Consider the following 57,671-nt stretch of genomic DNA (forward strand, 5'->3'; position numbering starts at 1 on the left):
TTTAAAGGCAGCCTACGAGCGCGGCCAGGCAGTCGACTCTGCAAAGACTGTGACCGCGCCGCAGGCCACTATTTTCAGTGTAGCTCTAAACGACAATTGGGAAGTTATGCAAACTGCCCTGCGGGTCATGAAAGGAGAGGAAGGGAAAAAAACTAATAAGGCAGGAAGGAAAGAATACACTTCGCTCGGGGGACCATATGAGGCATATGGATGGCGATTATGAGCTTATAGGGGTGTATACACAGCGCATCTCGAGAGAAGTGTATTCTTTCCTTCTGACCCAAGAGTAATTTGGAGAGAACGGCAGCCCGAACGGGCTGCCGCAATAGTATAATCAGGCCAGAGCGCCGATCACACCACGCAGTTTATCCACAACAGCATCGATCTCGTGCTTCTCGATAATCAGCGGTGGGGACATACACAGGGCATCGCCAATACCGCGGGCCATCACTCCAGCTTCCCAGGCCATACCAGAGACTTTAGCTCCGTATTTCCCTTTCAGATCCTGCGGCGCGCGCAACTCAATAGCGCCCACTAAACCGTAATTGCGCACATCGATCACATTGTCCAGGTCAGCCAGGCTGTGCAGGGCATTTTCCCAGTGCTGACCAATTTCACCGGCAGCGCGGGTCAACAGGCCTTCGCGCTCGTAAATATCCAAAGTCGCCATACCCGCAGCACAGGCAACCGGATGTGCTGAGTAGGTATAACCGTGGAAGAATTCCACCGCACCATCGGGAGCCGCATTCATCACGGTTTTATAAATTTCATCGCTGACAAATACCGCACTCAGGGGCACTGTGGCATTGGTAATCCCCTTTGCGGAGGTGATCATATCCGGGGTCACACCGAACTCCGTGGAGGCAAATGCAGAGCCGGTACGGCCCCAGCCAGAGATGACTTCATCAAAAATCAGCAGCAGGTCGTGCTTATCACAAATTTCCCGCAGGCGTTGCAGGTAGCCTTTGGGAGGCAGTACCACACCGCCTGCACCGGCAAACGGCTCAACAATCACAGCGGCAATCTGGTCGGCACCGTGGAAAGCTACCAGTCTCTCCAGGTCTTCAGCCAACTCAATACCGTGCTCCGGCAGGCCACGACTAAATGCATTGCGCTCAATGTCCAGGGTATGACGCATATGGTTGGCTTTCACCGGCTGGCCGAAACCCTGGTAGTTGGGAGGAATACCGCCCACAGAAATACCGCCGAAGTTTACGCCGTGATAACCCTTCTCACGGCCGATAAACATAGTGCGAGTGCCCTTGCCGCGTACACGCTGGTATTGCAGGGCAATTTTCAGGGCGCTCTCAACTGCCTCGGAACCGGAATTACCGAAGAACACATGGTCCAGGCCATCGGGAGTGTGCTTTACCAGACGCTCGGAATATTCGAAACCCAATTCGTGGCCGAAATTAAAAATAGAGCTGTAGTCGAGTGTTTTTGCCTGCTGGTAAATTGCCTCTGCAATTTCAGAACGGCAGTGACCCGCATTACTGCACCACAAACCCGCAGTCGCATCAATAACCTGGCGACCGCCTTTCTCCGTGAGATAAATCCCCTCGGCGTGCTCTACAATTCTCGGTGCAGACTTAAAGGTGCGGTTGGGGGTAAACGGCATCCAGAAAGCATCGGTTTGCATCTCAGACATAGTATTAATCTCCGCAAGTTCCCTGAAGTTTCAAACTCTTAAGTAGGGGAGCCACAGGCTCCCGAAAATCGGTTCGGGCGCTTGTCACCTAGGACAAGCGCAGGCCAGTTGTGTTCAGACCGGGACTCAGGCCCCGAAACAGCAATATTTGGTCTCGTAAAATTCGGCCATACCCTCGACACCGCCCTCGCGGCCAATACCGGACTCTTTAACACCACCGAAGGGTGCCACAGTGGTGGAGAAAACCCCGGTGTTACAGGCAATCATGCCGTAATCGAGCGCCTCTACCACACGATTGGCTCGGCGAATGTTTTCACTCATCACGTAAGCCGCCAAGCCGTAGGGCGTTTCATTCGCACGGCGAACCACATCTTCCTCATCGGAAAACTTCTGTACCGCCGCCAGAGGGCCAAAAATTTCCTCCTGGGCGATACGCATGGTATCGGTAACTCCAGTGAGGATGGTTGGCGCAAAAAAGTTATCGCCATTGGCCAGCTGCTCACCGCCAATTTCAATTTTTGCTCCGGCCTCAACCGCATCCTGTACCAGCCCTTGAACCCGGTCCACAGCCCTGCGGAAGATCATCGGGCCCATATTGACCCCTTCCTCGGTAGCGTGGCCGATCTTCAGGGCGGCAACCTGCTCGCGCAGCTTTTCCACAAACTCATCGTGCACGGATTCGTGCACGTAAATACGATTGGTGGCCACGCACACCTGGCCAGCATTGCGGAATTTGGTCGCCATACAGGCGCTGACTGCGGTATCCATATCCGCATCGTCAAATACGATAAACGGCGCGTTGCCGCCGAGCTCCATGGACATTTTTTTCACGGTGCTGGCACACTGGGACATCAACAGCTTGCCCACAGCAGTGGAGCCGGTGAAGGTGAATTTGGCCACACGGGGATCTTGGGTCAGAACCTTGCCAATTCCCGGAGAATCACTGCCGGTAACTACATTGATAGTCCCCTTGGGCAGGCCCGCTTCTTCCGCCAATTGACACAGCGCCAGAGCAGATAGTGGCGTCTCCAGGGCCGGTTTGATCACCACAGTACAGCCCGCCGCCAGTGCCGGACCCGCCTTGCGGGTGATCATGGCGTTGGGGAAGTTCCAGGGAGTAATACAGGACACCACGCCCACCGGCTGGCGGATGGTATTCAGGCGCATGGCCGGGTTGTGGGTCGGGATTGTCTGGCCGTAGGCCCGGCGGCACTCTTCCGCGAACCACTCAATAAAGGAAGCCCCGTAGATAATCTCACCTTTCGCTTCCGCTACCGGCTTGCCCTGCTCCAGGCTAAGGATCATTGCCAGGTCATCGCTGTTATCCACGATCAGCTGGTACCAGCGCTTGAGCACCGCAGCTCTCTCACCAGCTGTACGGCGGCTCCATGCCGGGAAGGCTTCACTGGCAGCCGCCACTGCCGCCTCGGCATCCTCTGTGGTACCGTCGGCCACACGGCCCAGCAGCTCGCCATTTGCCGGGTCACATACATCTACAGTGGCGGCAGCGTCACGCCATTCGCCCGCTATATAGTTCTGAAATTTCAACAGGTCCGAATTTGCAAGTTTCACAGGAAAATTCCTAGTAAATAGATGTTATTAGTAGTATGCGGCGATTCTGGCCGCAGCTGACTGAGGAGAATAGTAGTATTTTTCCAACTAAAGTTTATATTTATCAAACTTTAATTATATCTACAGCCAGAAACCATCTCAGCGCCCCAGGAAGTGCAGCTATGAGCAAAACCAAAAACGCCCTGGGAGGCCGCCTCAGCGATATGGATTTGCGCCTGTTGCGCGTCTTCCGCGAGGTTGTGCACGCCGGAGGCATCACCCCTGCCGAAGTCACCCTGAATATCAGCCGCTCCACGATCAGTGTGCATATCTCCGACCTGGAGACACGGCTGGGTATGCAGTTGTGCTTGCGCTCTCGAGGCAGGGCCGACTTCAAACTGACCCCGGAGGGGGAGGCCTTGTATCGGGCTATTTTGGAGCTCGATGGGCACCTGGATACCTTCAAAAGCCAGGTCAATGCAATCCAATCCCAACTCACCGGTACCCTGCGCCTGGTAATGCCCGACGATGTATTGGAAATACCGCAACTGAACTTGCCCGGAACTATCACCCAACTGCGTGAGAAGGCCCCGCAACTCCACCTGGAAGTACAACTGGCCGCCCCTCAGGAACTCGAGCTGGAAATCCTCGCAGGCCGCGCCGATATCGGTATCAACCCCCTGCACTCACGCCGACCGGGGCTGGAGTACCAACCCCTGTTTTATCACCAATCGATTCTCTATTGCAGTAACAGCCACCCCTGTGCCCAGGTGTCAGCTATTGATGAGGAGCTACTCACCCTGCAGGAGTTAGCTGCGCCCAGTCATACTGTTCTCTCTGGTGCGGCGCACCTGTATCGATTGTTTCCCAAGCGATCCACAGCCAACCATATGGCGGCCAGGTTGGCGATGATACTTTCTGGATGCTTTGTGGGTTTCCTACCGGAATACCTGGCCCGCAGATATGTCGGGGAAGGAACCCTGCTCCCCCTGCTACCGGAGAAGTTTCACTACCAAATACAAAATGCTGTCACCTTCAAAAAAAGTGCAACAACTCATCCCGCTGTGCAGCTTTTTTTGGAAGCCTTGCAAATCAATAGACAGATATAGCCACTGCTGTTTATCCCTGGTGATACTGAAATAATCGAGTCAAGAATCCAGTAAATAGAGAGATAAGCATTTTAAAAATTACCAACTACTTATGATCGGTCCTTTATTGTGGAAATTGTCATAATAATTAAATAAATTTAAACATAAAAACACAACCAAAAAGTAAATCATCTGTAACTTAATGCGCCACAGTGGTAATCTCCTCCTCCAATAGAATTACAGGGATAACCCGTGATAGATTTTAAAAACTCACCAGTATTTAAACTCAAGCCTATAGATATCTCTGAATCCAGGGATGACTTTAATAAGTTCCTGATCGAGGGGGAATTTATTTTTGCAGGTTTTAAAACTATTCGCGATCAGGTAGTTTTCACCAACAAACGCATTATTGCCGCCAATGTTCAGGGTATCACGGGCTCAAAAGTAGACTACACCTCTTTGCCTTTCAGCAAGATACAAGCATTTTCTGTTGAGACCGCTGGCACTTTTGATCTGGACTGTGAAATAGAAGTTTATTTAAGCGAGATCGGTAAGGTAAGGTTCGAAATAAGAGGTTCTTTCGATCTTATTCAGTTCAACAAATATATCAGCCAATACATATTGGACTGATATCAACCCTTAGTAAATATACAAAATAACTGGGGCTCAGCAGCCCCCACAACTTTATCAATCAACCCGATAGCAGAGAGGGATGTCCATGTCGCAAATCTGGTTAGAAAGCCTAATTACTGAAAATGCACAACAAGGCTTTGAACTTGCAATGAAACTATCCAGGATGGGAGTAAAATACACCCAGCCTTCAGATGAAGTACGGGGTAAGCTAAGGTCCGCCTATGAGGAAAATGCAGACAGCCTGATCGCCTCCTCTCAGGTTGTTGCCATTAACTTCCAAACCGTTGCAGCAGCCAATAATTACTGGCGCGGCTAAATGATTAAGAATGCGTTATCTTTATGGAACGGGTAACGCATTCTAGATCTGTAAAGCTTCGAACAATCCCCCTTCATCTTATCCTCAAGAATTTATGGCTTTTAGTACTACAAGCACTCTGATTTTGTACTAAAAATTAGCCATCACGATAGATAGCTGCAAGATCGTCATATTCACTGTTGACGCTCTCGACCTTATTGATATTTATAAACATTGCGATACTGCCTTTGGCACAAGATAGATTAACTCAACGATTAGTAATATTGCGCCTCAAATGGGAAGGTGAATGAGATGGAATACAATGACGATGAAAAGTACTTAATTCAACTTTGGGAATCCCATACCGAGGCCGAATTTGATCTAAAAGATGCCGACGCCGCAATTGCTACCATGATAGAAAATCCCGTATTAATTCATGTACCGGTTAATACCGGCGCAACGGGAAAAGAACCCCTGCGAAAATTTTATAGGGAAATATTTATTCCTCAAATGCCAGCAGATATAAATTTACAGCTTCTTTCCCGCACCGTGGGCAAAGACAGCTTAGTCGATGAGTTTATTCTTCATTTTACCCATTCTATTCGTATGGATTGGTTCGCACCTGGTATCGAAGCAACAGGGAAGAAGCTATCAGTCCCCCATGTGGGAATTATTAGCTTCTCCAATAGAAAAATCAGCTCTGAGCATATTTACTGGGACCAAGCGACTGTCTTGGATCAATTGGATATATTGCAGTCAGGTCTACCGGTAACAGGAAGTAGTCAATGTCATCGTTTGCTAAATAGTAATGCTCCGGCAAATGAGCTGATACCGTAAATTTTATACCCAACGGGTAAAACCCAAGCCGGCAACCAATCTGACTAATCAGTCACGCAAGGGTCGACAAAAATACCCATAACTGAATCCAAAGCGTGGGCATTTGCGTCTAACTACTGTAATTTAAAGAAATGATATAGCGATTAGGATTTGCGGTAACATTTATAGATTACCGTTTTCACTAATATATTTTACCGAATTGGTAGGGGTAGTTATGCGAACACTTGGAAATTTCCTCTGGTTTATCCTTGGCGGTGTCTTTATGGGACTCTGCTGGTGGTTTTGCTCGCTGATTGCCTTTATCAGTATTATTGGTATTCCCTGGGGAAGAGCCTGCTTTGTAATCGGCAAATTTTCCTTTTTCCCTTTCGGCAAGGAGGCAATTTCCCGAGAAGAACTCACCCTGCGCGGTGATATTGGGACAAGCGGCTTTGGTTTAGTCGGAAATATTATCTGGTTCCTATTGGCTGGTATCTGGCTTGCTATTGGCCACCTTCTGCATGCTATTGCCTGTTTTATTACCATTATTGGTATACCTTTTGGTTTGCAGCACCTTAAGCTTGCGGCAATTTCACTCTCTCCGATAGGAAAGACTATTGTCAGCAAGGAAGTAGCCCATTCCGCTAAAATGCGTAATGCAGATGTTGAAGTGACCAGATTAAGAAGTGGTACTTAAGTAAACATACATTAACAATGATATCGTACCAACTTGGGGCTATTACTAAAATAGCCCTGAGTTCTCAAGCCTCATCGTATTAACTCGATCATAAAAACTTTCAGATCAGAAAAATCACTCTATTAATTTTGTTATAAGTAGATACGATTAATTTATGGTATTCAATTTTGAATCCATCCATTAATATCAAATTCAGAGCTATTCATTTCGTACGGCAATTAGGCAACCTATAGAAACTAAATAATAAAATAAGGATATTTAATGAAAAACATAGCAAGACAAATCTCTGGCTCAATTATACTTTCTTTGGGGCTTATTGGCCTGGATGCCTATGCGGATCCAGTAAAAAATACAGAGCCCGCACAGGTTATGCTTTTTGGTAGTTTTCATTTTAGCAACCCCGGTAAGGATATGGTGAAAACACAAGTTATTAATGTTTATACCGAAGAAAATCAAAACTATTTGGAAGACTTATCCTCACGGATTGCCACTGACTCACCAACACATGTTCTTCTGGAATGTCACACCAATGACGAAAGCAAAATGAACCTTCGCTTTGCCAAATATATTAAAGGTGAGCATAAGTTAAATATAGGAGAAAGCGAACAACTGGGATTTAGGGTAGCCAAGAAGGCGGGCCTATCAAAAGTAAATTGCTATGATTCGGATCAGGATCTTCCTTACGGCGAGCTTTTATCCTATCTGGAGAAGAGTTCTCCCGAGAGGAAAAAGTTGATAGATGATTACCTTGAAGCCTGGGGAAAACGCTTCAATGACTTGTATGCCTCATCAACCTTGGAGCAAGCTCTTGATAAACACAATGACCCCGCCGAAGACAAAGTAAACCTAGGCTCCTATATAATGCTCAATGACGTTGGCCAAGGTGATAACTTTATAGGGGCCGATCTATCCTCCAAATGGTGGTCCAGAAACTTCCGTATGTATGCCAATATCCAAGCCGTCGCCCAACCGGGTACCAAAGTTTTCGTTCTAGGTGGACAGGGGCATAGCTCTATAATGAGACCGATGCTCGAATTGGATGATAAACGTGAAACCTGGGATGTCCGCAGTTATTTCTAAAGAAGGCTCAACACCAAAGTCAGCCCCTTAGGGGAGGAGCCCTGCCACTGGTTTTATAGATAGAGTAGAACTTTATCTACACCCCAAAGGCAGGGCGCTATGGATATCTATAAGACCTTATTATTCGGTATTCTTTTCAGTCTAATACCACCGTGTACAGCTGAAGAACCCCCTAAAGAAGTACAGGTATCGGCAGGAAAGCTTGAAACACTTCCCTCCCTGACACTGGAAGGACTTGCTGAGCGCCCAATTCATGTATGGCTGCCTGATCAATATCCTACACAGAAACCCTATGCCGTCCTTTATATGCACGATGGACAGATGCTGTTCGACAGTAAAACCACCTGGAATGGTCAGGAGTGGGGCATGGATGAAGTCGCCTCTCGGTTAATAGCAGAAAAGAAGGTACGTCCCTTCATAGTTGTCGCTATCGATAACATTGAGACACTTCGCCACGGTGACTACTTCCCCCAGAAAGCTCGGAGTTTTTTACCTAAAGAACCTTCACAGGTCCAACATCCATTTAACCAAGCCAAATTGCGCGGGGATCTTTACTTACAATTTTTGGTGGCCAAGGTTAAACCCTATATTGATAGTCATTACGCTGTGAGTAGTGATCCCAGCGACACCTTTATTGCCGGCGCGAGTATGGGGGGATTGATATCACTCTATGCGGTCACAGAGTACCCCGAAGTGTTCTCTACGGCTGCAGCTATATCCACCCATTGGCCAGGGATTAACCCTAACGACAAACTACCGATAGCTGAGGCTATTCGCGACTATCTAGAGGCAAATTTACCTAAGCCTGGAAGTCACCGGTTTTATTTTGACCATGGTACAGAAACCCTGGATGCTTATTACCCGCCTCTGCAACGGGCTGTGGATAAAATCATGCGCCAGAAAGGGTATTCCTATTCAAATTGGCAAACCCAAGTATTTGAGGGTCATGCCCATGATGAGAAATCATGGAATTCTAGACTCGATGAAATATTAATATTTCTATTTGGAAACCCTCAAACAGACGCTTGAATTACTTTTTTATTTCAGATGCCGGCGTCTATATAAATAAAAGACATGGTTGCCGGCATTCCAACTTATCCCTTAAGACTACTTTGCTACTTTGTGGCATCCAACAATAGTTCTGCAACTACACTTCTCTATCAAGCTCCCAATAGTTTTTGGCAGACAAATAACTATTGCGATTGAAGCTTTTCCTAACGCATCACTTCTTCTGCGACAAGAATGAAACGTAAAAGCCGAACTGTTCTTTTAATACCTGGAATTTTTGATCGAGGAACCTCCTTACTTAGAATGCAGCACGAATTAGCTGCCGAAAATTATGACGTACACTATATCCACCTACGCTATAACTCCGGCTGGCATGGTATGGAACACCTTTCGTCCCAGCTTCTCGCAAAATTGGAGCACATCGTAGATAAAGAAACTACCTGTACCCTGGTGGGATTCAGCATGGGAGGGATAATCGCTCGGTATTATTTACAAGCCCTTAATGGTTTGGAGCGGGTGCATAAATTTATATCAATTTCCTCTCCCCACCATGGTAGTTACTGGGCAAACTTTCTTCCTTACAAAGGTGGGAAACAATTGCGGATCGGCAGTGATTTTTTACGCGCGTTGAACTTAGGCATTCAAAAATTGGAGGTTACCGAGCCGGCTTCAATTTGGACACCCTATGACATAACCATTATGCCCCATAGTAGTGCTATCCTGGGCTTGGGAACATCCTACGAAGTTCCAGTGATACTACATCGAATGATGCCGCTAAGTAGCAAGGTAATTTCATTACTAAAACAGGAAATTAAATCAGGACTGGATTAAGAAGCTCACTGACAGAAACTAGCTTTAATTTTATGAGTTTAACGAGAAGTAAGGCATGGACAGCCCAGAAGAAAAAACTTCGATTACAGATAAGGCAATTCACAACTACTATCGAAAATTTGAAAGCCTGATTGCCTTAATTTTGACTTTTATTATTGTTGTAATCGTAATAGTCGCGATCAGTCGATTGGGATATTCTGTATACAATATGTTACTGGTGGGCATGCAGGACCCTCTGGACCACAAAGTATTTCAAACAATATTTGGCGAGATTATTACTTTACTGATTGCACTGGAATTTAGCCATACACTTCAATATGTAGTTACACGTCAACAGAGTATTATTCAAACCAAAGTTGTCGTACTTATTGCTATTTTGGCTTTATCCAGAAAATTTATTATTTTAGATCTGGATAAGGTCAATGCTGGCGAACTTTTGGGATTATCTACTGCCACTCTCGCGCTGGGCCTTACTTACTTAATATTGAAGCTTAAAAATAGTAACTAAGGGTACTATTGCAAACCAGACAGTAATCCGGGGTGGAGGAACACCTCCACCCTCTCACTATATTAACTATCTTCACGTAGAGCGTGATGTAACCTTACCGGTGGGGTCTTACGGGCTTTCTTACTGCGCATACGTAAATTGAGGAACTCCACAGCCATTGAAAACGCCATGGCAAAGTAGATATATCCCTTAGGTACATGGACATCAAACCCTTCAACCACCAGAGTTAAGCCCACCATAATTAAGAAGGATAGTGCCAGCATTTTAACGGTAGGATGACGATCAACAAAATCCCCGATTGGTTTAGCCGCTACCAACATAACGATTACCGCCAGAATAATCGCTATTGCCATAATTGAAATCTCGTCGACCAATCCGACAGCGGTAATTACAGAATCCAAGGAAAAGACAATATCCAATAGTGCAATTTGTAGTAGCACCATCCAAAATCCTGCACTGCCGAGCGAGGATGCACTCTCCTCCTCGCCCTCGAGACTATTGTGAATTTCATGGGTAGCTTTAGCGATTAGGAACAGCCCTCCGCCAACCAAAATAATATCGCGGCCTGAAATTTCCATGCCATAGATGCTAAATAGTGGCTCGACCAAGCCCATAATCCATACAATAGAGAAAAGCAGAGCCAACCGGGTCACCATTGCCAGGGTAAGACCAATAAAGCGCGCGGGCTCTCTCTGTTTTGGAGGCAACCGTCCAACCAAAATGGAGATAAAGATAATATTATCGATGCCCAGCACTATCTCCAGGGCCGCCAATGTGGCCAATGCTATCCAGGCCTCAGGACTGGCTATCCACTCAAACATACGGTCTAATCCTTATATCATTTATTATTTAATGAGCCTTTAATGGACAAATATTTTATTTTTCTACTCTGGCTTTATCACCTCAAAATCTAGGTATCTTCCTCCAGCCAAGCTTTCGCCTCAGTTTCTGATTCAAATGTTCGATATTCACCACCAATAAACCAGCTACCTACTTTTCCGGCGACTTTTAGCCAGCGCTTATCTGAAAGTACGGCAACCCGGTTAAACTCCCGGCCGTATTCAATACCCAACTTAAAATCATCCCAAGCCGCCCGAGGCTCCCACCCCTCCAATTCTCTAGCATCCATAAATACGTTTATTTTTGGGTGCTCAACTTTTTCTATTGCTGCGGTCAACATTGGCACCATGGTTTCGTAATCATCATGGGTCAACTTACCACGGGCCTTCACAGTAAGGAAAATATACTCGGATTTCTGTTCCAAACCGATAGACACACCATGAGGCGTAACAGTCATAAGACACCTGTAAATTTTTTACCAATTATCACTACATAATCCATACTTTAATCATCGAAAAAGCCATGAATTGATGAGTTAAGATAACAAGAACATATTAATTGAAAGGCGATAGATTTAAGTATTTGAATGGCTACTCTCTTACAAGCTAATAGTATCAGAACCACTGCCATCAAACTGTACCAGACAGAACTCATTTCCAAAGGGATCAGTTAATGAAGCCTTAACTCCCCATTCTTTTTGCTGGATTTCACCCTGTATCTGTCCACCAGCATCGACCACCTGCTCTATTACCAGAAGCAAATCCTCTACAACAATATCCATATTTACCGGCGTCCAGTGCCGATCATAGCTACCTATATTTTTTTTACTGTTTATCGGCCAGATCCCCGAATCCCTTTGCTGTAGAAATATAGGCACAGTGCCACCGAGCATCTCAATCATATCCGTTCCCAGGCGGCGACCTTCGTAGAGGCCAAATGCATCTCGATAAAAATTGATCGCCCGGTTTAAGTCATCGACATCAATGTTGAGAAGTACTTGCATTGTGATATGCGACCCACAAAACTCCGCTTTAGTCAGCTCCTGCTGGCTTGGGTTCTCCACATTGCCAGCAGTAATCAAAAGCTGCACCGTTATCTTCCCCACATGCCTGGCAGAACCAGCTATTCGAATCCACCTCAGCCTCAGCCAGGACCTGTCGGGCTCGCTCCAAATCGCGGTCACGCTCTAACCATAATTCTGGCCAAACCTGGTTGGGGGCTAATTCACCAGTAGCCCCCTGGGCATATTCATTTTTTAATCGTGTTTTTATTCCCGCAACTTCAAGTCGACTCTTTGCCAACTCAACCAACAAGCGGTTTTCATGGGTATAAATAAGTTTCATAATTGGGCCGCACAAATATCAGGAATCCCCAGATTACACAGCTATTAATCTGTAAACAAACCCGGTTTCTGCCAAGCCGGCAATCCCTGAAAATTCTCAGCGCACACCGATCAAACCACAATTTTCATATTCACAGTATTTCTCTTCTCCAACCGTAATGATCTCCAGAATAGACTCTACGGAGTCAACTGCTGAACGGCTGTTCAATAGAATTCTGCCTGAGCGATTGGCAATATATTCAAGGACAACTTTTCCTTTTCTATTGCGATGCTCAGCAATTTTCTGCCCTTTTCTGACTTGATCACCACGATTGACAAATAGCCTGATCCACTCTCTTTGCCTCTGCTTGAGATTGTTATTGTGAGACATACTCGTATAAATTTTTTCTGCGCTAACAAGCCCTGCTATTTCGCCAAAAATTGGCGCTTTTTCAGCATGGGCATAGGTCGCACCAATGGCACTTAAAGCCACGAATAGAACGGTAGTTTTGTTCAAATCAGCACCCCTGCACGCTATAAAACTCGTGAACTGGAATACTCATATCCTGAAAATGTCGCCCCAAACTTTTCTCAGGGCAATAAGTTAGGTATAGCTGACTAGATAATTCACGCCAGAAAATCCACTGCGCGGCGATCCGGCAGCTGGTATGAAGGTAGAGGGAGATAAATACTGACTACACCGGAGCCCTGTATGTCTAGTGGAAATTCCGGGGTGAGTGGGAAAAATGCATGAGGACCGGGAATCCGGCCCTCAAAGCTGAGAAGCTAACTCAAATCAATCCAGGTGGACTTGAGTTCACAGTACTTATCCAGCGCGTGTAGCGACTTATCGCGGCCATTTCCAGACTGCTTAAAACCGCCAAATGGTACGGTGATATCACCGCCAAAATAGTTATTTACCCAAACAGAGCCGGCGTATATATCCCGGGCCATACGGTGGGCACGCCCCAGGTTATTGGTCCAGATACCCGCCGCCAGGCCGTAGATTGAGTCGTTGGCAATGGCGAGTGCTTCTTCCTCTGTCTCGAACTCGATAACAGACAGTACCGGGCCAAAGATTTCTTCACGGGCGATCGTCATGTCACCGGTGACACCGCGAAATACCGTTGGCTCATAGTAGTAACCGCCTGCTACTTCATCTACCGGTTTGCCGCCGCAAACCAATTGGGCACCCTGCTCCAGGCCCTTGGCCACGTAAAATTCAACCGTATCAAACTGGCTGCGATCGATCAGGGCACCCATACGGGTACTTGGGTTTTGCGGATGCCCGGGCTTAAAGCACTCTGCCGCTTTAGCCACCTTTTGAATAAATTCATCGGCAATAGATTTTTCAACCAGCAGACGCGACCCGGCGGTACAGGTCTCCCCCTGGTTGTAGAAAATGGCCAGGGCCGCTGCTTCGGCCGCCTTATCCAGATCTGCATCGGCAAATACAATATTCGGGCTTTTACCGCCGAGCTCAAGGAAAGTACGCTTGAGGTTGGACTGACCTGAGTATTCGGTCAGGGTTTTGCCTACTTCGGTGGAACCCGTAAAGGTCAGGCAATCGATATCCATATGCAGGCCCAAGGCCTTGCCCAAGCTACTTCCCGGCCCCGGTAGCACATTTAACACACCATCTGGCAGGCCCGCTTCCTTAGCCAGGCCCGCCAGCTTAATCGCGGTCAGCGGTGTGTTAGACGCGGGCTTCAGGATAACGCTGTTGCCGGTGGCCAGGGCCGGCCCCAGTTTCCAAGCGGTAGTGGATAAAGGGAAGTTCCAGGGCACAATGGCGGCCACCACCCCCAGGGGCATACGGGTAACCAAGCCCAGCTCACCGGGGCCGGTCGGGGCCACCTCATCGTAAATCTTGTCGATTGCTTCACCGCTCCAGCGAATCGTAGTGGCCGCTCCAGGGACATCCACGGCCATGGTATCGCCAATCGGCTTACCCGCATCGAGGCTCTCGAGCAGGGCAATTTCCACCAGATTTTCTTCAATCAGCTCTGCAAAGCGCACCATAATTTTTTTGCGCTGCATTGGCGGCATTTTCGACCAAACGCCAGACTCGAAAGTTTCCCGAGCCACCTTTACCACCAAGTCCGCGTCATTTGGACCGCAACTGGCAATTTGCGCCAGCTCTTCACCATTTGCGGGATTAAAAGTGGCGCGAGTTTCACCGGAGAGAGCATCGACATAGCTGCCATTGATAAAGGCACGACCCTCGATCTTCAGTGAGGCCGCCTGAGCCTGCCATTCCTGCAGGTTTTGGGGGATATTATTTTTCGCTGACATGACACACCTCATTTAATTTGGAGATAGTTTTCCCGGTTATATCGAAAATGTGATCACAAATCAAAGAGTCATATCATAGTTGCGAATTAAGCAACCTGCGTTTCCACACGCAGCCAATCATCTTCCAACTGCATCGCCAGATTATCGCCGTGGTGTAATTCGCCCACTCCCGCCGGTGTGCCCGTCAAAACCACATCACCGGGTTCGAGCGTAAAGTAACTGCTGACATAGGCCACCAGATCGAGAATTGGTGTCAGCATATTTTCGGTTTTACCCTGCTGGCGCAGTTCACCATTTAGCCATAGGGAATAGCTGAGCTTGTCCCAGTCCGGCAACCAATCGAGTTTCACAAAGGGAGAAAGAGGGCATGACTTATCAAACCCCTTGGCCTTTTCCCAAGGATGTCCCGCTTTTTTCAGCTTCGTTTGGAGGTCGCGCAAAGTTAAATCCAGGGAGAGGCCCAAGCCTGCTATTGCCCCGGGGACGTCTGCCACGTTGGCATTACTCAAGCGCTTACCAATCAACAGGGCAAGCTCCCCTTCAAAGTGGCAACTGCCGCGCCCCGCTGGTAAATGGATGGTTTCTACCATAGGTACCGCAGCTGTTGCCGGCTTGATAAATAGTAGGGGTTCTTCTGGCACCGGATTATTTAACTCCGCCGCGTGGTCTGCGTAATTGCGTCCCACACAGACAACCTTCCCCAAACCAAACGGTACTTCACTGCCACAGGTAAATTGATGTTGGTACATAGATAAACAAGATAGTTAGGATAGAAATTTCGAATAAAGCCTTGGAGGCTGCATGTGCTATGATCGCGCCTTCGCCAAAATTGCGGCACCCCCGAAGAAGTGATCTAAGCACTTTGCACCTGTTATTCGCACTCAGTGAAGAGATAGTTTATGGCTCCGCACAGTTCCGATCAAAAGAAGTCCCTGCAAAAAGATAAAATCCGCATCCTGTTGCTGGAAGGCGTACACCAGTCCGCCGTCGACTTACTCAGCTCCCGAGGCTACACCAATGTGGAGTACCTCAAGACCTCCCTGCCTGAAGATCAATTGATCGAGAAAATTGCCGATGCGCACTTTATCGGTATTCGCTCGCGTACCCAGTTAACCCGCAAAGTGTTGGAGCATGCGTCCAAACTGGTAGCTGTAGGCTGTTTTTGCATCGGCACCAATCAGGTGGATCTACAGGCGGCGACAGAACTGGGTATCGCGGTATTTAATGCGCCCTACTCCAATACTCGCAGCGTTGCCGAGCTGATTATTGCCGAAACTATTTTTATGCTGCGCGGTATTCCAGAGAAAAATGCTGTGTGTCATCGCGGCGGCTGGCAGAAGTCAGCGGTGGGCTCATACGAGGCCCGGGGCAAAACCCTGGGCATTATCGGCTACGGCGCTATCGGCTCCCAGGTTTCTGTTATGGCCGAAGCTATCGGGATGCGAGTCAGATTCTACGATGTGATTACCAAATTGCCGCTGGGCAATGCCACCCAAGTAAACTCACTTCCGGAATTGTTGGCAGAATCCGATGTGGTCTCCCTGCATGTACCAGAGTTGCCTTCCACCAAAATGATGATGGGCGCCGAGCAGATCGCGCAGATGAAGCCCGGCAGTATTCTCCTCAACGCCTCTCGCGGCACTGTGGTAGATATTGATGCCCTGGCAGAAGCACTGAAGAGCAATCACCTGGCCGGTGCGGCGATCGATGTCTTCCCGGTTGAGCCCCGTGGCAACAGCGACGAATTCGTCTCTCCCCTACGCGGAATCGACAAGGCGCTGCTGACCCCTCACGTAGGTGGCTCCACTGTGGAGGCCCAGGAGAATATCGGTACAGAAGTATCGGAGAAACTCGCTCACTACTCCGATAACGGCACCACCACCAGTTCTGTGAACTTCCCGGAAGTGGCACTGCCCGGTCACCTGGATACCCACCGCCTGCTGCATATTCACAAGAATGTGCCCGGTGTACTGAGCGCTATCAACCAGGTGTTCTCAGAAAATGCCATCAATATCTCCGCACAGTTCCTGCAAACCAATGAGACAGTGGGCTATGTAGTGATCGATGTGGACGCAGAGTATTCTGATCTGGCACTGGAAAAATTGAAGAGTATCCCCGGCACCCTGCGCTGCCGCGTGCTTTTCTAAGCCTTTCGGTCGTTGGCGGGTACCCACAAATACCCGCCAATGACACGCCAATCGGAGCCTTCCTCGCGGTAAAAAAGATTGATCCCCCCCGGCCACCGCTTCTACAATGGCCAGACCTATTCTTTTGCTTCAGGCCCAGGTGACCACATCCACGTGCCACCCCTGAATCAAAGCCAGAGTTATCCACAGCAGGTGCTCCCTTGCGTAGTAATGATTCCGCCTCAACCGGCCTTCTCGCCGGGATTTCCGCCTTCCTCATTTGGGGGCTGGCGCCACTGTACTTCAATAAATTACAGGATATTCCCGCTGCGGAAATCCTTGCCCACCGCAGTATCTGGTCGCTAGTACTCGCTATTGGTATTCTGTTGGTTGTACGCAAAATGCCGGACTTTCTGGCAACCCTGCGCGACGGCAAGAAGATGCGGATGCTGGCCCTGACCACGGTATTGATCGGCGGTAACTGGCTGGTGTTTATCTGGGCGATCAATAACGGCCATTTGCTCGAAGGCAGCCTGGGTTACTACATCAATCCACTGATCAATATTTTGCTGGGGGTCCTGTTCCTGGGTGAGAAACTGCGGCGACTACAATGGATCGCTGTGGCACTGGCAGCTACCGGCATTGCCTATGAGCTTTGGCAGTTTGGTCGCATACCGATCATTGCCCTGTTCCTGGCCTGCTCCTTTGCCCTATACGGTTTGGCCCGCAAGCAGGCCCCAGTGGAAAGCCTTACCGGCCTCGCGGTGGAAACTCTCTTTATATTGCCAGTGGCCGTAATCTACCTGTTTTGGAGCGACAGCCCCACCAGCAACTTGCTGAACAACAGCCTGGAGTTAAACAGCTTACTGCTCTTTGCCGGCCCCATTACCCTGGTTCCCCTGCTGCTATTCACGATCGCCGCGCGCAGGCTCAACTTATCCACATTGGGTTTCCTGCAATACATCGGCCCCACACTGATGCTGGTGGTCGCCACCCAGGTATTGGGCGAGTCTTTCAGCGAAGAAAAGCTCACCACCTTTATGTTTGTCTGGCTGGGTCTGGCACTCTACTCTGTCGATGCGTTGGCACAGCGGAGAAAGCTGCATCTACAAGGTAAGGCAGCGCTTTAACGGTAAGACCTGTGTAAGAATGGCCGCCTAAATTAACCGAAGGCGGCCATCATGAATTACTCGCCGACAGCCAACCCACCTCAAGTGCGACTGCTACCCAGCAGGCAGCGGTCGCTGACTGTTTTGCTCGCTACGCTGCTTTGGACCCTGCTACTCAGCTTCGGCTGGAAAGGTACTTATACAGAGCTCCTACTGCAAACCAGCACAGCTGCCATATCAGCACTGGTTACTTTTTGCCTGTTCGAGCAATGGCCGCGCAACTTGCCTCAACGATTACCTCGCTGGGTAATACAGGTGGTGGGTGTGGCAATCTCTATTCCACTATCGCTGCTAATCCTGTCTCCTGCCTTGACAGAACCGGAGGCACTTCCACTTTGGCAGGACCACAGCCGACACTGGAGTTTTCTCCTGATAGCGGTGACCGGCATGTTATTCGGGCCCTGGCTCGCTATGTCTGCGCTGTTGCGCCAGCGGGATATTACTGTGCGAGAGCAGGCGCAACTTTTTGAACGGCAGCGGGGCGCCCTGGAACACCAGGCGCTCAATGCGCGGCTGCGTTTATTGCAATCCCAGGTGGCCCCACACTTCTTATTTAATACACTCGCCAATGTACAAGAGCTGGTAGAGTCTTCATCCCCTCAGGCACCCGCACTACTGAACAACCTGATTGCCTACCTGCGCGCCGCAGTACCGAAACTTGAGTCGGAGCAAAGTACCGTCGGGCAAGAGCTAACTCTGGTGCAGGCTTACCTGGGCCTGATGAAAATGCGTATGCCGGATCGCCTGGAATTTTCTATCAAGGCTGGTGACAAGGTGCGATGTCAGTCTTGCCTGCCCATGTCTCTGATGTCACTGGTTGAAAATGCCGTCCGCCATGGCATAGACCCCAGTGAGGAAGGGGGACGTATTGATATTGAAATAAAGCTGGAACAGGGCCTCTGTATTGCCACCGTCACCGATAGCGGTATCGGCATCCAGGACAATTCCAACAGTCTCGGGACAGGGTTGGCAACTTTGAGAGAGCGGCTACAACTGACCTATGGCGATAGTGCAGGCTTGCGTTTGATCGACCAACAGCCCACAGGTCTTTGTGCCGAATTGCTATTCCCTGCCGAGGAGCAAATATGAGTGCCACGCCCACCACCGCCCTAGTAGCTGACGACGAACCACTGCTGCGCCAGTCTTTGGTCCGCAAACTCAAAAGTGTCTGGCCGGAGCTGAAGGTTGTTGCGGAGGCCCGCAATGGTCGTGAAGCCGTAAAACTATTTGAAGAAAAGCAGCCCGATATCTGTTTTCTGGATATCCATATGCCGGGCAAGTCCGGTATTGAGGCAGCCCAGAGTATCGGGCGTCGGGCCCATTTAGTTTTCGTTACCGCATACGACAACTACGCCGTGGAAGCTTTTAGCCAGGGTGCACTGGACTACCTGGTAAAACCGGTAGAGATTGAGCGGCTCGCCGATACCGCCGAGCGGCTTAGGGAAAGGCTCAGCAGTTGCAAACCCGTCAATCATCAACAGGAGTTACTCGAGCAATTAGCGAGACAGCTTCAATCCAAGGAAGACAAACCATACCTGCGCTGGATTCGCGCTTCCATAGGCCAGCAATTGCGGATGATACCGGTAGAAGATGTGCACTATTTACGTTCAGATGAGAAGTATACCCTGGTCGCCTGGAGCGAATCCGGCAATAACAATCTCGAAGCCTGTATTCGCACGCCATTAAAGGATCTAACCCACCAACTTGACCCCGAACTCTTTGCCCAGGTTCATCGCTCTGTTGTCGTCAATTTAAAGGCCGTTCGCCATGTAATAAGGGACGGAGATACCGCTCAAATTACCCTGCTAAATAGGGAAGAAATACTCCCCGTAAGCCGGCGTTACTTGCATCTATTCCGCCAAATGTAATCAGTTTTTTAGTAGGGGGCATTTAAAAGCCAATTTTTTCTCCGACGTAGGTCCGTAGAGATTATCCCGAATTTATTGGACAGCATTAATTCTTGAACGAGAATTACATAAATCTCCATAAGATTGCCGGAAAGTTCAATGAGCCGCCACCTGCTTTTCCTTGCCATTCTGACACTTGCATTTATCTCGGAAAATATATTTGGCCAGGACAAAACCAACGACGTAAAGTTTGAAACTCTAGTTTCCTCTACAAAGGACTGGGAAGGACATTCCCTACCAAAAATGAAACCGGGGCAACCGGAATTAACGATTGTTAGCGTTACTATCCCGGTGGGCGAACAGATGCCCGTACACAAGCATCCAGTGCTAAATGGTGTCTATGTAGCAGAGGGCACTTTAACCATTGTACTTCCAGGACAGAAGGAAACGCTTACTCTGGGGGCAGGTAAGGCATTTATCGAAGTTACCGACAAATGGCATTATGGGCGTAATGATGGTGATACTCCGGTAACTATTATTCTCTTTTACTCCGGCCTGGAAGGACAGCCAACCACCATCTATAAAAATCCTGATGACAAACTAAGTTAATAGCAGCCTAAATCCTGATCCTTTACAAGGCATGAGTCCACGTCATCTACATACTTGACCCAAATTGTTAATCATTTTTTTGTACGTTTAAAAATGTCTGCATATCCTTGGTATGTATTTTCCGCACCGACTGGAATCTATAAAACCATGCGACTGATCGTTGATATATTTGCCACTCTTGCCCTCGGGGTGTTTTTCGCGATTTCAAGCCTGGCCGAGCAGCCTGAATCTCTGAAGCGTTACCCACCTTATGTGGAAGATGATGGCAAAATGCACATCTACTTTTGTGGAACTGGCACGCCAGATCCGGGCTATCAATACTTGCGCCATCCCGCCTGCGTTGCTATTCGCAGCAGTGGGAAACTATTCCTCGTCGATGCGGGCGAAGGAGCTACAGCAAGAATTGGCCAGCTCGGCCTTAATCTCGCCCAGCTGGACCCCATTTTTATTACCCACTGGCACTCGGATCACTTTGGTGGTTTGGCCATGGTGATCAACGAGTCCTGGTTTGTTGGTGCCGACTCGCCTATTAATGTCTACGGACCCTACGGCATCCATCGCATTTTGGATGGAATTAACAAGAGTTTTGGGCCGGACATCCTTTTTCGATCGGCAAATAGGCAGGGAATTCTCGATCCAGTCCTAGCGGTCGCCACTCCCCACCTAGTGAATATTGCCGGGGATCAAAGCGAGGTCGTACAAGATGTGTGGCACCACAGGGATACCTATGTCTCTGTGTTTGCCGTACATCACGAACCGGTTTTTCCCGCATTTGGTTACGAGATACGTTTTGGCCCCTGTAAAGTCATCATTACTGGTGATACCCATGTTTTCGATGCGCTAGAGCCAATTGAACGGGATGCCGATCTACTGATTTCTGAGGCTCTCAGCTATGCCCAATACATCAGCAAGCTGAAGCAAACCGGGGATAACCGTCGCGCTCGTTTGCGATATGAGAAGGCAAATCAAATTATCCACTACCATTCCAATACTCTGGACATTGCCAAGATGGCAACCAAAGCGGGAGTAAAATCGGTTGCCTTAACACACCTAATACCACCCCCCGTTACTGAAGCTGACAAGATCGGCTTTATTAAGGGAATGCGTAAATTCTACTCGGGCCCAATTCGGGTAATGGATGACCTGGATGAAATTGTGCTATCGGACAATGGACAGGGTACCTGTAAGGTTGAATACCCTACTAACAAAGTTCCCACAAGTGCAAAACAGACTTCGGAGAAAAGTGATAAACTCCGCAAGAAGCCAGCCTCCACACCGAGTCCCTCCGAATCCAAGAAAGCCAGTCAACAACCCGATTAACAGCAGGCTAAACAGTGTGAGCCGCATACAGTTGGCGGCTCACAAATCTTCTGGATGGCCATACCATCCCAAATCACTTATCTCACTATTCCGCACTTCAAACCATGCTTTCCGCAGCCCATGCCTAGCTGGGTAGCGCACAACTCAATATTCCAATAGGTTTCTTTGCATACAGTGACTCTAAAGAGACCACCATGGTGTCAATAGCTAGTACCCCACACCCAATAGTCTCAGTACCGTTAGCGATACAGAATCTTTACCTCTATTCACAACGGAACAACACCATAAGTACGTCTTTGCTGACCATATTCTTCTTATGAAATTCCAGCTGATTACCGTGGTTGGAATTTCATCGCAGTCCCCTTTATATGGGTACCGCGACTAGGACCTAACCGACTATTGGCTCTCTATCTGTCAATTTGATTTTACAAGGATATAAAATGACTCAAAAAGAATATGCCAGACTTTCTGGGCTTATTTATTTACTTACTATATTGTTGGGAATATTTTCTTTAGTATATGTGCCTTCTAAAATTCCCACAGCGTGGGAAAATGCATCATTAACAGCGCAAAACATCCTGGAATATGAATTTCTATATAGATTAGGAATTTTAGGCGGGATACTTCTCTATATACTATTTTCAATACTGCCACTAGCTTTATATCGCACACTTGCACCTGTAAATAGAGGATGTGCGTTGTTAATGGTTATTTTTGCTCTCACCAGTATTCCATTTACTCTACTCAATATAGTTAACAAAGTTGATGCTCTCACACTTCTTAGCGGAGCAGAATATCTCCTAATTTTTGAAAAAGAACAAATTTATACCCAGGTATTATTGTTATTAAAATCGTATAGTAACGGAATCCAAATAATCCATGTTCTCTGGGGATTATGGTTACTTCCTTTCGGATACCTGGTCTACAAATCAAACTTACTACCAAAAATACTGGGCATACTGTTAATGGCAGGATGCCTTAGCTATTTAGTAAGGTTCTGCGCAAATTTACTTTTCCCTGAATATCAAATCCCCGCTTTTATTAGAGTACCCGCCTCTCTAGGGGAGATCGGAACCTGTCTATGGTTACTAATTATGGGCGTTAGAACTCCACCAACTATTACCGAATCAAATCAAAAGTTATCTACCAGTAAGATCGAGGGAATGTCATGAACGATAAAGACAACTTAAAGAGCACATCGACCAAGCTCACTGACAGTCATATAGATGTTAAGATTAAAATAGCCGGGCTATGGGCTTCAGTAGTACTACTTTACATCTATGGGGATTTCTTTGGGCTATTTAGGACAGGAAAAATAGATAGAATAATTGAGGGGTTCGGGCCATTTGGAGCGGTCACACAAGAGTCACTACTTACTGTATCAATCATTGTGTCACTCCCCTGTATTATGGTTGCCCTTACTTTATTACTTAAACCATCTATCTCTCGCTGGATAAATATTATTACATCCTCAGCTTTCATTATTTTCTTATTTGTAACATTTTTAATGTCCACCTGGTATTTCTACTTCTATCTGGGATTTATCGAGATTATTCTAAAATTAGCTATTATTTGGCTGGCTTGGCGCTGGCCTCATGAGGAGTATTAATAGAGTTTTTGACCAAAGGAGAAGGAAAGAACATATTGTACTTGGGCACCGCCGCATAAGGCATGGATGGCGTCTTCGACCTTATCGGGGAAATTTACAGAGCGTTCATTTCTTCTAACTAAGGAGCCTCTAAATAACTCCGTAATGCCTCTGCGGGTCTTGAAGGCTGCAGATGTTAGGCGCAGCTAGCCGCGAATGGCCTAGTCCTTTGCAAGAGCTGCAACGCAGCAGCTGTGGCCTTCAAGGCCCGCCCTTCGGGGCTTACAGAGAGACTCACACTCCGCGTTGCGACTTCTTGAAAGGTCTAGACATTCCTGCGAAGCCGCGCCTTGATTGTGAACCGCTCTGTATGCCAGAGGTATCACGGAGTTATTCAGAGGCTCCCTAAGTAGATTCGCTAAGGCTTTTCGAGTGAAAAGTGCAAGTCAAAACTCTGCGAGTTGAGCGATACAAGTTATCGCTCACAGCCTATTTGGTTAACCACTCATCCATCGCCGCTAATATTTGATGGCGATAAGGTTGGGTTTCGTTAATCATCTGGTGCCGGGCACCGCGTATCAATACCCGGTGGCAATTGGGAAAACGATTCCGAACAGCATGAAGACCATAACGCCAATCAACGGTTTTATCATCCGTTCCCTGAACCAAAAGGATCGGGCGCGGGTTACGTGCCGTGCGGGGAAATGTCTGCAACCAATCCACCATCGCCCTGAGCCAGCTCATAGAGATTGATTGAGATTGAAGGGGGTCCCTAAGTGCCTGACGTCGAGAAAACTCCACATCGTGGGTATTTATCGTAAAGGCCCGGCCGGGTTCGCGGATAAACAAGCGGCCCACATAATATTTCCAGCGATTTAGCCAGGCCCAGTTTGACGGCCTTACCAAGGGAGCCAACAAAAAGACCTTATCCAGAGGCTGCCAGCGGCTGTATTGCAGATGGGCCAGTAGTGCAGCGCCACCGGTGCTCTGGCCCATTGCATGCCAGGGCCCGGGCAATTTATTTCGCGCAATTTCCAACAGTCCATCAAACGCCTGGCGGTATTGCAGGAAAGTATGGATAGCTACACGCTCACCACTGGATAAACCATGTCCGGGGAAATCAAAAATCACTACATTGAGATCCCGCTCCAGGCCAAAGCGGATTGCCGGACCATAAATACCCGTATGATCAAAATAGCCATGGCAAATAAACAAGGTGCCCTTGGGATTCTCGACCATCCAATACTGTGAAACCAGTTCAAATCCGGCAACTTTAAAAGTGCCGACTCCGGTCTTATGGGCTCGGGGAAAATGCAAATCGTAAAAATTACGATAATCCCGCAGCTCTTTGCACAGAGGGGTTTCGTCAGCGCCGAAATCCAGTTCAGGCAACTTCTGACGCAATGCCGAGTAGTCCGGGCGCTTTATTACCGGGCTATTATCGTAGGTGCTGAGGTCTTGCAAAGTATCCATTAGTGCAATGGTACTGCATTTTGGCGGTAGGGGTAGTGATATCGTAGCGGGAAAGACAACCTGAAAAGAAAAAGGTGGGCATAGAGCCCACCTCTTCGCAACAGTGGAAGACTGTTACTTGATTTGCGGCTCCAGCTCACCGGCAGCGTAGCGTTCGCTCATAACATCGAGGCTAACAGGGCGAATCTTGCTGGCATTACCAGCAGTGCCAAACGCCTCATAACGAGCGATACAGATTTCCTTCATCGCCTGCATAGCGGCTTTGTAGAACTTGCGCGGGTCAAACTCGGATGGGTTCTGAGCCAGGAAGCGACGTGTGGCACCAGTCGAGGCCAAGCGCAGGTCGGTATCGATATTGACCTTGCGCACACCGTACTTGATACCTTCACAGATCTGCTCAACAGGAACGCCGTAGGTTTCCGGGATCTCACCACCAAACTCATTGATTACAGCCAGCCACTCCTGGGGTACAGAAGAGGAACCGTGCATTACCAGGTGGGTGCCTGGAATACGAGCGTGAATCTCTTTGATACGGTCGATGGCCAGGATGTCCCCGGTAGGCGGACGAGTAAACTTGTAAGCACCGTGGCTGGTACCGCAGGCAATTGCCAGGGCATCCACCTTGGTTTTCTGTACGAAGTCAGCGGCCTCTTCCGGATCGGTCAGCAGCTGGTCGTGGGACAGCTTGCCCTCAGCGCCAACACCGTCCTCCTCTCCCGCCATACCTGTTTCCAGGGAACCCAGACAGCCCAGCTCACCTTCAACAGAAACACCACAGGCGTGGGCCATATCCACCGCGCGCTTGGTGACATCTACGTTGTATTCGTAAGAAGCCGGGGTCTTGCCGTCTTCCTCAAGGGAGCCGTCCATCATCACTGAGCTAAAGCCCAGTTGGATAGAGCGCTGGCAAACGGCGGGGCTGGTGCCGTGATCTTGGTGCATAACTACCGGGATCTCAGGGAACTCCTCAATAGCCGCAAGGATAAGGTGGCGCAGGAAGGGAGCGCCGGCGTACTTGCGGGCGCCCGCAGAAGCTTGAACGATTACTGGAGAATCGGTCTCTTTGGCCGCTTCCATAATCGCACGCATCTGCTCTAGATTGTTTACATTAAATGCGGGTACACCGTAGCCATGCTCTGCGGCATGGTCCAACATTTGGCGCAGGCTGATAAGAGCCATAATTAATTCCTTTCTCGTCTACTCGTAGTATTTGTATTTTTGCTTTTATGACCTGCCTGCAAATTGCGACAGGCCTTATTTTTCGTTATTTAGTCTTGTGCGCGGCTTTCCAGTATAGCGACCGCTGGAAGCTTCTTACCTTCAACATATTCAAGGAAGGCACCGCCACCCGTGGAGATATAGGAAACCTTGTCGGCAATGCCATACTTATCCACAGCTGCCAGGGTGTCGCCGCCACCAGCTATAGAAAACGCTGCGCTCTCGGCAATGGCTTTAGAGAGGTGCTCGGTACCGTTGCCAAACTGGTCAAATTCAAACACACCTACAGGACCATTCCAGATAATGGTTTTCGCACTGCTGAGAATATCTTCCAGTTTCTCGGAGGATTTCGGACCGATATCAAAAATCATATCGTCTTCAACCACAGCATCGGCACTTTTGGTTTCCGCTGCGGCGGATTCACTGAACTCTTTACCTGTGACGACATCAGTTGGCACAGGAATATCACACTTCTGCATCAGGGCCTTGGCGGTATCTACCAGATCGTGCTCGCAAAGGGACTTGCCCACTGGCTTGCCGCTGGCTGCCAGGAAGGTATTGGCAATACCACCACCAACAATCAGCTGATCGACTTTGTCAGCCAGGCTTTCGAGTACCGTCAATTTTGTAGAAACTTTGGAACCACCAACAATAGCAACCAGCGGGCGCGCCGGTTCAGCCAGGGCTTTCTCCAATGCGTCCAGCTCAGCAGCCAACAGAGGGCCGGCGCAAGCAACCGGGGCAAATTTAGCCACACCATGGGTGGAAGCCTGGGCCCGGTGGGCAGTACCAAAGGCATCCATCACGAAGATGTCGCACAATTGCGCATAGGCCTTTGCCAGAGACTCATCGTCCTTTTTTTCACCGCTGTTGAAACGTACATTTTCCAGCAGGGCAACTTCCCCATCGGCCAGTTCAACGCCATCGCGCCACTCTTTGACCAGCGCCACATCACGGCCCAACAGCTCACCCAGGTGTGCAGCAACAGGGGCCAGGGAGAATTCTTCCGCGTACTCCCCCTCTGTGGGGCGCCCCAGATGGGACATCAACAGCACTTTAGCCCCGGCTTCGATGGCGGCTTTTATCGTCGGTAGTGCCGCGCGAATACGTGCATCGGAAGTTACACGACCGTCCTTAACCGGTACATTCAGGTCCTCACGGATAAGTAAGCGCTTACCAGCGAGATCGAGATCTGCCATCAGTTTGACCGCCATTAGCCAATCCTCTTCTACTTCGATTAACTGAAAAATGTGGGCGGCGATTATATCAACTGGAACCTATCGATGCCGATATTAAAATCAGGGGAATACGTTGTTATAACAGCCAATCTACGCATTATTAGCGCAGTTGTTACTGTCTTAGGGGTCATCAAGCCAAAAGCGACCTTAGTTGATAGCTATTCGCCCAAGGGGTTAGCGAGTAGTTACTTCATGCGGGATTGACACCTAACGCCAACTAACGGCAATGCTTTCAGGATCAATCCTCCAACCTCCAAAGGACTACCTAAGCCAGTTAAATAAATAAAAGGCCATGTAATTGCGATTCAAGTAGCAATCGACACCAGACAATGTAAATAAAGCCTTATAGAACTCAGAGTATCAGCCCTGAATCAGCCATTCACACAGAAAGTTACTAATTAATTACGCCAGATAACAAGCAGACACAGCCAAATTGTACTTCCCGCTTCTAAATTCGATCGCTAGAATCGCCGCCCCCCTTCCAAATGCATATTAGTCACAGAGGCCGCTTAAAAGTAAAACTGAGGGTGGCCAACATTAGAGGTAACCAAAACGATGCAACCAACGGATAGTGATATCGTTTTTCAAAGCTATGGACGCTGTTGCAATAAAGAACAGTTTTTTGTGGATTTTTATGATCGCTTTATGGGAAGTTCTACAGATATTCGCCAGCTCTTTGCCAATACAGATATGAAAGCCCAGCGCCATCTTTTGCGAAACGGCATTATGCAGCTGGTACTTTACTCACGCGGCATGCCAGACACCAAGCTGCGCGCTCTGGGTAAAAGCCACGACCGCAATGGCTATAATATCCGCCCAGAATGGTATCGCCTCTGGCTCGACGCCCTACTCGCCACCATTAGGCAGCACGACGAGGAATACTCGCCAGAAGTTGATGCTGCCTGGAATCGAGCAATCCTTCCGGGTATTGAAATCATACGCCAAGCCTACTGAGTCGTACGCCCCAAAAAGTACAACTTAAATTTGCTAAGCCCCAAGCCAGCCATTTATTATCAGACTTTCTGGCAGCTTTTCTCTGCTTATATCAATGCAGGGTTTACCAATGCTGGTTTGGTGCTCCAAATCTAATTTAAAGGGAGCGCAAAGAAAATCACCTAATGCCAGTTTAGAACTATAAAAAATTAAAGCCATGGAACGATAACTCTCTCCTACAGGAAAAAGGGACAAGGAAACTATTATGAAAACGGTACGAAAGTACAGCATTCCATTAGCGCTCGCTATAGCGCTCTCAGCTTGCAGTGACGCTCCCCAAAATAATAAAAACCCCGAGGCCAAGAAAGAGCTGTTTGCCTCCGAGAATTTAGAAAATAAGTTTGAGTCCCTAAAAATAGGTTATGAGAAATTTACTCTGCCCAATGGCCTACGTGTAATCGTCCACGAGGATCGCAAGGCTCCTATTGTTTCCGTGGGCGTTTGGTACCACGTTGGCTCAAAAGATGAAAAACCTGGAAGAACAGGGTTTGCACATTTATTTGAGCACCTGATGTTCAATGGTTCAGAAAACTATAATGATGAGTTTTTTAAACCGTTTGAACTAGCTGGTGCAACTGGTATGAATGGTACCACCTGGCTGGATCGCACAAATTACTTCGAGACAGTACCCACCAACGCCTTAGACATGGCTCTATGGATGGAGTCTGACCGAATGGGTCATCTATTGGGCGCAATTACTCAGGAAAAACTCGATGAGCAACGTGGCGTTGTGCAGAATGAGAAGCGCCAGGGCCAGAACCAGCCCTATGGGAAAGTATGGGAGCGGATGCAGAAAGCAATTTATCCAGCTGGGCATCCCTACTCCTGGACCACCATCGGCTCAATGGAAGACCTGAATGCAGCTTCTCTTGAAGATGTTCACGAGTGGTTTAAACAGTATTACGGCGCAGCTAATACCGTACTAGTACTTGCCGGTGATATTGATGTAGAAACAGCAAAAGAAAAAGCAGCCCATTTTTTTGGCGACATTCCCTCCGGCCCTCCTCTTATCAAGAAAAAAGCGTGGATTGCCAAGCGAGATCAGTCCAGCCGTGAGCAGATGTTTGATCAAGTTGCTCAATCGCGTCTTTATAAAGTCTGGAATACCCCTAATCTAGCTCACGACGATGCTGGAGCTATTGCTCTAGCAGCAGCAGTTTTGGGGGATGGAAAAAACTCCCGGCTCTACCAGCGCCTCGTATACAAAGATCAAATCGCTACCAAAGTTAATATTGGGCTGCATGAATTTGAATTGTCTTCCATCTTCCCTATTGTTGCCGATGTAAAGCCCGGGGTTGAACTCGCAACAGTAGAGGCCGCCATTGAGGAAGAACTACAACGTTTTCTCAAGGAAGGGCCAAGCAAAGAGGAACTAGCAAGGGTTAATATGAGCCACTATGCATCCCAAGCACGCAACCTCGAGCAGGTAGGTGGCTGGGGCGGTAAGGGCGTAATTTTGGCTCGGGGTGAACTCTACCTCGACAATCCCAACGCTTACCTGGAAGCGTTAACCAAAATGCAAAACACCAGCCCTCAAAAGGTAAAAGAAGCCGCAGTAAAATGGCTTTCCAGTGGTGATTATAATCTGGAAGTACACCCTTTCCCCAAATACACTACTTCCGAGACTGGTGCAGATAGGTCTAAATTACCCGATACCGGTGAATTCCCCAGCATCCCATTTCCAGAATTACAGACCACGAAACTCTCTAACGGTCTAAAAGTGATACTTGCCCAACGCGACTCTGCGCCAGTAGTCGATATTCGCCTTATGTTTGATGCCGGTTACGCTGCAGACCAGGGTGCTAAATTGGGAACCTCTAGCTATGCCATGTCCATGCTAAAGGAAGGGACTACAAAATTAAGCGCCTTAGAGATTGATGCCAAAGCAGAAATGTTAGGGGCCAGAATCTCGGCTGGTTCGAACATTGATACTTCTTCTGTACGGCTCAACGCATTAAAAAACAATCTCGATAGCTCCATATCCTTGTTTGCCGATATCGTAATGCATCCAGCCTATTCCGATGAAGAGATTGAGCGGAAACGTGCTCGGTGGATAGCAGGAATCCAGCAGGAAAAAACCCAGCCGGTAAACATGGCTTTGCGGAATCTGCCACCTCTTTTATATGGTGAAGGACATGCTTATGCAGTTCCTCTCACCGGTTCGGGAACAGAAAGCTCTATCAGCTCCCTGAACCGTGAAGATCTGGTAAATTACCACAAAACCTGGATGCGCCCCGATAATGCCACTCTGGTTGCAGTCGGAGACATCAGCATGGGTGATCTGACAAAAAAATTAGAGCAGCACTTTGCGGATTGGAAAGCACCCGAAGAGCCGTTACCTACAAAGAATCTACAACAGGTTGCGCACCCAGAAAAAACCAGAATTTATCTAATTGATAAACCGGGAGCTGAACAGAGCATAATTATTGGCGGTCTCCTGGCTCCGTCGGAAACGATGCCACAGCGAGAAGCCTTACATATGATGAATGATATATTTGGAGGCACTTTTACCGCGCGAATTAATATGAATTTGCGGGAGGATAAGCACTGGGCTTATGGAGCCTATTCATTTATGACTGGGGCCAAAGGACAGCAACCGCTCTTAGTCTATGCACCAGTTCAAACGGACAAGACCAGTGAATCTTTAAAAGAGCTTTATAAAGAACTCCAAGCCTATGTCGGCGATTCTCCAGCAAAAGAAGACGAGCTGCAGAAAATTAAAGACAAGCGAATCAATGAATTGCCCGGCCGTTTTGAAACAGTTCGAGCTGTATCAGGAGCTATTTCTGGAATGGTTACCTACGATCGACCTTTGAATTATATGGAAGGTTATGCAAATGAAGTTCGCAATGTCGATCTACCTTCGATCCATTCACTTGCTCGAGACACTTTAAAGGTTGATCAATTTACCTGGATTATCGTTGGAGACAAAACCAAGATAAAAGATAAAATTGGTAAACTTGGTATGGGATCAGTTACCGAGCTCAAAGTAGATAAGGATTTACCTGGCGCAACTTCGACCGAAGAGGGATAAAAGCTAGCGATAGCGGCCAGCCTGTACTCTCATGTATGACTGGCCGCCTTATATCGTTCCAAACGGATGAATACCAATGAAAAATAGAAACACACCTTAATGCTACTCATCTAGTCAATAATAATTGACATACTGCATTCAAACTAGAATTCTTTGCTCCGATTCACAATTTCCATTATTAGGTATCAAGATGATTCTCGGAGCTTCAACTTTAAAACCCCAATAACTCCCCCAAAAATAGAAACAGCCTAAAAATCTAGCAAACAAAAAACAATAGCTACGACCACACTTAAAAAAAATTAAAAATATCCTTAAAAAGATAAAAATAAAACAAAATATAAATTCAATAAGAAAACAAAAACAACAGCAATTAAAAAATAATTATTCATACGACAAGAAAAGCCTGATAAATTCCCCTCTTCGACGCTCAAGTAAATATCAACAACTAAAAAACTTGAAATTAGAACGTCGACAAAAGCAACAATAAACATAGAAATCTTCAGGAGCATCCAATGAATAAATCCTTGTCTGTATTTGCAGCCAGCATTTTAGCGCTCGCCGTAACCGGCAACGCCACTGCTGAGGACAAGCGTTATATCGTGACTTTCAAGCAGGGAAAAGGCGAATCCGTTAAGTCTTTTATGAAGAAGAGAGGCGGAAGACAGGCTCTTGAAATACGCCGCCAGAATGCGATGGCAGCACATATGTCTGCAACCACCCTAAAAGAAATGCGCTCGAACCCGGATGTTGCTTTTATTGAAGAAGACGTTAAGCGGTATCCGATGTCCCAGGAAACCCCCTACGGGATCACCATGGTGCAGGCAGATCAACTAGGTGATACTCAGGCCGGCAACCGCACAGTCTGTATTATTGATTCCGGCTACGACCTGGTTCACGAAGATTTGTCCGGAAACGCCGTCACTGGTACCAGTGACCCAAGCGGCGCAGGTAACTGGTATGAAGATCAAAGCGGTCACGGCACCCATGTAGCCGGCACTATCGCTGCGATGAATAATGGTACTGGTGTCGTTGGCGTGATGCCCAGCAGTAATATTAACCTGCATATTGTAAAAGTGTTTGATGGCGACGGCTGGGCCTACTCCTCCTCCCTAATGGCAGCCGCAGAGGTTTGTGCCGACAATGGTGCCAACATCATCAATATGAGTCTGGGCGGTGAAAGTGCCAACTTCCTCGAAAGACGAACCTTTAACAATCTAAATCGTCAGGGAATCCTGTCCATCGCGGCAGCCGGAAACGACGGCAACACCGCACACTCCTATCCAGCCTCATACTCTTCCGTTGTATCCGTCGGTGCTATCGATAGCGATAAAGCTATCTGGTCCTCCTCTCAGCAGACTGACCAGGTAGAACTTTCCGCCCCCGGAGTACAGGTTCTATCTTCTGTTCCCACTGATACTGGCAGAATCTCTAGCTTAACCGTCGGCAGTGTTGACATCGAATCAGCCCCAATATCAGGCACCCCAGCTGGTGCAATCACCGGTTCAATGGAAGACTGTGGTACGGCTGAATCCGCTTGCACCAGTGCAGCGGGTAAGATTTGCCTAATTGCGAGAGGCAATATCAGCTTTGCGGAGAAAGTTTTAAATTGTGAGTCCGGTGGTGGTATCGGAGCGATTATTTACAACAATGAAGAGGGATTACTCTCCAGCGCAACCCTGAGCGATACTGTAACCACTATTCCCTCGGTTGGTATTTCTGACACTGACGGTGCAACTCTGCTCACGCAGCTGAGTGCCAGCGTAGATTTGGAAAATGAGGCTACAAGCTACGAATATTTCAATGGCACTTCCATGGCTACCCCACACGTTGCCGGTGTTGCCGCATTGGTATGGAGCCACTTCCCCAACTGTAGCAATACAGAGATCCGCAACGCCCTTACGGCCACAGCGGAAGATCTCGGTGATGCGGGAAGAGATAATGCTTACGGCTACGGCCTCGTCCAGGCAAAAGCAGCCTATGACTACCTGGATACCTACGGCTGCTCCGGCTCCTGATTCCATTCGGATTAACTAGGGCTTAAATAAGAAAGGGGAGCAAAGCTCCCCTTTCCTTTGCCAGAACCGAGAAAAACCTGTTGAGAGTTTTTATAGATAGCCACAGGGTTAAGAAACTATTTGGGACTCAAGATATATCCACCCCCGTACTGAAATCGCTCTCAGAGAGTAATCCCTCAGCGTGCAGCTGCTTTAAAACCCCCGAACACCGTTCTCTCAAAGTGTCGCGCACTAATCGTACCGTCGGTGTTATTGACTGCCTCCCCGGAGATACCAACCATAGCTCCGTTGCCTTGGGTTTATAGTCTCGCATAGTGGCCACTACCTGACCGGAAAGTAAATCCGCAGACATATCCAGACATGACTTAATGGCAAGTCCATAGCCAGAGGTACACCAACGTCGCACCAGGTCACCGTCATTTGACGACCTGTTCCCAGACATACGTATCTTGTATATCTCTTCGCCCCGAAAAAATTCCCAATTATTGTGCACAATCTCGTGAAGCTGATAAAAAAGGCCATTATGTGCGGAGAGATCCTCCGGTGTTTTCGGGGAACCCTTTTCCTGTAAGTAGGCCGGGGTTGCACACAATAAACGGGGCACGTCACAAATCTTAAAACCATACAGGTTGGCATCCGCTGGGGGGCCGTAGCGCAACGCGATATCCACAGGATCCCGGTAAAAGTCCACTTGGCTATCACTGATATTCACTCTTAGACTCAGCCCCGGGTGTTCCTGCAACAATTGATCTAACCAAGGAGTTACGAGGTTCCTTCCCAGGTCCGAGGATGCACCTATGCGAAGCTCGCCATCTATCTGACCACTGTCTTCCTTGAGATTTTGCCGGGCGAGGTCCAAAGTCAGGAGGGCCTCCTCACATTTGGGAATAAACCTTTCCCCAGCACTGGATAGCCGCAATTGCCGCGTAGTGCGAATAAACAAGTCCGCTCCTAGCGCGCTCTCCACACGCTTGATCGCTGCGCTGGCAGTTGCAGTGCGTAAGTCGAGACTGGCGGCGGCCGCAGTGATACTGCGAAACTCGGCCACTTTAAGAATGACCCTCAAGTCTTCAAGCTGCATATTTTCAATATATTTTTGATAAAGATTCAAAGATTATAGTGTTTCTAGCAATGCAATCTAGATCTAGAATGACTTCATCAGCTCGACATCCCAGTCCTTACCCAGGAGGCAGCTAAGCTGTTCACTAGGTCTCCTCTGAAAGGATCAAGGAAAAGAGTACAAACCTTAATCCAACACATATTGAAACAAAGAGGTGTTCACATGAGCAGGCTCACTATCGTTGCCAACATTAAAGCCAAGGCCGACAAAATTGACCTGGTGAAATCTGAATTGTTAAAACTCATTAATACAACACGAGCAGAAGCTGGTTGCATTAATTACAACCTTCATCAAGACAATGACAATCCTGCACACTTCCTGTTTTATGAAAATTGGGAAACTCGCGATCTGTGGCAAACCCACATGAACAATAAGCACCTGGAAGACTATATGAAGGCAACCGAGGGCGCCGTTGAAGAGTTTGTATTGAATGAAATGACCGAGATTGATAACTAATCAAACTCGGTGTGTTATCCAGGTTCCCGCCTGGATAACACCGAGCTAATAAATACACTTCTTCAAAAGGCTTTCCCGGTAAATTAAGCGTAAAATCTCTTCGGCGGAGCAACTCTTCGTCTAGAGCTATTCCCTAATAGCAACCCAGCCAAATCAAACACTAATCAAAAAGTCCGGATTGCCGATTAAGGTTGATAATCACCTGTGAATTCATCTGCCGGTTTATCTGGGTCGGCCATCCTTTGCACTCAATCAGACCCTATGCTTAAATTATTCCATTAACAGTCACTAATAAACATAATTAACCTGAAGGATTTATGGAACTGGAATTTTTAACGGCAACCTTGTTTAACCTGGGCATTAACCTGATTTATACGCTGCTAGCGTTATTTATTGGTATCACCGCACTGATTACCATTGATAAGAAACTGCTTCGCTCTGTAGATATCGAAGGCGAGCTAAAAAATGGCAATATCGCCGTATCTATATTTGCATCAACCATATTGATATTTGTTGCCATCATTATTTCGTTTGGCCTCAAGGGATAGCACTATGCGCAAGTGGCTGGCTATCACACTGATACTTTCCCTCGCACTGATCACCCCTGAACTTGTACGGCGAGCGAATACACAGGAGCCGCCAACTAAAAGCACACCGGAAATCCCCCTTTCCGATAATTTACGGAGCTTTGGTAGCAGCGGCAGTCAGTTAGCCAGTATTGTGGACTCACAACAAGGTGTAGTGCGAGTGGTGGGTACCCGCTACCCTCTGGAAGAAAAAACCATCCAGAAAGTAGTCGACAAACGCTCACTGGAAGAGAGCGCTCATGTCTCAGTGTGGAACTGGCAGGGAATTGAGGCGGCGACAGCGTCCGCCCGGGGACTGGACCAGCAACACCACTTTGCCAACAGCTACCTGGTGGGGTTCAAGCCCTTTAAGACTCAACAGCTTTGGGTGCCTCTTTATACACTGGCTATGAATAAAGAGTACCAATACGATCACCTGCAATACGCCGGTTTGTCAGACATTTGGCAAACATCCCGGCAGGCCTATTACCAAAAGCGTGGTGACTGTGAAGACCACGCTATTTTACTGGCAGATTGGCTGATCGAATTGGGAGTTGATGCGCGGGTGGCACTCGGAACCCATAAAGGTCAGGGTCACGCCTGGGTAGTGGCCATCTTGAACGATCAAGAGTACCTGCTGGAGGCAACCAGCAAACGCCGCCAGACCAGCTGGCAAGCCATGCCCCTGGCAGCGCTGGCGGAGGGTTACGATGCGGAATTTCAGTTTAACCGCCACTTTTTCTGGGCGAAGAAAAACCCAACCCCCACTCGACAATACCGAGGAAATCACTGGGTAAAGAAGTCCCAGTTTATTCGCGGTTAATGCCCAAAGGGGGTGAGCGTTTACAGCCCACCCCTTTTATCCGTTTCAGATCAGATCGGAGATCCTGGCGGCAACGCTTTAACCGCACCAGGTTTTACTTCCAGCTTGCCCTGCTTAAAGGCATCGATGCGCTGTGCCTCATAGTAATAGTGCGCACTATAGCCCTCAGGATCATCGCCAAACAGCCGCATAGAACCAATTTCCTGAAGAAGTTTTGCCAGCTCCAAATGCGCTTTGGCCCGCACTGATTCGTCTGCCTTTGCATTACTGGCCAGTAACATCAACTGCTCGATATAGGCGTGATTAACCCGCTGGTGCACACTCGCCTGCAGACCGGTATAACCCTCACCCTGCAGAGCCAGCGCGCTCAAGCGCTGCAATAGGCTAGCAAACCCCGGTACCTCACTGCTGCGGGCACTCTGTTGATTCATTCGCGCCGCGCGCTGCGGGTCCATCAGGATTGATAGCGTATGCCCAGCAGCCGCTTCCGCCAGAGCCACCCCATCAAAAGCTACCCCCGTATATGAGGGGAAGCTCTCGATAGTACGTTCGTAGCCATAGGACTTGGGCGGAATCAGCTGCAAGACCTGCTCCGGCAAGGTGAGAAACTGCGGCGAAAGTGTATCCAACAGTGCATCAATTGCCCGCTGTTGTCGCTCTGCGGGCACCAGGGTATAGCTATTTTGATCGGTACCGTTGTAGACATAGTCATAGTCCAAGCCACCAATCAATTTGCCCACAGCCTCCGCCTGGTAGCGATGACCGTAGTACACAGGCACCAGGGTCTCTTCCAGGTCAGAGCGGGGCGCGGATAACGGCGCTGCCGCCGCAGAGAAGTTATCCAGGGCATGACGCCTCAAGTCGACCATCCGCTGGAATTCCATCAATGGGTCGGTGCCGTTGTCCCAAAGGTGTGAGACTGCGTGAGCATTATTGATGGTGCGGGAGTCCGGGTCTGAAATAAAGCGCAGCTCTTGTTCCCCGGCCTCAGCGATAACACTGTCGAGATAACTTTTTTCATCATCGCTCTCGCCATAGCCGTAGCGAACCGCCAACTTATCCCAACTGCCGATGCCAGTGGCGTAGGCATCTGTCAGGTCCAACTTACCTCCCAGCAGAGAGACCAGCGGAGCCGGGTAATCCATTACTGAAGCGCGCTCTTCGCTACTGGCAGCAAAGTTGTGCGCCAGCCCCAGGGTGTGGCCTACTTCGTGAGCGGATAGCTGACGGATACGGGCCAGGGCCATATTCTTTAGCTGCTCAGTACTGACGGTGTGGCCGCGGTAGGGCTGTACAAGCCCTTGAGCAATCAGAAAGTCCTGGCGAACACGCAGGGACCCCAAGGTAACATTGCCTTTTAGAATTTCGCCGGTGCGGGGATCGTAAACCGAATAACCGTAGGACCAACCGCGAGTGGAGCGGTGTACCCAATTAATCACGTTATAGCGAACATCCAAAGGATCGACGCCCTCCGGCAGAATCTCTACGCGAAACGCATTTTTAAATCCTGCTGCAGCGAATGCCTGGTCCCACCAGCTCGCCCCTTCGATCAGGGCGCTGCGCACCGGCTCAGGAACTCCGGAATCTACGTAGTAAACAATCGGCTCCACAACCTCATCGCTACCCGACTTCTTCTCCAGTCGATGACGGTAGATATAACGCTGGTCCAGAGGCTCTTCAATCGCCGTAGCGTAATCTCGATAAGCGAACGGGAAGTAGCCACTGCGGCTGTGAAAACGGCGGGGCTCATAGTCGTTATCCGGCAATTCAATCAGGGAGATATGCTGGCGCAGGGACACCAATGTAGGGGTCGGAACCACTTCGCGCAGATAGTTTCCCGGAGCTGATCCAGCAAAAGTTAACTGGGCCTCAAACTCACTGTTCTTGGGAAAGTTTTTTGTGCGGGGCAGATAAACTGCTGACTTGCTCTTATCCACACTGTAACTGCCCTGCTCTGCGCCCTTGAGACGTGTAGCAATGCCGTGCTGATCGCTCAACAGGAAGGGCGTAAAGTCCACCAGTACCGCCTTATCGCTCTGGGCAAGCACCTTGAAGCCCCAGAGTACGGACGAAGCGAAAGCTTCCTCAACCGCGCGGCGCTCAGCCGCATTTGCTGATTGGGCACGGTATTTCAGGTTCACCTGATGCAGTAAAACCTTGTTACCCGACTGCTGGAACTTCACCAAGCGGCTCTCACCCACTTGGTTGCGATCCAGGCCCACTGGGTTTGAGCCCAGTCCCTGGGCCAGCCCGGTGAGCAAGAGCAACTCGCGCTCAAACTCATCGATCTCCAGCAACACCCGGCCGTTAGCCTCGTCCCAGTAAAAGTCGTGGAAGCCGCTGTGCCTATGCATGCCTGCGGTGTACTCCGCGATGCTCCCGGCCTGTGCCATTGTGCTGACTATCAAGAAGCACAGTGCGGCAATGTGCCTGCTTATGAACATTGAATACCCTCAATTTATTAAGTGTTATGGGCTAAAAATACAGAATACCCACTGGAACATCCACGCCTGGCCATCACTCCCCGGGCCTGCGTCAGGAAAAAATGAAAAATATTTCTAGCTGCCTGCATCTGTCCGGCTACTCAGACGCGTCACATTGAAAAGACACACAATAGGAAACCGGCATATGTGGAAGCCAATCGCACTTTCAACCTTGATAGGCCTCGGTATCAGTACCCAGGCAATGGCCCACGATTCTTTTCATGTCGATACCAGCACCTGCACAGTGTCTACGAATTACGCTATTGAAGTAGGCCCGGACTTCTTTACCGTCGATGGGGAAGACGGAAAACTGGTGACATTTCAGCTGCCCAACCAGCTATCAGTGGATGGTGAGTTGCTGTCCCTCAATTCTCAGCAGGAGCAACTGCTTCAGGAATACCGCCAACAGCTACACATCGCCGGTCGCGACACACTGGTACTCACCCTTGAGGCGGTCGATATTGCAATGGATGGCCTATCCATTGCCATCAGCACCCTCGCCGGGCCGGACCACCCGGATATCCTCGAACTCCAACAGTTTTCCGCCGACCTGATCCAGCGCACTGAGGACCGCCTCAATCGAGAGGGCGAAATCTACCAGCTGGGAAACGAGGAAATGGGTAACTATATAGAGAAAACCATCTCTGAAGAGTTTGAACCCCGTATCGAACGCCTCGCTATGGAGTCCGCGGGGACTATTGCCTGGCATGCCTTCAAAGCTGCCTTTACCGGCGGGGAAAGCATTGAAGAACAGGCCACTGAAGAGGCGGAGCGCTTACTGGAACAGCGCGGTAAAAGTATTGAGCAGTCTGCAAACCGCTTGTGTACACAATTGGAATCCATCGATCGACTGGAAAGCGACCTACACCAGCAGGTACCAGAACTCAGTCACTACGACATAGTGAAAGCCGGCCTGGTTGTCATCAATTAGGCGCTCTTGATTTTCATCCCCCCAAACTCGGCCGCACTGCGGCCTCTTTTTTAAATTTTTCACAGTATTGTCACAGCCCCTGACGCTGCAAAAACTCCATTGCGTCGGTGACACTTTGTTCAGCATTTTCGACATGGGACATATGCCCCATCTTCTGATACACGATTAACTCTCCATTAGGCAACTTGTCAGAGAAATACTTTCCTACGGACAAGGGAATAATTTGATCTTCTGCCCCCCAGATAAATAAAACTGGAATTTTAATAGTCTCCAAGTCCGGCAACGGCTGGAAATTGATTGTGGCATTAGCAACCAAATTGATCGCTGTACCGCGGTTCTTCTCATAGCGGGAAAGCAAATAGATTCGTTCCAGCATTTCCCCCGGCAGAGCCTGCGGATTGTAGAAAAATTTGGAAGCCAGCATTTTTCTCAATAATCCACGACTACCAATGTGCGCAACCATTTTTCGCCCCCAATGGCTGGTGGCAAATCGAGCAATACCAGCAGGCATTTCCAGTCCCTTGCCACATTTATAACCACCGGGAGAGACAAGAATAGCGGCCTTGGGTATATTCGGATGTCCTGTTAAATAGCGTAAAACCCCATTTCCACCAAATGAATGGCCAGCGATCACATAGTCCCTAAGTTTCAGGGTTGCGACAAATTCTGCAATAAAATCGGCAAAATGCTTAGGTGTATAAGTGCCTCCTGGTAACGGGTCGGTCAATCCATGCCCAGGTAAGTCCACCAAAATAACATGATATTTTTCTACCAATTTTGTCGCCCAGGCATTCCAGGCGCTCAGTGAATCACCACCACCGTGAAGGCAAAGTATATTAACGCCATCAATTGGCCCCATCTCGCGATAATTAACGGATAAACCACCGGCTAGCGTAAGTTGATTAAAAGAGAATTTCAGTAGCTCATTGCGACTTAAACTGGGACTACAAAACGCCATCCACAGAAGCCAGAGTAGAATTAGAAAAAGAATTAAAACCAGCCAAAAAGTCATCGTTCTACCCGAGCCCCTCACCTTTATGCGCTGAAAAAGTGGCTGAGTTGGCGGAAATAGTAATACCGCAAGCAAAAGCTTGAAAATAATGGCCCAGATCCGCGCCCATTCAACAAGGATAGACGGCTCTCGCCACTGAAACTGGCTGCTACCGCCAAAGGTGGAAACAAGAGGGCCTCCAAATAATTCACCAACTACCCCAGCCTGACCTAAAAGACGTAAACATTAAGTGCTATTTACTTTAGAAGGCCCCCTAGTACTTCAAGTCACACAAAGGGTTATCTGGACATCTGAGCCTCCGTCGCCCGGCAAATAGCATCCAGGGTAAGGGCAATATCATTATCGGTAGTCGCCCAGGAACAGACGCTAATACGCAGGGCCGCTTTTCCTCTCCAGGTAGTCGTTCCAAACCAGCAAACGCCCTCCTCCTGTATGGTCCTGACTATCTCTTGAATGTCTTCCGCAGTGCCAATAGTTGCCACCACCTGGTTTAACACTACATCGTTAAGGATCTCATAGCCCATTTCTGCCAAGCCTTCGCACAGATGCTGGGCATGGATACAGCAGCGATCAATCATCGCCGCTACTCCCTTCGGGCCCATCTCCTGAATCGCCGCCCACACTTCCACCCCTCTGGCCCGACGTGAGAATTCTGGCACCATATCCTTGGGGGGCACCAGCGATCCCACTTGCAAGTATGGCGCCTGGGTTGTCATCACATTGTGTACAGCCCCCGGCTTTCGACAAATTGCCAAACCGCAGTCATAAGGCGTATTTAGCCATTTATGAGCATCTACAGCCCAGGAATCTGCTTGTTCTACTCCAGTAGTCAACACTGATTTCACTGGAGATGCCGCTGCCCACAAACCAAAGGCACCGTCGACATGTACCCAGGCACCTTTGGATTTAGCTTCGAGAATTATGTCTGCAAACGGATCAAAACTGCCGGAGTTTACGTTGCCCGCCTGAAGGCAAATAATGGTGGTTTCATCAACCTCGGGAAAAGTATCTGCTCGCACCCTCCCCTGTTCATCACAGAGCGCTTTAATCACCTGATCCATACCAAATCCAAGAATAGAGAGCGCCTTGTGAACTGTGACATGGGACTGTTCAGAAACAACAATACGCAGTGGCGGCGCACCGGCTAGCCCGCTTTTTGCCAGGTCGATATTTAATTTTTGATAAAGCGTATTTCGCGCAGCAGCCAAGCACACCATATTGGCCATAGATGACCCTGTGGTGAAACCCACACTACTTTCCATCGGCAAGGTTAACAATTCCAATATCCAGTTTGCCGCAATACGCTCCAGATAAATTGCAGAAGGCGCCGACGCCTCCAGAACCGCCACTTGGTCCCAAACGGCGTTCATTACCGCCGCGCCCATAGAAGCTGGCGTAGCCCCACCTACCACCAATCCGAAAAATCGCCCACCGGTACTGGCAACTGTTGCCGGAGAACCATAACGATGCAGGCTCTCGACAACAGCCTCTGCCGGTTCCCCAGCCCGGGCCAAGTCGCTGTTAAAAAATTGCATTTGATCAATATCAAAGGCGGACGGACTTACGCGGCGATCGCGAATATCGGAAACATACTCCTCAGCGTACCGCGCTGCCAGGGATAGTACTTCTATGGCATTAGAAAAATTTTTGCTGTCATTATTATCCATCTTCGCCCCCTCAACTCCTTTTCCAGTACCTGATCTAGTATAAAAAATTAATTACTCTATTAGACTTAAACTAATAAAAAATTAATTAAAACGATACGAACAATAAGGACAAAAACACCTATCTTTATGGCAAGAATCGCTTTTAGATAAAGTTGAAATAACAATAAACCTGGCACGTTTGAAGACAAGGATTAACTTGAAAGGACTTTTTATCTAGTGCTATCTTCTGCCCCAACATAACCAGTCGGGGCTCATACAGTGTTTGCTTACTTGGGGTTTATCTCGCTGGTATGGATGGTTGTAGGTGTTACATTGGCAGGAGCAAAATACTCTGGCTATAGCCATTCAAGACAATTCTGTAGCGAACTAGGAGCCGTTGGAAGCCCAACCCAGAAGCTCTCCCCCCTCATTAACAACTACCCACTTGGCATATTATTCTTCTTATTTGGCCTGCATATAATTCAAATTGAACAGGCCCCAGTTGTACTTACCATCATTGGAGTTTTAATTATCATCCACGGTATTGGAACCTGGGTTGCGGGTTATTTTCCTATGGATGCAGATCCCTATACAAAAACCCCTAGTCTTGAATGCCAGATACACTCCTGGGCGGGGATGCTTATGTTGTTGTCTTTACTCATTGCGCCATTGCTAAGTACTTTCAGTAGTTACTTCTCAATAGAATTCAGGCTATTTAGTACAGCCTGCTTGCTCGCTTCTATCTATTTTACTGTTACCTTAAAAAAAGCCTACGAAGAAAAAACCAACCCCGGTCTGCACCAACGTCTCAGCTATGGAGCACAGTTGATATGGTTAACGGGGCTTTCCTTTAATCTGATAACGAGCTGACAAATAATTTATAGCAACTTGGAGTGATCAATCTGATAACGCTTCGAGAACAGTAAAAGCCCCTTCTGGGAGAAAGTAATCGCCCTGGAGTCCGCTCTTCTTACCGCCCACTGCTTTGCCAAGGCATCTTCGAGTATCCATTGACCCAAGCTGCCTGCAAGGTGGCTTTTTCGTTCGCTCCAGTCTAAGCATGACTTGCAAACAGGGCGCTTACGCTGCTTAAAACTAGCTACGGCTGCCCCTCGCTCCTGAAAAAATATTTCACCCTCTCTAGTCAAGGAAACTTGCTGTGATTGCTCGGAGAGCAACTCACTAGCCAAGAGGGCCTCGTACAATAGTACACCAGCCATTCCTGCTAAATGGTCATAGCAGATGCGGGACTTCCTTAAATCTGGATCTGCGGGTCCAGTGGTAACTTTTTGAGGTACCAGGGTGCTACTCAGATTGAGCAGTGCCTCTAGCGCTTCGGCAACTTGATGACTCGCCAGCTGAAAGTACTTGTGCCTACCCTGCTTGCGAACTATCAGCAGCTTGCTATCTACCAGCTTGAAAAGATGGTTACTTGCAGTCTGTGCAGTCACATCAGCCTCACAGGCTAACTCTGTTGCTGTCAGTGCTTTTCCACTCATAAGCGCCATCAATATTTTTGAGCGCGCCCGATCCCCAATCAAACTGGATATTACCGAAATGTCAGGTTCCATGGTTATCCTCGCAACAGTTCGCTGAACACCGAAGTATAGAAAATTAAACCATCTAGAATGCCAGCAAATTATGAATAGAGGCAACTTAGATGACTGTTACCTGTTTTATTGAATACAAGATCGATCCGTTTAAGCTTGATGCTTTCCGGCAGTATGCTGAGAACTGGGGCAAGATCATTCCCAATTGTGGCGGACGACTATTAGGATATTTTCTGCCTTCTGAGGGCACCAACTTTCAGGCCTTTGGTATTATTAATTTCGATAGCTTGGCTCATTATGAACAATATCGAAAACTGCTTAAGCAGTCTCCTCAGGGCAGTGAAAATTTTCAGTTTGCGACGAGAGAGAAGTTTATTCTTGAAGAGAAGCGAAGCTTTTTAAATGCTGTGCCAGAAACCTACCTGAAGTTCCCACAGGAAAATCACTGATGATCGCCGTCATATTTGAAGTTACACCAAAGCCTTCAGGAAAAGACAAATATCTGGCCGTTGCAGCCGACCTAAAAGAACACCTAACCAGCTTCGATGGATTTATCTCTGTCGAGAGATTTCAAAGCCTCAATCAGCCAGAAAAAATTTTGTCACTCTCTATTTGGCGGGATGAAGAATCTGTAGTGAGCTGGAAAAATCACAAGGCTCACTGTGATGCACAACACCTAGGAAAAAAACAACTATTTGACACCTATCGTATAAGGATTGGAAAAATTCTTCGGGATTACTCTATGCAATAAATCAACAGTCAAATTTGACTCAAACTATAAAGCCTCTGCATCTTGTTCTTTTACTGAAAAACAGAACGCAGAGGCCCCCATTCCTAAAAACGTACCGACCAAAATAATCGAATTACATTGGCAGAGAAACTATAAGCGGGTTCGTCACCGGGACTGATAGATGTAGCTGAACCGTGTACTGTGACATCGAGAAAGTCATCGTAGTCAAATAGAATATGATCCCAGTAAAGATTAATTGTATTCCTGCGATTTAATAGAGACCAGCGCCGTGGCAACTCATAGGACACTCCCAGGCCAAGGGCCAAGGTTGTGAAATTGCTCAACTCCTTATCACGAGCACGAAAGTTGGTAGCGTTGAGATAGGGAAAAAGGTCGCTGTAAAAATCTGCACTACTCTGCTGATAGTAACGGATCTTTCCTTCAAAAACCCACTCGTCTTGTTCTTTCCAAGGATGGGTATAGCGAAACTCTACATTGTCTGCAACGATTCCCCAACTATCCGCATAGTGTCGATACTCCCCTTTAATCGCTGCGCGATAGGGCAATCTATATTTGGCCCTTAGGGCAACCGCATCACTGTTTCGAGTTCTGGGGTAAACCTCGGCCTGATAGCTAAATCCTGTTCCAGATGCTTCATCGAGATACCTAACACTGCGATAAGGGTTGTTGAGATACCCTTCATCCGATACAGTTTCGACACTCACCTCTGCAATCAGCTTTTGCGTGAGAATCTGATTCCAACTAAATGCGTAGCGACGGTGTTGCGCTTCCTCGGCAAAATTATCGTCGCCATTGCGGAACACATCATCACTTCCGTAACTAACCCGCAGGTCGATAGTACTTAAATCGCCAAAGAAACCCTGACTGATGCCGAAAGCAACGGTTTGTGCCTCGTAGTCATTCTCAGAACTGTTGGTGTACCCCACGCTGATCGTAGTTTTATCCACCAGGTAGTCAGCGCCCAAAGAGTACTCATCCCGTTGCTCCGAATACTCACTGGCCGTGGCCTCCACATCAATAGAGGCCCCGGAAATCATGTCCACATAGTAATTGGCAGACAGGGAAACATTATTGCCAACATTCTGGCGAATCAATACTGAAGGCCCATCAATGGTCACTCCACCACCGCTATAGGCGTGATACATATTGTCTGCCCGCTCTTCGGGAAGCACTGCGGCCACGGCAGCGAGCGGTGCCAAAAATGCCAACCCGCCCCAGCGAGATAGAAGCTTAGTTACAACCACATCCACCTCCACTGCCTCCTTCAGCTCCACGCGCAGCTTCGCGAGCTTCATACACGTGATTCATATAGCGAGCAGCTACCGGATCCTGCTCAAAGCCCATAATAGGATCCGCAAGAAATTGCCGTTCGTAGGGTGCAATCCACGGGTTAACAGTGCAACCTGTACTCATCAAGAAAGTGCAAACTAGCAATAGTGCACGCATGACACTACTCCCGAATCAATTCCTTAATCATTTTTTTATAGGCAGCTTCATCCCCATCACGATAACCTTTATGGATATAGCGAACGTTGCCATCACGATCAATAAATACGGTGCTGGGCATAGCGGCAACACCATACATTTTGCTCACTTCCCCTTTGCTATCAAAAAGAATCGGAAAATCCACTGGAATTTTCGCTAATAGCGAGTCCGCATCCTTACGCTGTGCATCCACATTGACTCCCCAAACCTGGAAGCCAGCAGCTTCATAGCGAGCATGTAGCTGATCCAACAGCGGCATTTCCTGACGACAAGGGCCACACCAGGAAGCCCAGAAATTCAGCATAATGACATCGCCGCGCTGCTCTGCAAGCCTCAAATTTCCGCCTTGGTTGGAACTCAAGGTAAAATCCTTAGAGGGCTCTGCGGCGGAAGCCTGTGACATCGATAAAAGCAGCGTCAGGAAAGCAGCCAGGTATTTCATGGAAGAGTCCTTGTTATTTTTTGATGATCAATTAAAAAAAGATGGTAAGTCCCAATTGGGCAGACAGATTATTGGTGACTTGGGCCTCGCCAAATAATTCATGCTCAAAAACATGGTCGCGAACATCCAGGCGCACTGCGAGCCAATCGTTGGCAAGCATTCTCACTCCTGCACCAAAGTTGTAAGTGAAGTGCTCCTCGTCAGCAAACGAGGTATTTCCCACACCTCCCGCAACATAAAAATTGGCATTAAAAGCCCAGTCATCAAATACAAAGTACTCACCCTGGAAAATATTCCAGCCCACAGAGGTATTGTAATAACTGAGTTCACGCTGCTCATCAGTCAACAGCGGTGCTGCACCGCTCAATCTTTCAAAGCTGGATTCTCCCAACTCAGTCTGGGCATAGGTGGCCTCAATAAAGAAATCTTCGCTGATATGGTAGGCCGCTGAAGTGCCGTACAGGGAGTTTGAGCCAAAATCCTCGACATTGATAACACCAGCAAACAAACCAATTTCTATATTTTCACTATCTATCAGGGCGTCACGTATCTCTCGCCGCTCCAGTTCAGGTGCGACAATATCCGCAAGTACTTCATCATCCTGCTGAGCACTGCATACCTGGGTCCCCACCAGTGCGGAAAGCGCCGCAGAGCCTACAGATATACGTCGAAACCAAGTTTCCACTCGACTATCTCCTGATTATTTTCCTGCGTAGTAAGCAAGTAGTGATTTGTGTATTCAGCCCTGATGGCAAAACGGCGCGATAAGTAAGTACGCAACCCTACGCCCGCCAACATCGTTGTATCTTGCCGATCTTCGGTGGCAACGATAGTTGCGTTTGGAGAGGTAACATTTATCCCGGCTCCCAAAACAAAATAAGGGGATATTTTCCAACGTGGAAATGGCTGGTAGACCATTGCCACCTGATAGACTTGGCTGTCTGAATAGGAACCTACCGCCTGGGTTGCACGTATTTCAGTAGCCAGATTGACAGTAAATTGGTAGCCCAGGCTAACTCCCAGAGAGTCCGCTCCAGCAAAATCACCGTAATTCATACCTAGGTAAAAGTAACCGTCGTCAACATCGGAAAAATCCGGCAGAGGAACTCGAACAATTTCTCCATTTTCTCCGTAGATTTCACGTAAGTCGTCAACTTTTACCCAGCCACTTTTATTGCGTGAAGTAAGCACTTTTACCCAGTCGGTGCGGCGTTTAAGCAGCCAAATTTGTTCACCATACTCAGCGACATAGAATATCGGGTAACCGCGCCCCGGGCCTCGGTAAATATTAATAAATGCATTACCGACTGTAACCGGCTCTGCATCCTCAAGGCCTTTATATTTTTTCTCAGTCTCAGTCTCAGTCTCAGTCTCAGTCTCAGTCTCAGTCTCAGTCTCAACCAATTCTTCTTGTGGGGTATCATCTGAAGAATCAGATTCCATCAAAGTTTGTCCAGAAGAAGCCTGCCCAGAAAAAAGTAGCAGCAATACAAATACCGCGAAACTGCCAATAGAATTTTGGTGTAACTTCAACATGCTTTAATCTGCCGGCGCCGCAAAAGGATCGTTATAGTATTGAGCGCCAATATCAAACCACTCGGCAATCAAGCGCAACTCGGCATCTTCTAAGTACCCTTGATGTGCGCCACCACTTTCAAAGAGAGAAAAAAACGAGCTCTCAAGAGCAGAGCTCGTCAAGGGAGAGGAAATATTGACGGTAACCATTACCGGAATCGGATCACCGTTACTGTCGAGAACTAATTCACCATCCTCATCAACCTCGTAAACAGGATTTCCATCATCATCAAATTCCTGTACAAGCCGCGGTGTTAGCACTCCACTGGATAACTCCAATTCAGGACGATCGGCCACCAGCTCGGAATAGGAAACAAACCAAGCATCATTAACAGAGGAAGCCGAGGTTGTGAGATCTAATTGCCCATCGGGTATTTGAGTTGCTCCAGCAGCATCAACAGGAGAGTGACAGCCTGTACAGGTATAATCAGCTATTACTGCTCCTGTACTATCCAATACTTCACGGGGGAAATCCCAGAGCGGCTGAATATGTTGTTCATAGTGAATGACGATTCGACAATTACTTTCCCACTCTGTTAAACAGGCGGATTCCACCGGTGCATCCGTACTCAAATCACCATATGAAAGCAATAACTCATCATCCTTAGTCCGTACCGCAGGATCAGTCCATAAATCGGTAAAGTGCAGATCTCCTTCAAGTTCAGCCTCACCAATATACCGGGCCAATAATTGAGCCATAGTCTCGCCCATTTCCGCTAGTAGCGCGGGCTCAGTATTGGCAAATGGTGCTGCCGAGGTCGGCGCTCCAACCCAAGCTGATTCCAGCTGCATATCCGTGCGGCCATGAGGAGCTTCGCTATCGCTAGTATGACAACCGTTACAACTGCGCACTTCACCCGCTTGTAGCTGTAACCAGTTGTTATGACTATCGAAAATGCGTTTTCCATCCGCATCGACAACGGAAATTGCCAGGGGCATATCTGCGGGAACTTTTACCCTTACGGAGCCGTCGGGCTGGATTGGGGTATAACCCAATATTTCACGCATGCCCTGATTACCATTGCGGCCAAATGCTGCCCCATCAAAGTCCAGAACATCATCGTCGGGAATGCCCACGGCCTTGGAAATTTTCAGGAATCGTGCAGGCCGCAAATCTGCTGTGGTTTGGGCGGGATCCGCCAAGGTTTCGATTCCGGCAATATCTTCACCATCAAAATCATAAACACTGCGAATATCCAGGATTCCGACAGATTCCTCCACCAGATCCGCATCGACATCGACTCCCGGGACGGGGTCTGGAATATAGGTAGGTTCAGTGCGCGGCTCCAGAGTAACCCCTTCGGATATCATTTCTCCCTCTTCCACAACCACAATAGGAAGCTGGGTGCCGGCGATATAATCGTAAATCCACAGACCGTAGAGTGGGTCTGCCAATTGAACTTCTTCGTCTTCGGCAAGAGTATCCGGGCAGGTCTCCAGCAGCTCGGTTTCTTCATTGATAACCCGGCATTCACTCCAGGTTACCAACAAACGACTTGTCCCATCGTAGAATGGCCATGCGGAAGCAAAAGTACCGTGGGGAGAAATAGTATCGTCGGTAGTGACTTCTCCGACAGTGATAGAAGCCTGCCCGACCATTTCACCACTTTGCTCCGGCTCACTGTAGGCTTCGCTATAAACAATTCCGTCGATAGTAACGAGATCGCCGCCATAAGTGAGCCCAGATGGAGCACGCAACGTTACCAAAAGACGGCCATCGGGCATTTCGTGCGGTCTATTGAAGGCGGCCTCAGTCTCTTCTGTACCCGTATTTTGACTGTGATAACCGTAATAAACCGCCAGGTCAGAACCATCTGGCTTTACTGTATATAAGCTTAATTTATCGATACCTGCTGCATTGTCCCAGCGATTAAACAGAATCCGTCCATCGCTCAGTACAACTGGATTTAAATCATGACTCTGATTAAACGATATCTGCGTGATATCGGTTCCGTCCGCTTCCATTACATGGAGTACAAATGCCGGCTCTTCTCGATTTTCAGTCAGAGCTGAAAATTGCGGTTTACCGTCATCCAGTAAAAGAGCTCTGGAGCGTCGCTGGCGGGTAGAAGAAAAAATAATACGTCCATCGGGTAAAAAAGCGGGAGCGATATCCTGGCCTTCCTCAGCAGTTAAATCTGACTCAATTACCCGATTGAGTTCTTCTGTTTCGGTGTTGTATACCCAAATATTCCAGGTAGGCTGCTCATCGTCATCAGCGTCTTCTATTTCCGGTGCCCGCAGCGCAAATATAAGCTGGCTGCCATCTGCTGAAGTATTCAGGTCTTTTACATCGTAATCACCGTCAAATATATTTGCAGTAATGACAGTTTCTGCAGCACTGGCGGTTGCACGATCTTTTAAAATCAGTTGGGCTCCGGCAAAAAATTCAGCGGGCTCATAAATATTATCCTGAAGGAGACTGCCATCATCGTCACTACTTAATTGACGAAGTACAAAAGCAACAGGATAGTCCTCCACCACGGGATCTTCGGCTTGGTCTTCACCACCACTGGAACTGCCACCGCCACTACAGGCCGCCACCAATAGCAAAAGCGGTAGCGCACGCAAACATTTCATTTTTGTTATCCACCCGGGTTTGGCACGAGCAGCACACGCCTTTTTTGTGCTCTTAGCCTAAGAACTTTTTTATACGGCTTTGACCGCTGAGGCTAATTCTCGCAAGTTGCGCACAAAAAGTTTGCCAACTGGGACGCAAATATTGAAAGTCATTCTGACATTGTTGAAATCTGCTTTTAGACTGCTTTGCCACATCCCAGTGATCTCACCGACAAAAATAGTCCAATGAAAAATAATTCGTCTCGAGCGCGTGTACTCCGGCTCACCACGGTAACCGCACTGCTCGGAGTAGGTTTGTGGAGTAATTCTGCCCTATCAGCATCGCAGGACCAGGCTCTCCAAATTCACAGCCGCATCACCGGAACCATTCCCAGCGAGAGCGTATTGCTGGATATGGCAGAGGATATAGAAAACGGTGATCCCACCGCTGCGGCGTATACGGCAATGGAGAATGACGCCTTCTATAATGTCACTCTAAAAAATCTGGCCACTCCCTGGACCAATGAGGAGCAGGACGTATTTGAACCATTAAATGACTACACTGCGACGGTAATCGGCATGGTTCGGGACGATATGGACTTCCGCCAACTGCTCTCGGCGAATATTCTCTACACCGGTGATATTTCTGGCCTGCCCTCCTACAACACGGGAAATAACGACCACTACGAGACACTGGAAGCCGGGGGTTATTCCCTGCAGGACAATCTGGTGCAGGAAGCCCAATCCTCTCTCAATGGTCTCCCCGCAGATGCCACCGCCGGCGTTCTTACCAGCCGCGCCGCCGCCAAGGCTTTTTTTAGTGCGGGAACCAATCGCGCCATGTTTCGCTTTACCATGCTCAATCACCTGTGTAACGACATGGAGCAGGTGCAGGATACTTCCCGCTCACCGGATCGTATTCGCCAGGATGTAAGCCGCAGCCCAGGTGGCGACAGTCGGGTATTCCAAAATAACTGTATCGGTTGCCACAGTGGCATGGACCCCATGGCACAGGCATTCGCTTACTACGACTATGTATACGATGCAGACAATGATCCCGATGGAGAAGAGGGATCCCTGGATTACAACGCAGCCGGTGATATAGATCCAGAAACCGGCAGCCGTGTTAAGGCCAAAAACCTGATCAACAGCGGCAATTTTCCCCACGGTTTTATTATTCCCGACGACAGCTGGGTTAACTACTGGCGCGAGGGCATAAATATGCATCTGGGCTGGAGCGACACCTTGTCCGGCAACGGCAACGGCATCAAATCCCTGGGAGAGGAGTTGTCTAACAGCCGAGCTTTCGCCAAATGCCAAGTAACTAAGGTGTTTCGCCAAGTTTGTCTGCGCGAGCCGGAAGATTCTACCGACCGCAACCGTATCGAAACTATTACCGATGACTTCAGCAATACCGGCTACAAACTTAAGCAGGTATACGCAGATACTGCGGTTTACTGCGCGGGAGATTAAAAAATGAAAACCTATAAAAGTCTCCCAGTGATAGAAAATACACTGACAGCTCGCACGCTTCGTATCGCTTCACTGTTTTGTGCTGCCCTGGCAATCAGTGCCTGTAGTGGTGGCAGTGGAGAGGGCACCGAAAGTCAACCAGATACCAGTGACAACGATGGCACCGCTGCTTATTCCGGACCGGATCCTGAAACCGATGATGTCAATCAATATAAACAGTACATCTGGGATAACCTGGCGGCGACAAATCGATGTGGCAGCTGTCATATTGAAAATAACCAGAGCCCACATTTTGTCCGCGGCGATGATATCAATGCTGCCTACGATGCCGGGCGTGAGTTAATTAACTTATCAGTTCCCGATGAATCCCGTTTGGTAACCAAGGTTGGTGGTGGGCACAATTGTTGGCTTTCCAGCGATGATGCCTGTGCGGAAATTATTACCAATTACATCGAGGAGTGGGCTCGGGCTAGCGGCGGCCTAAGCAATACAATCACCCTTGTCGCACCTGTCGAGCGTGAGGTGGGTGCCAGTAAAAGTTTCCCCGAATCCAGCGGCAGCTTTAGCACTACAGTTTACCCTCTGTTGCGCAGCTACTGTGCCAACTGTCACAGTGAAGATGCGACAACGGCACAAACTCCCTACTTTGCCAGCTCTGATGTCGATCTCGCCTACGCATCTGCGGTCAGCAAAATTAACCTGGATTCTCCGGCCGACTCCCGTTTCTCTGTGCGCCTGGGCAGTGAATTTCACAACTGCTGGGATGACTGCTCAGATAACGAAGCGGAAATGACCGATGCGATCCAAGCCTTCGCCGACACTATCAGTGTCACCGAGGTAGACCCCGACTGGGTTATCAGTAAGGCACTGCGCCTCACAGACGGTATTGTTGCGAGTAGTGGCGGCCGTATAGAGAGCAATGCAATTGCTCTCTATGAATTTAAAACCGGCAGCGGCACCACTGCCTACGATACCTCCGGAGTTAACCCCGCAATTGATCTCGCCCTATCTGGCGATGTGGAGTGGATCGACTCCTGGGGACTGCAATTGAAGGGGGGTAAAGCACAGGGGGCTACTGCAACCAGCAGCAAACTTTACGATACACTCACAGCCACCGGTGAATACTCAATTGAAATCTGGGCGGCACCCGCCAACGTCTCACAGGATGGGCCCGCGCGTATCGTCACCTATTCCGGTGGCGATGATATTCGCAACTTCACTCTCGGCCAAGATCAATACAGTTACACCGTGCAAAACCGCAATGACAACACCGATGCGGACGGTATGCCTACCCTGGCAACCGATGATGCCGACCAGGTTGTACAAGCCAGTCTCCAGCATGTGGTGGCCACTTACGATCCAATTAACGGACGCAAGCTTTACGTTAATGGTGCAAATACCGGGGAGCCGGACCCAAGTGAATCCGGTTTACTCTCTACCTGGGACGATACCTTTGCTCTCGCAGTAGGCAGCGAAGTCAGTAACGGCAACAGTTGGGAAGGCTCCATTCGCCTTTTGGCAATTCACTCCCGCGCCCTATCGGAAGAGGATATTGCTACCAACTACGAAGTCGGCGTCGGTGAAAAATATCTGCTGTTATTCAAAGTTGAAGAGCACACAGGCATTGCCGAAAGCTATGTCATGTTTACTGTGCAGCAATTTGATAATTATGCCTATCTGTTTAGTGAACCCACCTTTGTCAGCCTCGACGACAGTGTCGATCCATCTGGAATCGCCATTGAGGGAATGCGTATCGGTATTAATGGCCGCGAAGCGGAGGTGGGCCAGGCCTGGTCCAAGTTATCCACTGCAGTCGACAATAGCTACGTAGTAGGTGAAGGCCAGCAGATTTCCAGGCTCGGGACCATTATCACTCTGGATAAGGGCCCCCTCGATGATGAATTTTTCCTGACCTTCGAAACAATCGGCAGCGAAACCTATAACCGGGTTGAGGCTACTCCAGCAGAACCTTCGGATGCCGCTGATCTGGAAGCGCAATCGCGCATAGGTCTGCGCCGATTTGAACAAATCCATGCAAGCCTGTCCCAGGCGACCGGAGTCTCCATGTCCCACCCGGATATTTATGAAACCTGGGAAACTGTGAAACGCCAGCTTCCGGTTGAAAGTGACATTGAAGGATTCCTCGCTGCACAGCAAATGGGTATTACCCAGCTGGCAGTGAAGTATTGCAGCACCCTGGTGGACTCTAGTGAGCGCAGCAGCTACTTCAGTGGATTTGACTTCAGCGCTTCCGCAGACACCGCCTTCGACAGCGCCAGCAAACGCGCGCAGATAATTGATCCGCTCATGGAAGGTTTGCTTGGCCACGAGATGAACTGGCACGACGGCAGCGTCTCGCAGCTTGCCAGCGCCCCGGACCTGGCCTCTGTAGAGACAGAACTGGATACGCTTATCGACACCATGACCACCTGTGGCAGCAGCTGCGATTCAGGTCGCACAGAAACTACGGTGAAAGCCGTATGTGCTGCCGCCATGGGCAGTGCCATGATCCTGATTCACTGATCGCATAAAAAAGACTAGCGGCTTTGTCGGCAAAACTTTCGCCGGTAAAGCCCCTCCACAATAAAGAGCCGGCACACCGAAAACTCTATCCGGGAATATTATGAGCAAGAAAAAACACTTTGATCTGGACCAGCCCCTACGGCACCCGGACCACCACCGCCCGGTAACACGCCGCGACTTTCTCGCTCAAGGCTTCCGAGCGGGTATGGGAACAGTGCTGGGCGGCTCTGTCTTCAGCTTGTTTGCCAATCCCCGTAGTGCCCATGCAGCCCTTTCCTCGGACCTGGAAGCGCTACGAAAAACCAATGGCGGTCCCTGCGATGTCAGTGCATTCGGTGCCGGTAAAATTCCTTTTATTTGTTTCGATCTCGCCGGCGGCGCCAATATTGCAGGCTCCAATGTGCTGGTAGGCAAAGAGGGCGGACAAATGGATTTTCTCGGCACAGCCGGCTACAACAAGCAAGGCCTCCCCGGGGATATGGTTCCCTCCCTCGGTGATGAATTTATCAATACTGACCTGGGTCTCGCCTTCCATAGTGACAGCGGCATGTTGCGAGGCATCTTGGAAAAAATCGCTGCTGGCACAGCATCGGCGACCAACGGTGCAGTTATTCCCGCTCGCTCGGAAAATGATACCGGCAACAACCCACACAATCCCATGTACGGTATTAACCAGGCGGGAGCAAACGGTTCCCTGCTGGCCCTGATCGGCTCCAGCTCCAGTGATTCCGGTGGTAACTCCATGGCTCCTTCCGCCATGATCAACCCCGAAGTTCGCCCCACCAAAGTGGATCGCTCTTCCGACGTTACCGGCCTTGTAGATGTAGGAGACCTGGTGGGGCTGCTCAGTCAGGAGGACACTGTCGCAGTGATGGAGTCCATGTACCGTATCTCCGAAGCGAAACTCAGCAACGTAAATACTAAAGTCAGCACCGATGCAGTCATTAAAGACCTGGTGCGTTGCGGCTATATGAAAAGTGCTGACCTGGCTGATCGCTTTGGCAACCCTGCCGATTTAAATCCCGAATCCGATCCTGATATCGTCGGGCCATCCGGTGTTTTTACCAGTTCAGAATTGAGTGGAGACAGAGAGTTCCAAAAGACCGCCTCAGTGATGAAGCTGGTCGTCAATGGATATGCCGGTGCAGGCACTATTACCATGGGTGGCTATGACTACCATACCGGCGACCGCGCCACAGGAGAGATTCGCGATTTGCGCGCTGGGCGCTGTATTGGCGCTTGCCTGGAGTATGCCGCCCGCCGCAACCAGCCCCTGATGATTTACGTTTTTAGTGATGGCTCCGTTTTCTCCAACGGAATGCTGGACGACTCGGTAGAAGGCCGTGGCAAAGGCGTCTGGACTGGCGATGATCAACAGACAGCCGCCTCATTTTTCCTGGTATACAACCCGGCGGGCCGACCACAATTACTCGGTGGCACGGCGGACGAACAGGCGATCCACCAGCAACTCGGCTATATGCGCAGCTCCGGTGATGTAGAAACAACATCCACCCCCGCCGCTAACAACGTCAATTTATTGGTGGAAACTGTAGTACTCAACTATATGGCCCTGCACGGGGAGCAAGGTAATTTCTCAACCTTATTTCCGAATCACGGTCTCGGCGATAGTAACTTACAAGACAGTATGACTGCCTTCGCCCCCATTATTTAACTTGGATAAGTGATGTTCCGCTTTTTTAAATTGCTATTACTGTGTAGTGCCACACTTTGCGCAATTCCTTCGATGGCCGAATGGCACTACGCTGAACGTGCAATTATGGGAACTCAGGTTCGCCTACAACTTTGGCACGAGGACGGCATTGAAGCCGAGCACCTTATTGAAGAGGTCATGGCAGAGTTTCATCGACTTGACGATCAGCTCTCGCCCTATAAGGAAAACAGTGAACTATCACTCGTTAACCGCACAGCTGGCCGGGGAAACGTCAATATTTCTAAAGAGCTCACCAACCTGATTGATAAATCCCTTTGGTTTAGTCAGCTCACCGATGGTGCATTCGATATCAGCTACGCCACCCTGGGCAAGCACTATGATTTTCGCCAGCAGAAACAGGCAGACGCCCAGCTAACGGACTCGTTGTTAGAAGCGTTGAATTACCGTCACTTAAAACTGAATAAAAAGGCCAATACACTCCGTTTTGGCCACGAAAACACAAAAATAGATTTAGGGGGAATTGCCAAAGGCTATGCGGTTGATCGGGCAATTGAGATCCTCAAGCAGGCAGACATTTGCTGCGCCAGTGTCAGTGCCGGTGGCGATTCACGCATGCTGGGAGATAAACAGGGGCAACCCTGGTTAGTGGGTATTCGCCACCCCCGTGAAAAAAGTAAGAATGCTGCGGTTATCCCCCTGCGTGATATTGCTATCTCTACCTCAGGTGATTACGAGCGTTATTTTATTGATGAGCAGCAGGATAGAGTGCACCATATTTTTAATCCATCCACAGGAAAACCCTCGGAAACTTCTGCAAAAGACACTGATAAGTTGATTAGTGTCAGCATTATTGGCCCCCGCGGCTTTGATACCGACCCCCTTTCTACCAGTGTGTTTGTTCTGGGAAAAGAGAAAGGCTTGGCACTTATTAATCGATTGCCCCAATTTGAAGCAGTAGTTATAGATAGTAACCGGAAGTTGTTTTTCAGTCGCGGTTTGGAGAATCTTTGAGTAATCCGTTTTATCTTCATAGAAAATTTGCCAACAAGATCACATCAGATCGTTGATCCCCTGACATAATTTGCGCCGACCAAAGAATAATGCCAATTCCTATCAAAAGGTCTGCCATGAGACGCCCCTTTCAGTGCTTTATTTTATTTATCGGCCTTTTAGGCTCTGCGTTTGTGCAGGCTCAGGAAAGCGATTTCTCTGCGGAGAAATTGGAAGAATTAAAGCGCGATGTACTTAAATTAAACAGGGATTTATTGATTCTTGAAGAAGATTTGCTCTATCCCGCACAGAGCCAAATCGCCTTTTATGTGTCTATGGATGTAGGCCACTATTTTACTTTGGATGCAGTAAA

The 57,671-nt window shown here is 48.7% G+C and carries 56 protein-coding genes (1 of these 56 running past the window's edge); 32 read left to right on the forward strand and 24 right to left on the reverse strand.

The window, feature by feature from the left end; all coding sequences use genetic code 11:
- Positions 1 to 334 precede the first annotated feature (334 nt).
- Together aptA and ACJJI8_RS04415 are read right to left on the reverse strand one after the other, a co-directional pair.
- Positions 335 to 1,648: an omega-aminotransferase AptA gene (gene aptA / locus ACJJI8_RS04410; RefSeq protein WP_282930904.1), complete on the reverse strand. Its 1,314-nt coding sequence runs from the start codon at positions 1,646 to 1,648 to the stop codon at positions 335 to 337.
- Between the two features lie 126 nt (positions 1,649 to 1,774).
- Positions 1,775 to 3,220, reverse strand: coding sequence for an NAD-dependent succinate-semialdehyde dehydrogenase (locus tag ACJJI8_RS04415; protein ID WP_444934398.1), 1,446 nt, complete (start codon positions 3,218 to 3,220; stop codon positions 1,775 to 1,777).
- A gap of 161 nt (positions 3,221 to 3,381) precedes the next feature.
- Between ACJJI8_RS04415 and ACJJI8_RS04420 the strand changes: the two genes are divergently transcribed.
- The 9 genes from ACJJI8_RS04420 to ACJJI8_RS04460 all read left to right on the forward strand — a co-directional run bounded on the left by ACJJI8_RS04420 (position 3,382) and on the right by ACJJI8_RS04460 (position 10,155).
- Entirely contained in the window at positions 3,382 to 4,308 is a 927-nt protein-coding gene (locus ACJJI8_RS04420) for a LysR family transcriptional regulator (protein WP_444934399.1), read from the forward strand.
- A gap of 231 nt (positions 4,309 to 4,539) precedes the next feature.
- Positions 4,540 to 4,917: a PH domain-containing protein gene (locus tag ACJJI8_RS04425; RefSeq protein ID WP_282930901.1), complete on the forward strand. Its 378-nt coding sequence runs from the start codon at positions 4,540 to 4,542 to the stop codon at positions 4,915 to 4,917.
- A gap of 82 nt (positions 4,918 to 4,999) precedes the next feature.
- A complete protein-coding gene (locus ACJJI8_RS04430; RefSeq protein WP_444911706.1) occupies positions 5,000 to 5,236 on the forward strand; it encodes a hexameric tyrosine-coordinated heme protein in 237 nt (78 codons plus the stop codon).
- Positions 5,237 to 5,527: 291 nt separating this feature from the next.
- Positions 5,528 to 6,052 (forward strand): hypothetical protein, encoded by a 525-nt coding sequence (locus ACJJI8_RS04435; protein ID WP_444934400.1) that lies wholly within the window; start codon positions 5,528 to 5,530, stop codon positions 6,050 to 6,052.
- A gap of 214 nt (positions 6,053 to 6,266) precedes the next feature.
- Positions 6,267 to 6,728 carry a YccF domain-containing protein gene (locus tag ACJJI8_RS04440; protein WP_444911708.1) on the forward strand — a complete coding sequence of 154 codons (462 nt, stop codon included), beginning with the start codon at positions 6,267 to 6,269 and terminating at the stop codon, positions 6,726 to 6,728.
- 261 nt (positions 6,729 to 6,989) lie between these two features.
- Positions 6,990 to 7,808 (forward strand): DUF5694 domain-containing protein, encoded by an 819-nt coding sequence (locus ACJJI8_RS04445; RefSeq protein WP_413663639.1) that lies wholly within the window; start codon positions 6,990 to 6,992, stop codon positions 7,806 to 7,808.
- A 99-nt stretch (positions 7,809 to 7,907) separates the two neighbouring features.
- Entirely contained in the window at positions 7,908 to 8,837 is a 930-nt protein-coding gene (locus ACJJI8_RS04450; protein WP_444934401.1) for an alpha/beta hydrolase, read from the forward strand.
- A gap of 213 nt (positions 8,838 to 9,050) precedes the next feature.
- Positions 9,051 to 9,647 (forward strand): lipase family alpha/beta hydrolase, encoded by a 597-nt coding sequence (locus tag ACJJI8_RS04455; RefSeq protein WP_444911710.1) that lies wholly within the window; start codon positions 9,051 to 9,053, stop codon positions 9,645 to 9,647.
- Between the two features lie 55 nt (positions 9,648 to 9,702).
- Complete coding sequence (locus tag ACJJI8_RS04460) at positions 9,703 to 10,155, forward strand: phosphate-starvation-inducible PsiE family protein (protein WP_282930894.1); 453 nt, start codon at positions 9,703 to 9,705, stop codon at positions 10,153 to 10,155.
- Between the two features lie 62 nt (positions 10,156 to 10,217).
- On the opposite strand, the gene ACJJI8_RS04465 is transcribed toward ACJJI8_RS04460, so the two are convergent.
- The 7 genes from ACJJI8_RS04465 to ACJJI8_RS04495 form a co-directional block, all read right to left on the reverse strand.
- Complete coding sequence (locus tag ACJJI8_RS04465) at positions 10,218 to 10,976, reverse strand: TerC family protein (protein WP_444934402.1); 759 nt, start codon at positions 10,974 to 10,976, stop codon at positions 10,218 to 10,220.
- A gap of 89 nt (positions 10,977 to 11,065) precedes the next feature.
- Positions 11,066 to 11,452 (reverse strand): SpoIIAA family protein, encoded by a 387-nt coding sequence (locus ACJJI8_RS04470; RefSeq protein WP_444934403.1) that lies wholly within the window; start codon positions 11,450 to 11,452, stop codon positions 11,066 to 11,068.
- A gap of 141 nt (positions 11,453 to 11,593) precedes the next feature.
- Positions 11,594 to 12,085 carry a VOC family protein gene (locus ACJJI8_RS04475; protein WP_444934404.1) on the reverse strand — a complete coding sequence of 164 codons (492 nt, stop codon included), beginning with the start codon at positions 12,083 to 12,085 and terminating at the stop codon, positions 11,594 to 11,596.
- Positions 12,027 to 12,338, reverse strand: a complete 312-nt coding sequence (locus tag ACJJI8_RS04480; protein ID WP_444895823.1) for a putative signal transducing protein — start codon at positions 12,336 to 12,338, stop codon at positions 12,027 to 12,029. Before ACJJI8_RS04480 ends, ACJJI8_RS04475 begins: the two co-directional genes overlap by 59 nt.
- 96 nt (positions 12,339 to 12,434) lie before the next feature.
- Complete coding sequence (locus ACJJI8_RS04485; RefSeq protein ID WP_413663646.1) at positions 12,435 to 12,833, reverse strand: hypothetical protein; 399 nt, start codon at positions 12,831 to 12,833, stop codon at positions 12,435 to 12,437.
- 269 nt (positions 12,834 to 13,102) lie between these two features.
- A complete protein-coding gene (locus tag ACJJI8_RS04490; RefSeq protein WP_444934405.1) occupies positions 13,103 to 14,611 on the reverse strand; it encodes an aldehyde dehydrogenase in 1,509 nt (502 codons plus the stop codon).
- 86 nt (positions 14,612 to 14,697) lie between these two features.
- A complete protein-coding gene (locus ACJJI8_RS04495) occupies positions 14,698 to 15,360 on the reverse strand; it encodes a fumarylacetoacetate hydrolase family protein (protein WP_444934406.1) in 663 nt (220 codons plus the stop codon).
- Between the two features lie 150 nt (positions 15,361 to 15,510).
- Between ACJJI8_RS04495 and serA the strand changes: the two genes are divergently transcribed.
- From serA to ACJJI8_RS04535, 8 genes are all read left to right on the forward strand, one after another.
- Entirely contained in the window at positions 15,511 to 16,758 is a 1,248-nt protein-coding gene (serA, locus tag ACJJI8_RS04500; protein ID WP_413663649.1) for a phosphoglycerate dehydrogenase, read from the forward strand.
- A 200-nt stretch (positions 16,759 to 16,958) separates the two neighbouring features.
- Positions 16,959 to 17,867 (forward strand): EamA family transporter RarD, encoded by a 909-nt coding sequence (gene rarD, locus ACJJI8_RS04505; RefSeq protein ID WP_444934407.1) that lies wholly within the window; start codon positions 16,959 to 16,961, stop codon positions 17,865 to 17,867.
- A 51-nt stretch (positions 17,868 to 17,918) separates the two neighbouring features.
- Positions 17,919 to 18,995 (forward strand): sensor histidine kinase, encoded by a 1,077-nt coding sequence (locus ACJJI8_RS04510; RefSeq protein ID WP_444934408.1) that lies wholly within the window; start codon positions 17,919 to 17,921, stop codon positions 18,993 to 18,995.
- Positions 18,992 to 19,774: a LytR/AlgR family response regulator transcription factor gene (locus tag ACJJI8_RS04515; RefSeq protein WP_444915277.1), complete on the forward strand. Its 783-nt coding sequence runs from the start codon at positions 18,992 to 18,994 to the stop codon at positions 19,772 to 19,774. The genes ACJJI8_RS04510 and ACJJI8_RS04515 overlap by 4 nt, the downstream gene beginning before the upstream one ends.
- Positions 19,775 to 19,912: 138 nt before the next feature.
- Positions 19,913 to 20,362 (forward strand): cupin domain-containing protein, encoded by a 450-nt coding sequence (locus ACJJI8_RS04520; protein ID WP_444895817.1) that lies wholly within the window; start codon positions 19,913 to 19,915, stop codon positions 20,360 to 20,362.
- A gap of 147 nt (positions 20,363 to 20,509) precedes the next feature.
- Positions 20,510 to 21,682 carry an MBL fold metallo-hydrolase gene (locus ACJJI8_RS04525; RefSeq protein ID WP_444934409.1) on the forward strand — a complete coding sequence of 391 codons (1,173 nt, stop codon included), beginning with the start codon at positions 20,510 to 20,512 and terminating at the stop codon, positions 21,680 to 21,682.
- A gap of 440 nt (positions 21,683 to 22,122) precedes the next feature.
- The gene (locus tag ACJJI8_RS04530) at positions 22,123 to 22,854 is read left to right on the forward strand and encodes a DUF4386 domain-containing protein (protein ID WP_444934410.1); all 732 of its coding nucleotides are present in this window, start codon (positions 22,123 to 22,125) and stop codon (positions 22,852 to 22,854) included.
- A complete protein-coding gene (locus ACJJI8_RS04535; RefSeq protein WP_413663655.1) occupies positions 22,851 to 23,291 on the forward strand; it encodes a DUF6326 family protein in 441 nt (146 codons plus the stop codon). The genes ACJJI8_RS04530 and ACJJI8_RS04535 overlap by 4 nt, the downstream gene beginning before the upstream one ends.
- Positions 23,292 to 23,759: 468 nt before the next feature.
- Here the strand turns inward: ACJJI8_RS04535 and ACJJI8_RS04540 are convergent, their stop codons facing one another.
- The 3 genes from ACJJI8_RS04540 to ACJJI8_RS04550 all read right to left on the reverse strand — a co-directional run bounded on the left by ACJJI8_RS04540 (position 23,760) and on the right by ACJJI8_RS04550 (position 27,175).
- The gene (locus ACJJI8_RS04540; protein ID WP_282930879.1) at positions 23,760 to 24,743 is read right to left on the reverse strand and encodes an alpha/beta hydrolase; all 984 of its coding nucleotides are present in this window, start codon (positions 24,741 to 24,743) and stop codon (positions 23,760 to 23,762) included.
- A 114-nt stretch (positions 24,744 to 24,857) separates the two neighbouring features.
- Positions 24,858 to 25,922, reverse strand: coding sequence for a class II fructose-bisphosphate aldolase (gene fba / locus ACJJI8_RS04545; protein ID WP_282930878.1), 1,065 nt, complete (start codon positions 25,920 to 25,922; stop codon positions 24,858 to 24,860).
- Between the two features lie 89 nt (positions 25,923 to 26,011).
- A complete protein-coding gene (locus tag ACJJI8_RS04550) occupies positions 26,012 to 27,175 on the reverse strand; it encodes a phosphoglycerate kinase (RefSeq protein WP_444934411.1) in 1,164 nt (387 codons plus the stop codon).
- Positions 27,176 to 27,754: 579 nt separating this feature from the next.
- Between ACJJI8_RS04550 and ACJJI8_RS04555 the strand changes: the two genes are divergently transcribed.
- Positions 27,755 to 28,153 (forward strand): globin, encoded by a 399-nt coding sequence (locus tag ACJJI8_RS04555; protein WP_413663658.1) that lies wholly within the window; start codon positions 27,755 to 27,757, stop codon positions 28,151 to 28,153.
- Positions 28,154 to 28,186: 33 nt separating this feature from the next.
- Here the strand turns inward: ACJJI8_RS04555 and ACJJI8_RS04560 are convergent, their stop codons facing one another.
- On the reverse strand, positions 28,187 to 28,351 hold the full coding sequence (locus ACJJI8_RS04560) for a hypothetical protein (protein ID WP_444906979.1): 165 nt from the start codon (positions 28,349 to 28,351) through the stop codon (positions 28,187 to 28,189).
- Positions 28,352 to 28,397: 46 nt separating this feature from the next.
- Here ACJJI8_RS04560 and ACJJI8_RS04565 point away from each other — a divergent pair, with 46 nt between their 5' ends.
- Together ACJJI8_RS04565 and ACJJI8_RS04570 are read left to right on the forward strand one after the other, a co-directional pair.
- Entirely contained in the window at positions 28,398 to 31,226 is a 2,829-nt protein-coding gene (locus tag ACJJI8_RS04565; protein WP_444906978.1) for a M16 family metallopeptidase, read from the forward strand.
- Between the two features lie 512 nt (positions 31,227 to 31,738).
- The gene (locus ACJJI8_RS04570) at positions 31,739 to 33,241 is read left to right on the forward strand and encodes a S8 family serine peptidase (RefSeq protein ID WP_444895811.1); all 1,503 of its coding nucleotides are present in this window, start codon (positions 31,739 to 31,741) and stop codon (positions 33,239 to 33,241) included.
- 127 nt (positions 33,242 to 33,368) lie between these two features.
- Here ACJJI8_RS04570 and ACJJI8_RS04575 read toward each other — a convergent pair whose 3' ends face one another.
- Positions 33,369 to 34,322 (reverse strand): LysR family transcriptional regulator, encoded by a 954-nt coding sequence (locus tag ACJJI8_RS04575; RefSeq protein ID WP_444906977.1) that lies wholly within the window; start codon positions 34,320 to 34,322, stop codon positions 33,369 to 33,371.
- Positions 34,323 to 34,523: 201 nt separating this feature from the next.
- Here ACJJI8_RS04575 and ACJJI8_RS04580 point away from each other — a divergent pair, with 201 nt between their 5' ends.
- The 3 genes from ACJJI8_RS04580 (at position 34,524) to ACJJI8_RS04590 (ending at position 36,206) form a co-directional block, all read left to right on the forward strand.
- Positions 34,524 to 34,817: a putative quinol monooxygenase gene (locus ACJJI8_RS04580; protein ID WP_282930872.1), complete on the forward strand. Its 294-nt coding sequence runs from the start codon at positions 34,524 to 34,526 to the stop codon at positions 34,815 to 34,817.
- Between the two features lie 317 nt (positions 34,818 to 35,134).
- A complete protein-coding gene (locus ACJJI8_RS04585; RefSeq protein WP_108734840.1) occupies positions 35,135 to 35,365 on the forward strand; it encodes a DUF350 domain-containing protein in 231 nt (76 codons plus the stop codon).
- A 4-nt stretch (positions 35,366 to 35,369) separates the two neighbouring features.
- A complete protein-coding gene (locus tag ACJJI8_RS04590) occupies positions 35,370 to 36,206 on the forward strand; it encodes a transglutaminase domain-containing protein (protein WP_282930871.1) in 837 nt (278 codons plus the stop codon).
- Positions 36,207 to 36,256: 50 nt separating this feature from the next.
- Here ACJJI8_RS04590 and ACJJI8_RS04595 read toward each other — a convergent pair whose 3' ends face one another.
- Positions 36,257 to 38,650: a zinc-dependent metalloprotease gene (locus tag ACJJI8_RS04595; RefSeq protein WP_444906976.1), complete on the reverse strand. Its 2,394-nt coding sequence runs from the start codon at positions 38,648 to 38,650 to the stop codon at positions 36,257 to 36,259.
- 184 nt (positions 38,651 to 38,834) lie between these two features.
- Between ACJJI8_RS04595 and ACJJI8_RS04600 the strand changes: the two genes are divergently transcribed.
- Positions 38,835 to 39,620 (forward strand): DUF2884 family protein, encoded by a 786-nt coding sequence (locus ACJJI8_RS04600; RefSeq protein WP_413663664.1) that lies wholly within the window; start codon positions 38,835 to 38,837, stop codon positions 39,618 to 39,620.
- Positions 39,621 to 39,690: 70 nt separating this feature from the next.
- Here ACJJI8_RS04600 and ACJJI8_RS04605 read toward each other — a convergent pair whose 3' ends face one another.
- Entirely contained in the window at positions 39,691 to 40,632 is a 942-nt protein-coding gene (locus tag ACJJI8_RS04605; RefSeq protein WP_444906975.1) for an alpha/beta fold hydrolase, read from the reverse strand.
- A 278-nt stretch (positions 40,633 to 40,910) separates the two neighbouring features.
- Positions 40,911 to 42,299 carry a pyridoxal phosphate-dependent decarboxylase family protein gene (locus ACJJI8_RS04610; RefSeq protein WP_444926170.1) on the reverse strand — a complete coding sequence of 463 codons (1,389 nt, stop codon included), beginning with the start codon at positions 42,297 to 42,299 and terminating at the stop codon, positions 40,911 to 40,913.
- 258 nt (positions 42,300 to 42,557) lie between these two features.
- Between ACJJI8_RS04610 and ACJJI8_RS04615 the strand changes: the two genes are divergently transcribed.
- Positions 42,558 to 43,148 (forward strand): DUF998 domain-containing protein, encoded by a 591-nt coding sequence (locus ACJJI8_RS04615; protein WP_444926171.1) that lies wholly within the window; start codon positions 42,558 to 42,560, stop codon positions 43,146 to 43,148.
- 8 nt (positions 43,149 to 43,156) lie between these two features.
- On the opposite strand, the gene ACJJI8_RS04620 is transcribed toward ACJJI8_RS04615, so the two are convergent.
- Complete coding sequence (locus tag ACJJI8_RS04620; RefSeq protein ID WP_444906972.1) at positions 43,157 to 43,849, reverse strand: ArsR/SmtB family transcription factor; 693 nt, start codon at positions 43,847 to 43,849, stop codon at positions 43,157 to 43,159.
- Positions 43,850 to 43,938: 89 nt separating this feature from the next.
- Between ACJJI8_RS04620 and ACJJI8_RS04625 the strand changes: the two genes are divergently transcribed.
- Both ACJJI8_RS04625 and ACJJI8_RS04630 read left to right on the forward strand, forming a co-directional pair.
- The gene (locus ACJJI8_RS04625) at positions 43,939 to 44,277 is read left to right on the forward strand and encodes an NIPSNAP family protein (protein ID WP_444906971.1); all 339 of its coding nucleotides are present in this window, start codon (positions 43,939 to 43,941) and stop codon (positions 44,275 to 44,277) included.
- Complete coding sequence (locus ACJJI8_RS04630) at positions 44,277 to 44,579, forward strand: antibiotic biosynthesis monooxygenase family protein (protein WP_444906970.1); 303 nt, start codon at positions 44,277 to 44,279, stop codon at positions 44,577 to 44,579. The genes ACJJI8_RS04625 and ACJJI8_RS04630 overlap by 1 nt, the downstream gene beginning before the upstream one ends.
- A gap of 83 nt (positions 44,580 to 44,662) precedes the next feature.
- On the opposite strand, the gene ACJJI8_RS04635 is transcribed toward ACJJI8_RS04630, so the two are convergent.
- Genes ACJJI8_RS04635 through ACJJI8_RS04660 form a run of 6 tightly spaced genes read right to left on the reverse strand, consistent with a single transcriptional unit; the run spans position 44,663 to position 50,661 of the window.
- Positions 44,663 to 45,874, reverse strand: coding sequence for a DUF3570 domain-containing protein (locus ACJJI8_RS04635; RefSeq protein WP_413663670.1), 1,212 nt, complete (start codon positions 45,872 to 45,874; stop codon positions 44,663 to 44,665).
- Positions 45,810 to 46,025: a DUF4266 domain-containing protein gene (locus ACJJI8_RS04640; RefSeq protein WP_413663671.1), complete on the reverse strand. Its 216-nt coding sequence runs from the start codon at positions 46,023 to 46,025 to the stop codon at positions 45,810 to 45,812. Before ACJJI8_RS04640 ends, ACJJI8_RS04635 begins: the two co-directional genes overlap by 65 nt.
- A 4-nt stretch (positions 46,026 to 46,029) precedes the next feature.
- Complete coding sequence (locus ACJJI8_RS04645) at positions 46,030 to 46,506, reverse strand: TlpA disulfide reductase family protein (protein WP_413663672.1); 477 nt, start codon at positions 46,504 to 46,506, stop codon at positions 46,030 to 46,032.
- Positions 46,507 to 46,537: 31 nt separating this feature from the next.
- The gene (locus tag ACJJI8_RS04650; protein ID WP_413663673.1) at positions 46,538 to 47,191 is read right to left on the reverse strand and encodes an outer membrane beta-barrel domain-containing protein; all 654 of its coding nucleotides are present in this window, start codon (positions 47,189 to 47,191) and stop codon (positions 46,538 to 46,540) included.
- A complete protein-coding gene (locus tag ACJJI8_RS04655) occupies positions 47,161 to 48,042 on the reverse strand; it encodes an outer membrane beta-barrel protein (protein WP_444934412.1) in 882 nt (293 codons plus the stop codon). The genes ACJJI8_RS04650 and ACJJI8_RS04655 overlap by 31 nt, the downstream gene beginning before the upstream one ends.
- A gap of 3 nt (positions 48,043 to 48,045) precedes the next feature.
- Positions 48,046 to 50,661, reverse strand: a complete 2,616-nt coding sequence (locus ACJJI8_RS04660; protein ID WP_444934413.1) for an HzsA-related protein — start codon at positions 50,659 to 50,661, stop codon at positions 48,046 to 48,048.
- A 225-nt stretch (positions 50,662 to 50,886) separates the two neighbouring features.
- On the opposite strand from ACJJI8_RS04660, the gene ACJJI8_RS04665 reads away from it, so the two are divergent.
- The 5 genes from ACJJI8_RS04665 to ACJJI8_RS04685 all read left to right on the forward strand — a co-directional run.
- Positions 50,887 to 52,113, forward strand: coding sequence for a hypothetical protein (locus tag ACJJI8_RS04665; RefSeq protein WP_444934414.1), 1,227 nt, complete (start codon positions 50,887 to 50,889; stop codon positions 52,111 to 52,113).
- 3 nt (positions 52,114 to 52,116) lie between these two features.
- On the forward strand, positions 52,117 to 54,636 hold the full coding sequence (locus ACJJI8_RS04670; RefSeq protein WP_444934415.1) for a LamG domain-containing protein: 2,520 nt from the start codon (positions 52,117 to 52,119) through the stop codon (positions 54,634 to 54,636).
- 100 nt (positions 54,637 to 54,736) lie between these two features.
- Complete coding sequence (locus tag ACJJI8_RS04675) at positions 54,737 to 56,308, forward strand: hypothetical protein (RefSeq protein ID WP_413663678.1); 1,572 nt, start codon at positions 54,737 to 54,739, stop codon at positions 56,306 to 56,308.
- A 12-nt stretch (positions 56,309 to 56,320) separates the two neighbouring features.
- A complete protein-coding gene (locus ACJJI8_RS04680; protein WP_444911732.1) occupies positions 56,321 to 57,319 on the forward strand; it encodes an FAD:protein FMN transferase in 999 nt (332 codons plus the stop codon).
- A 116-nt stretch (positions 57,320 to 57,435) separates the two neighbouring features.
- Positions 57,436 to 57,671, forward strand: the beginning of a protein-coding gene (locus ACJJI8_RS04685) for an AraC family transcriptional regulator (RefSeq protein WP_413663680.1). The gene runs 289 nt beyond the window's last position; the window shows 236 of its 525 coding nt (coding positions 1-236); its start codon is at positions 57,436 to 57,438; the stop codon falls past the right edge of the window.

The sequence above is a fragment of the Microbulbifer maximicatervae (SeqCode) genome (genome assembly GCF_052467695.1).

Bases quoted from the DNA above. Each gene is read 5' to 3' on its own strand.
- ACJJI8_RS04575 (WP_444906977.1), bottom strand. From the start codon at position 34,322: ATGCAGCTTGAAGACTTGAGGGTCATTCTTAAAGTGGCCGAGTTTCGC.
- ACJJI8_RS04605 (WP_444906975.1), bottom strand. From the start codon at position 40,632: ATGACTTTTTGGCTGGTTTTAATTCTTTTTCTAATTCTACTCTGGCTT.
- ACJJI8_RS04430 (WP_444911706.1), top strand. From the start codon at position 5,000: ATGTCCATGTCGCAAATCTGGTTAGAAAGCCTAATTACTGAAAATGCA.
- ACJJI8_RS04460 (WP_282930894.1), top strand. From the start codon at position 9,703: ATGGACAGCCCAGAAGAAAAAACTTCGATTACAGATAAGGCAATTCAC.
- ACJJI8_RS04530 (WP_444934410.1), top strand. From the start codon at position 22,123: ATGACTCAAAAAGAATATGCCAGACTTTCTGGGCTTATTTATTTACTT.
- ACJJI8_RS04450 (WP_444934401.1), top strand. From the start codon at position 7,908: ATGGATATCTATAAGACCTTATTATTCGGTATTCTTTTCAGTCTAATA.
- ACJJI8_RS04525 (WP_444934409.1), top strand. From the start codon at position 20,510: ATGCGACTGATCGTTGATATATTTGCCACTCTTGCCCTCGGGGTGTTT.
- ACJJI8_RS04585 (WP_108734840.1), top strand. From the start codon at position 35,135: ATGGAACTGGAATTTTTAACGGCAACCTTGTTTAACCTGGGCATTAAC.
- ACJJI8_RS04580 (WP_282930872.1), top strand. From the start codon at position 34,524: ATGAGCAGGCTCACTATCGTTGCCAACATTAAAGCCAAGGCCGACAAA.
- ACJJI8_RS04535 (WP_413663655.1), top strand. From the start codon at position 22,851: ATGAACGATAAAGACAACTTAAAGAGCACATCGACCAAGCTCACTGAC.
- ACJJI8_RS04680 (WP_444911732.1), top strand. From the start codon at position 56,321: ATGTTCCGCTTTTTTAAATTGCTATTACTGTGTAGTGCCACACTTTGC.
- ACJJI8_RS04470 (WP_444934403.1), bottom strand. From the start codon at position 11,452: ATGACTGTTACGCCTCATGGTGTGTCTATCGGTTTGGAACAGAAATCC.
- ACJJI8_RS04570 (WP_444895811.1), top strand. From the start codon at position 31,739: ATGAATAAATCCTTGTCTGTATTTGCAGCCAGCATTTTAGCGCTCGCC.
- ACJJI8_RS04590 (WP_282930871.1), top strand. From the start codon at position 35,370: ATGCGCAAGTGGCTGGCTATCACACTGATACTTTCCCTCGCACTGATC.
- ACJJI8_RS04440 (WP_444911708.1), top strand. From the start codon at position 6,267: ATGCGAACACTTGGAAATTTCCTCTGGTTTATCCTTGGCGGTGTCTTT.
- ACJJI8_RS04510 (WP_444934408.1), top strand. From the start codon at position 17,919: ATGAATTACTCGCCGACAGCCAACCCACCTCAAGTGCGACTGCTACCC.
- fba (WP_282930878.1), bottom strand. From the start codon at position 25,922: ATGGCTCTTATCAGCCTGCGCCAAATGTTGGACCATGCCGCAGAGCAT.
- ACJJI8_RS04420 (WP_444934399.1), top strand. From the start codon at position 3,382: ATGAGCAAAACCAAAAACGCCCTGGGAGGCCGCCTCAGCGATATGGAT.
- ACJJI8_RS04625 (WP_444906971.1), top strand. From the start codon at position 43,939: ATGACTGTTACCTGTTTTATTGAATACAAGATCGATCCGTTTAAGCTT.
- ACJJI8_RS04645 (WP_413663672.1), bottom strand. From the start codon at position 46,506: ATGAAATACCTGGCTGCTTTCCTGACGCTGCTTTTATCGATGTCACAG.
- ACJJI8_RS04445 (WP_413663639.1), top strand. From the start codon at position 6,990: ATGAAAAACATAGCAAGACAAATCTCTGGCTCAATTATACTTTCTTTG.
- ACJJI8_RS04540 (WP_282930879.1), bottom strand. From the start codon at position 24,743: ATGGATACTTTGCAAGACCTCAGCACCTACGATAATAGCCCGGTAATA.
- ACJJI8_RS04655 (WP_444934412.1), bottom strand. From the start codon at position 48,042: ATGTTGAAGTTACACCAAAATTCTATTGGCAGTTTCGCGGTATTTGTA.
- ACJJI8_RS04630 (WP_444906970.1), top strand. From the start codon at position 44,277: ATGATCGCCGTCATATTTGAAGTTACACCAAAGCCTTCAGGAAAAGAC.
- ACJJI8_RS04660 (WP_444934413.1), bottom strand. From the start codon at position 50,661: ATGAAATGTTTGCGTGCGCTACCGCTTTTGCTATTGGTGGCGGCCTGT.
- ACJJI8_RS04565 (WP_444906978.1), top strand. From the start codon at position 28,398: ATGAAAACGGTACGAAAGTACAGCATTCCATTAGCGCTCGCTATAGCG.
- ACJJI8_RS04665 (WP_444934414.1), top strand. From the start codon at position 50,887: ATGAAAAATAATTCGTCTCGAGCGCGTGTACTCCGGCTCACCACGGTA.
- ACJJI8_RS04515 (WP_444915277.1), top strand. From the start codon at position 18,992: ATGAGTGCCACGCCCACCACCGCCCTAGTAGCTGACGACGAACCACTG.
- ACJJI8_RS04610 (WP_444926170.1), bottom strand. From the start codon at position 42,299: ATGGATAATAATGACAGCAAAAATTTTTCTAATGCCATAGAAGTACTA.
- ACJJI8_RS04455 (WP_444911710.1), top strand. From the start codon at position 9,051: ATGAAACGTAAAAGCCGAACTGTTCTTTTAATACCTGGAATTTTTGAT.
- ACJJI8_RS04480 (WP_444895823.1), bottom strand. From the start codon at position 12,338: ATGAAACTTATTTATACCCATGAAAACCGCTTGTTGGTTGAGTTGGCA.
- ACJJI8_RS04635 (WP_413663670.1), bottom strand. From the start codon at position 45,874: ATGAAGCTCGCGAAGCTGCGCGTGGAGCTGAAGGAGGCAGTGGAGGTG.
- ACJJI8_RS04520 (WP_444895817.1), top strand. From the start codon at position 19,913: ATGAGCCGCCACCTGCTTTTCCTTGCCATTCTGACACTTGCATTTATC.
- aptA (WP_282930904.1), bottom strand. From the start codon at position 1,648: ATGTCTGAGATGCAAACCGATGCTTTCTGGATGCCGTTTACCCCCAAC.
- serA (WP_413663649.1), top strand. From the start codon at position 15,511: ATGGCTCCGCACAGTTCCGATCAAAAGAAGTCCCTGCAAAAAGATAAA.
- ACJJI8_RS04600 (WP_413663664.1), top strand. From the start codon at position 38,835: ATGTGGAAGCCAATCGCACTTTCAACCTTGATAGGCCTCGGTATCAGT.
- ACJJI8_RS04435 (WP_444934400.1), top strand. From the start codon at position 5,528: ATGGAATACAATGACGATGAAAAGTACTTAATTCAACTTTGGGAATCC.
- ACJJI8_RS04465 (WP_444934402.1), bottom strand. From the start codon at position 10,976: ATGTTTGAGTGGATAGCCAGTCCTGAGGCCTGGATAGCATTGGCCACA.
- ACJJI8_RS04670 (WP_444934415.1), top strand. From the start codon at position 52,117: ATGAAAACCTATAAAAGTCTCCCAGTGATAGAAAATACACTGACAGCT.
- ACJJI8_RS04595 (WP_444906976.1), bottom strand. From the start codon at position 38,650: ATGTTCATAAGCAGGCACATTGCCGCACTGTGCTTCTTGATAGTCAGC.
- ACJJI8_RS04620 (WP_444906972.1), bottom strand. From the start codon at position 43,849: ATGGAACCTGACATTTCGGTAATATCCAGTTTGATTGGGGATCGGGCG.
- ACJJI8_RS04490 (WP_444934405.1), bottom strand. From the start codon at position 14,611: ATGTCAGCGAAAAATAATATCCCCCAAAACCTGCAGGAATGGCAGGCT.
- ACJJI8_RS04555 (WP_413663658.1), top strand. From the start codon at position 27,755: ATGCAACCAACGGATAGTGATATCGTTTTTCAAAGCTATGGACGCTGT.
- ACJJI8_RS04675 (WP_413663678.1), top strand. From the start codon at position 54,737: ATGAGCAAGAAAAAACACTTTGATCTGGACCAGCCCCTACGGCACCCG.
- ACJJI8_RS04640 (WP_413663671.1), bottom strand. From the start codon at position 46,025: ATGCGTGCACTATTGCTAGTTTGCACTTTCTTGATGAGTACAGGTTGC.
- ACJJI8_RS04495 (WP_444934406.1), bottom strand. From the start codon at position 15,360: ATGTACCAACATCAATTTACCTGTGGCAGTGAAGTACCGTTTGGTTTG.
- ACJJI8_RS04550 (WP_444934411.1), bottom strand. From the start codon at position 27,175: ATGGCGGTCAAACTGATGGCAGATCTCGATCTCGCTGGTAAGCGCTTA.
- ACJJI8_RS04560 (WP_444906979.1), bottom strand. From the start codon at position 28,351: ATGGCTTTAATTTTTTATAGTTCTAAACTGGCATTAGGTGATTTTCTT.